Here is a 57,671-nt window from a genome sequence, read left to right on the forward strand (position 1 = left end):
CAGGTGTGTTAGAAGAAGGAGTTTTAGCGGATATCACAGTCATTGATTTAGAAGAAGAAAGAGCAATTGATAAAGAAAAGTTTTTATCTAAAGGAAAAAATACACCGTTTAACGGTTGGGTTTGCCAAGGGTGGCCATTATATACTTTTGTAGACGGAAAGCTTGTATGGGAGAAAGGGCAGGTGTCAATATGAAACGTCAATTAATTTTAGAAGACGGTAATATTTTTGTAGGAGAAGGTTTCGGTGCTGAAAAAGAAATGAGCGGTGAAGTGGTATTTATTACTGGGATGACTGGCTACCAAGAAACACTTTCAGATCCTTCTTATTGTGGTCAGATTGTAACGATGACTTATCCACTGATTGGAAACTATGGAATTAATCGCGATGATTTTGAATCAATTACACCAGCCATTAACGGTTTTATCGTGAAAGAATATGAGCCTGAGCCAAGTCACTGGCGTAAGGAAGAGTCACTAGATACGTTGTTAAAAGCAAAAGATATTCCTGGGCTTGCAGGTATTGATACCAGAAAATTAACGCGATTAATTCGTGAGCACGGTACGAGACGTGGAAGAATTTGCTCAATGGATGTGGATTCGAATGCAGTAATAGAGGAGTTAAAACAAACAACATTCGTCCGTGATCAAGTTCATCGTGTATCAACGAAAGATCCTTATCATGCTCCTGGGCGTGGTAATCGTGTGGTATTGATTGACTATGGCATGAAACATAACATTTTACAGGAATTAATCTCAAGACAATGTGATGTAGTGGTTGTTCCTTACAATACGAGTGCGGAGGAAATTCTTCGTCTAAACCCAGATGGAATTATGTTAAGTAATGGACCTGGGGACCCTGTAGACGTGCAAGGAGCAATAGAGACAATTAAAGCATTAATAGGGAAAGTACCTATTTTTGGTATTTGTTTAGGTCATCAGCTTATTGCCTTAGCATGTGGGGCAACTACTAGCAAACTACAATTTGGTCATCGTGGATCTAATCATCCAGTTCGTGAAATCTCAACTGGTAAAATCGCAATAACAGCTCAAAACCATGGCTATACCGTAGATCGTGAATCACTAGAAGGCACTGGGTTAGAATTAACTCATGTTGCAATCAATGATGGTACAGTTGAAGGGTTAAGACATCTTGAACATCCAGTTTTTTGTGTACAGTATCATCCAGAAGCATCACCAGGTCCTCATGATGCAAATGACTTATTTGACGCATTTGTAACATTAATGGAATCAGAAAAAAAAGCAATTGTAAAAGCATAAGCTGAGGGGAGAGAATTTCATGGGTAGACGTAATGATATAAATAAAATATTAGTAATTGGGTCAGGTCCTATCATAATTGGACAAGCTGCTGAGTTTGATTACGCAGGAACACAAGCATGTCAAGCTCTTAAAGAAGAAGGATACGAGGTTATTTTAATTAACTCAAATCCTGCAACAATTATGACAGATACAACGATGGCTGATCGTGTTTACATTGAACCAATCACGCTTGATTTCGTAAGCCGTATTATCCGCAAAGAACGTCCAGATGGAATTGTCGCAACATTAGGTGGACAAACTGGACTAAATATGGCTATGGAACTTGAAGAAGCTGGGATTTTAGAAAGATATAATATTGAATTATTAGGTACAAATCTAGAAGCTATTAAGAAAGCGGAAGATCGTGATTTATTCCGTTCATTAATGAGAGATTTAGATCAGCCAGTCCCTGAAAGTGAAATTGTTCATACACTTCAAGAAGCGTATGATTTTGTACAAGTTATTGGTTATCCCATCATTGTTCGTCCTGCATATACGCTTGGAGGAACGGGTGGAGGAATTGTTCATAATGATGAACAGTTACGAGAAATCGTTACAAGCGGACTTAAGTATAGTCCGGTTACACAATGTTTAATTGAGAAAAGCATCGCCGGCTTTAAGGAAGTAGAATATGAAGTAATGCGTGATGCAAAAGATCAGGCAATTGTAGTATGTAACATGGAGAACTTTGATCCAGTAGGTGTTCATACGGGGGATTCAATTGTTGTTGCACCGAGTCAAACACTCACAGATCGTGACTATCAACGTTTAAGAAACGCATCATTAACGATCATTCGTGCATTAGGAATTGAAGGTGGTTGTAATGTTCAATTTGCTCACGATGCAAATAGTGATCAGTATTACATTATTGAAGTTAATCCACGTGTAAGTCGCTCTTCAGCGCTTGCTTCTAAAGCTACGGGCTATCCAATTGCGAAGATGGCTGCGAAGATTGCTGTAGGATACAGTCTAGATGAACTGATGAATCCAATCACAGGTAAAACATACGCAAGCTTTGAACCAGCGTTAGATTATGTTGTTTCAAAAATTCCACGTTGGCCGTTTGATAAGTTTGATGCAGCAAATCGTTCTCTTGGAACACAAATGAAAGCAACCGGTGAAGTTATGGCGATTGGTCGTAACTTAGAAGAATCATTACTAAAGGCAGTTCGTTCTTTAGAGGCTGGTTATGATCATATTTATGATGCGAAAATAGCTAAGCAAGAAACAGAGGTCCTTTTAGAAAGAATTCAAAAGGCTGATGACGAACGATTGTTTGAATTAGCGGAATTAATTCGACGTGGTGAATCCATTCAAACACTTTGTGATTTAACAAAAATTGATCGCTTTTTCATGCAGAAATTAGCTCGTATTGTTGCAATCGAAAATGAATTAATTAATGCACCAAATGATCTTGAGCTTCTTCAAAAAGCAAAAGAACGTGGATTTTCAGATATTGCGATTGCAAGATTTTGGAATCAAGAAGAACGTCAAGTTTGGGATCTTCGTAAAGAAAATGAAATTCGACCTGTTTATAAAATGGTTGATACATGTGCAGCAGAGTTTGAATCAGAAACACCTTACTTCTATGGAACTTATGAAGATGAGAATGAAGCCATTCAAACAGAAAAGAAAAGTATATTAGTTCTAGGGTCTGGTCCAATTCGTATCGGGCAAGGGATTGAATTTGATTATGCAACGGTGCATACCGTTTGGGCGATTAAAGAAGCCGGATATGAAGCCATTATCATTAATAACAATCCAGAAACTGTGTCTACAGACTTTAGTACTTCAGACAAACTATACTTCGAACCTTTAACGGTTGAGGATGTTATGCATGTCTATGAACAAGAGAAGCCAGAAGGTGTAATCGTACAATTTGGTGGACAAACAGCGATCAACCTTGCTGCTGACCTTGAATCGCGAGGTGTTCCTATAATTGGTACTTCATTAGAAAGTATGGACCTTGCAGAGGATCGTGATAAGTTTGAACAAAAACTTATTTCACTTGACATTCCTCAACCACTAGGTCGTACAGCTACTTCAGTAGAGGGAGCCATCGCGATCGCTAATGATATTGGTTATCCAGTACTTGTTCGTCCGTCTTATGTGCTAGGTGGCCGAGCAATGGAAATTGTATATAAAGAAGAAGAACTTTTAAATTATATGACAAATGCCGTTAATGTAAATCCAAAGCATCCAGTTTTAGTAGATCGTTACTTAACAGGTAAAGAGCTAGAAGTTGATGCAATATCAGATGGAGAGAATGTCTTTATCCCAGGTATTATGGAGCATATTGAACGTGCAGGAGTTCACTCAGGTGATTCAATTGCTGTTTATCCTCCGCAAACTGTTCCAGAAGATTTAAAACAAAAGTTAATTGATCGCACCATCTCAATTGCAAGAGGGTTAAAAATTATTGGATTACTTAACATTCAATTTGTTTGGCACAAAGATGAGGTGTATGTCCTAGAAGTAAATCCTCGTTCAAGCCGAACCGTACCTTTCTTAAGTAAAATTACAGGTGTTCCTATGGCAAATTTGGCTACAAAAGTCATGCTCGGTCAAACATTACCGCAGCTAGGATATGAAACAGGATATCAACCAGAAGCGAAAGAAGTATCTGTTAAAGTACCAGTATTCTCATTTGCTAAACTTCGCCGTGTCGATATCACGCTTGGGCCAGAGATGAAATCAACAGGAGAAGTGATGGGACGAGACACAACACTTGAGAAAGCACTTTATAAAGGCTTAATTGCATCTGGTATGAGTATTCCAACTCATGGTTCTGTGTTGTTTACTGTGGCTGATAAAGATAAGGAAGAGGCGTTAAGCTTAGTAGAACGTTTCCACGCACTTGGCTTTGATATTTTAGCAACGGCAGGTACAGCCAGCTTTATAAAAGATAAGAATATTCCAGTAACAGTTGTAAATAAAATTGGTGAGGAAAAACCACATTTACTTGATGTCATTCAACAAGGACAAGCTCAATTTGTTATAAACACATTAACACGTGGAAAGCAACCAGCTCGTGATGGATTCCGTATTCGTCGTGAAGCAGTAGAAAATGGCGTTGTATGCTTAACATCTATTGATACAGCAGAGGCTTTGTTAAGAGTACTTGAATCAATTACATTTTCTTCTGAGAGCATGCCACAAATGCAAATGTAGAGAGGCGGAGGGACTATGATTAAAAAAGATTGGCTAAAGATAAACCACCATGAAACCATTGCGGCGAATATTATGGAATTGAAATGTTCGGGACCCCTTGTAAAGCAAATGACACAACCTGGGCAGTTCTTACATTTACGAGTAGATACGTCAGATGATCTTTTGCTTAGAAGACCAATTAGTATTTGTGACGTTGATTTAGAGGAAGAAACTGTTACAATGCTCTACCGTGTCGAAGGAAAAGGAACTAAACGTCTTTCTTCAAAGCAAATCGGAGAGAAAATTGACGTTCTTGGCCCGTTAGGCAATGGGTTTCCATTAGAAGCTACTGAGCGAGGAGAAACAGCTCTCCTCGTTGGTGGTGGAATCGGTGTCCCTCCTCTCTACAATTTATCAAAGCAATTAAAAAAGCGCGGAGTTCATGTCATTCACGTGTTAGGGTTCCAAAGTAAAGAGAATGTTTTTTATGAAAAAGAATTCTTGGAACTCGGTGAGACATATGTAGTTACAGTAGATGGGACATACGGAGAAAAAGGATTTGTGACGGATGTCATAAAGGAAAAGCATCTTTCTTTTGACACGATGTATACATGTGGTCCTACTCCGATGCTCTCAGCGCTACAAAATGCTTATAGTGATAGACGTTTGTTTTTATCTCTTGAAGAACGAATGGGATGTGGAGTTGGAGCGTGCTTTGCCTGTGTCTGCCACGTAGTGGGAGATGAAACAGGAACGAAATACCGTAAAGTCTGTACGGATGGTCCAGTCTTTCCGGTTGGGGAGGTTGTACTATGAGTAGGTTAAATGTTGAATTACCAGGACTTTCAATGAGAAACCCGATTATGCCTGCATCCGGATGTTTTGGGTTTGGTAAAGAGTACGCAAATTATTATGATCTTGAATTACTTGGAGCAATTGCGATTAAAGCAACGACGGCAGAAGCGCGTTTTGGCAATCCTACGCCTCGAGTAGCAGAAACTACAGCTGGAATGTTAAATGCAATTGGTTTGCAAAACCCAGGGCTTGAAGGGGTTATGACAAATGAATTACCTTGGTTAGAAAAATTTGATGTACCTATCGTTGCGAATGTAGCTGGAACAGAAATTGCAGATTATGTTGAGACAACTGCTAAACTCTCTAAAATAAAAAATGTTCATGCGATTGAGTTAAACATTTCATGTCCTAACGTGAAGAAAGGTGGAATTACGTTTGGGACGGTACCTGAGATAGCTGCGGAGTTAACAAAAGAAGTAAAAAATGTTTCTGCTGTACCAGTCTATGTAAAGCTTTCACCAAACGTAGCAGATATCGTAGAGATCGCAAAAGCAGTTGAGAGAGCTGGAGCGGACGGACTATCTATGATCAATACCTTACTGGGGATGAAGATAGATTTACGCAGAAGGAAGCCGATTCTATCTAACGGTTATGGTGGTTTATCGGGTCCTGCTATCAAACCTGTAGCGATACGTATGATTCATCAAGTTAGCCAGGTAGTAGATATCCCAATCATTGGAATGGGTGGGATTCAAACGGCTGAAGATGTAGTCGAATTTATGCTTGCAGGGGCAAGTGCTGTTGCAGTAGGTACGGCCAACTTTACTGATCCTTATGTGTGCCCAACCATTATTGAAGAATTACCGAGCCTCCTAGATGAACTTGGGGTTGAGCATATAACTGATCTTATTGGAGGGAGCTATAAAACATGCAACGTCCATTCATAATTGCTCTTGATTTAGATAATAAAGAAAAGCGCTTGGAGTTATTAACTCAATTCAAGAATGAATCGTTATTTGTTAAAGTAGGGATGGAATTATTCTATCGTGAAGGAAGACAAGTTATTGAAGAGCTTAAAGCAGAAGGTCATCAAATTTTTCTAGACTTAAAGTTACATGATATTCCCAATACAGTTGGGCGATCCATGAAAGAGTTAGCTAGCTTAAATATAGATATTGTAAATGTTCATGCTGCTGGCGGAAAACGAATGATGACAGCAGCCAGAGAAGGACTTGAGCAAGGAACAGCCGCTGGGCAAAAGCGCCCATTATTAATTGCAGTAACGCAATTAACGAGTACAGATGAGGAAACGATGCGTAGTGAATTACTGATTGAACGACCGCTAAATGAAGTGGTCCAATCTTATGCTTCATTTGCACTGGACAGTGGAGTAGACGGGGTTGTTTGCTCTGCCAAAGAAGTTCCGCTTATCCACGAGGCGTGCGGTACTCACTTTTACACAGTATGTCCTGGAATTCGCAGACCTGAAGATGAGGTAGGAGATCAGAAACGAATTGTAACACCAGGGCAAGCAAGAGAACTAGGATGTTATGGAATCGTTGTTGGAAGAAGCATTACAAATGCTGACCAACCTGTTGAAGTTTATCAAGCAATGAAACAAGAGTGGGAGGGTTTAAAATGAAACAAGAAATTGCAAATCATTTATTAGATATTGGTGCTGTGCATTTAAGACCAACCGAGCCGTTTACATGGACTTCTGGTATTAAATCACCCATTTATTGTGATAATCGCTTAACTCTATCATATCCTCATGTGAGAAAAGATATAATTGCTGGATTTGTTGAGCTAGTTAAAGATATGGAAGTAGATGTGATTGCAGGAACAGCTACAGCTGGAATTCCTCATGCCGCGCTACTAGCAGATGCCCTAGATTTACCAATGAGCTATGTAAGAGGTAGTGCAAAAGGTCATGGGAAACAAAATCAAATTGAAGGTAAAATTGAAAAAGGTCAAAAAGTTGTCTTAGTTGAAGACCTAATATCGACAGGTGGAAGTGTTATTCAAGCTGCAGAGGCTCTTAGAGCTGTTGGCGCTGAAGTGGTTGCTGTCGTTGCTATCTTTACATACGAATTTCCAAAAGCGTATGATGCATTTAATGAGGCTAACTTAAAAGCTCATGTTTTAACATCTTATTCTACACTTCTTGAAGTTGCCAATAATAAAGGGACAATTACAGAAGAACAAGCAGAACGTTTAAACCAATGGCGTAAAAACCCATCAAATGAAGCATGGATGACGGAACAAGTGTAATTCCGATGAGGAGGGTTGTCGGATGAGGAAAATGAGTGGGACCGATTTTGATGATCTTGTTGATTTCTTTGATAGAATGGCACAGACCAAGTGGCTAGGTGCTATCCATGATCAGTTAAAAGCTTTATCAGGACAATGGCAAGATAAAATCATACTTGATATTGGTTGTGGAACGGGGCGTTTATTAGAGAGAGGATTGGATGAAGCTCAAGAACTCATCGGTATTGATCTTTCTGCTGAAATGGTGGAAAAAAGTCGTACTGTAGTCTCAAATGGAAAATCGACTACGAAAAGCCAATTTCAAACAGGCGATGCTTACTCATTACCTATTGGAAATCAAACGGTTGATGTTGCTCTATCGACCTGCGTGATGTTCTTACTACCGGAGCCAGCAAAGGGTCTCGCTGAAATGACGAGAGTTCTGAAGAATGGTGGGACTGTTGCCATGCTAAACCCATCAACTAAAATGAATCCTAAGGCAGCGGAACAGTATGCTGAACAGAATAACATGACAGGGTTTGAACGTGAATCATTATTGATGTGGTCAAATGTCTCTACTAAGAGACACCGTTACTCTAACAAAGAGCTGACGGAGTTGCTAACTGGACTAAAAATGATTCGAGTAATCCATACACCTGTATTAAATCAAATGGCAACAATTACAGTTGCAAAGAAGATTTAATTTAAAATATTAAAAATAGGGATAGGCAAAGGGAATTCCCCTTCCTATCCCTAAATACGTTCTATTGACGTAATGTACGGACAAGCTCTTCATCGGGAGTGACAAAAACGGTTGTTTGTTGTTCGTAAATCACGAAGCCTGGTTTAGCACCATTAGGTTTTTTTACGTGTCTAATTTTCGTATAATCAACAGGAACTGAACTAGATTGTTTGGCCTTACTGAAAAATGCAGCTACAGTTGCAGCTTCAATGATCGTTTGGTCATCTGGATCTGTACTGCGAATGACAACATGAGAACCAGGAATGTCCTTTGTATGTAGCCAAATTTCATCTTGCCTTGCGAATTTGTTTGTTACATATTCATTTTGCTTATTATTTTTGCCGACAAAAAAGTCTGTTCCGGTTGTTGAACGGTATTGTTCGATTTGCGGTTTTACCTCTTTCTTTTTCTTTTGTTGTTTTTGCCTTCTTCTTATATAACCTTCTTCAATTAATTCTTCTCTAATTTCTTCGATATCTTTCGGGGCTGCACTTTCCATTTGTTGAATAAGCTGATCAAAGTATAGGACTTCTTGCTCTGTTTTGGCAATTTGATCCTCAACAACTGCAACTGAGTTTTTAGCTTTCGTATACCTTTTAAAGTAAGCTTGAGCATTATCGGAAGGTGTTTTTTGTGGATCAAGTTCAATCGTAATCATGGCTCCATTTTCATCGTAATAGTCAATGACTTCTACATGTTTATCTCCACGTTTAACGGTATGTAGATTGGCTGTTAACAGCTCACCGAGTTTTTGATATTCCTTAGCTTGTTCAGCTTGGACTAATGTTCGTTCTAGTTTTTTAATCTTTTTTTTATTTTTCTGCCACTCGTTACGCAGAAAACGTTCTAGGTCATGTGCTTGTTGTTTTACCCGGTCACGTTCAGCTTTACCATAATAGAACCGGTCGAGAAGAGAACTAACAGAATCAAATAATTTCCGTTCGCCATTGAGATGCTGTAAATGAAAAATAGAGAAAGATTCTTTTCCGTTTATCACAAGTTCAGGTTCGTACTGATGATTTTTCAATTGAGTGATTACGGCTAAGAAACTTTCGGGTAAGGTTGAACGGTTAACAATCGTTCCAGCTCTATACATGATTTCTTTGGCAACTAAAGGAGAAAGACCTGCAACTTGCTCAACCAATTGTTTATCTATTTTGCCTGCATTAAAGTCAATTCTCTTTAACAATCCTTCTGCATCTAAATCAAATGGATTAGCTTTATGTTGCTCTGGTGGTAGTTTATAAGGGTGTCCTGGTAAAACGGTTCTGTAGCTGCTTTGTGCGACACTCACATGTTTAATACTGTCTAAAATCACGCCTGTTTCTCTATCAACTAACGTGATATTACTATGTCTACCCATTATCTCTACATAAAGTAATTTAAATGTCTCGTCACCGAGTTCGTCTTTATTTTTTACGTGAAAGATGATTACGCGCTCCATATTTAATTGCTCAATTTTTTCGATAATACTTCCTTCTAAATGTTTGCGAAGTAGCATACAAAACATTGGTGGTACGGAAGGATTGTCATATTTCTCGTTTGTTAAATGAATTCGTGCAAAGTTAGCATTTGCCGAGAGAAGTAATTGATGATTCTTTCCTTGGGATCGAACCGTAAAAATAAGTTCAGTTTTATATGGTTGATATATTTTAGAAATTCGTCCTGACGTTAACAACGTTGCAAGTTCGTGTGTCATCGCCCTTGTCATAAATCCATCAAATGACATGGCATATTCATCCCTTTCATTTTGAGGTGGATTTAAATTTAAACGTTAACACCACCTCTAAATAATTGCTCTCTAGAGTATAGCATGTTTTTCTACTTCACTGAATATGATGGCTTGTATAAAGGAGAGGATAAGCCTTCTCATTAAAACATTGAAGATCATGTGGGGTGTGTCGAGATGAATTGGTATAAATTAAAGGAAGAAGAAGTAACTTCATCCGTCGGTACAAGTATAGAAAGGGGTCTTTCGGAAAAAGAAGTAGAGAAGCGCTTAAAACGTTATGGGTATAACAAGCTCGATGAAGGAAAAAAACCATCTGCTTTATTTGTCTTTCTTGGACAATTTAAAGATTTTATGGTGCTTGTACTATTAGCGGCTACCTTTATCTCGGGGGTACTCGGCGATACATAGATGCCATTACGATTATGATTATTGTTCTTTTAAACGGAATACTCGGTTTTGTTCAAGAAAGAAAAGCAGAGAAATCACTAGATGCATTAAAAGAACTATCTGCCCCACAAATGCAAGTACTTCGAAATGGCACGTGGAAAAAAGTCTTATCTGCTCAAATTGTTCCAGGTGACATTGTGAAAGTTCAAAGTGGGGATCGAATTGGGGCTGATATTAGACTATTAAACACGAGTGGACTTCAGATTGATGAATCTTCTTTAACGGGAGAATCTGTTCCTGTTCAAAAAAAGCATCAATCTATTATAGGTGTTGAAGTAGAGTTAGGAGATCAATCCAATATGGCTTTTATGGGGACTCTCGTTACTCAAGGAAACGCTATAGGGGTTGTCATTGGTACAGGGATGAAAACAGAGATGGGGAAAATTGCACACCTTCTTCAATCTACAACTTCTTTAGTTACCCCACTTCAACGTCGACTTGAGCAGTTAGGAAAAATTTTGATTACGGTTGCTTTATTGCTTACTGCCCTTGTTGTTGTTATCGGTGTGTTACAAGGTCATGATGTGTATACAATGATTTTATCTGGGGTTTCACTTGCTGTAGCTGCGATACCAGAAGGGCTACCTGCCATTGTAACAGTTGCCCTAGCTCTCGGTGTTCAACGGATGATCAAGCGAAAGGCCATTGTGAGAAAGCTCCCGGCCGTTGAAACGCTAGGGTGTGCTTCTGTTATTTGTTCAGATAAAACAGGAACACTTACTCAAAATAAAATGACAGTTACACATGCGTGGAGTGGTGGTGAACAGTGGAATATTACTGGTGATGGATATACACCTACAGGCACATTTCTAAAGAATGGCAAGGAAATAGATCCTACGAACGAACGGAAGCTTCAGCAACTATTAAGTTTTGGATGGCTTTGTAACAATGCATCCTTACTAGAGAAAACAGTGAAGCAAGGAATGCTGCGTAAACAGGTTAAAGACTATGTAATGGACGGAGACCCGACTGAAGGTGCTCTTGTTGTAGCAGCAATGAAGGCTGGTTACTCTAAAAAAGGCTTAGATCAACATTATAAAAGAGTGGTTGAATTCCCTTTTGATTCGGCGAGAAAGATGATGTCAGTTATCGTCAAAGATCAAAAAGGACGCTCTTTTGTTATTACAAAAGGAGCACCCGATGTTGTGTTAGGCCAATGTACAAAAATTGTATATGGTGACAACGAAGAAGTGTTAACTTCAAAAAGAAAATCAGAAGTAGAAACAGTAATCGAAAATTTAGCTAGTGGTGCGTTGCGAACAATAGCTATTGCATACCGCCAGATTGGTACCAATGAAACTTGCAAACAGTCTTTTGAAGCAGAACGTGGTCTTACTCTAATAGGATTAGAAGGTATGATTGACCCACCAAGACCTGAAGTGAAAGATTCCATTAATGAATGCCGTCAAGCTGGTATTAAAACAGTTATGATTACCGGGGATCACAAAATTACCGCAGCTGCCATTGCCAGCCAATTAGGAATCTTGTCGGCAAAAGGCAAAGTACTAGATGGTCAGGCTTTGTCCAAAATGAGTGTAGCTGATTTAGAAGAAGTAGTTGATGATGTTGATGTTTATGCTCGTGTTTCTCCTGAACACAAATTAAAAATTGTAAAAGCGCTTCAGGCAAAAGGACATATTGTTGCAATGACAGGTGATGGTGTGAATGATGCACCAGCCATTAAAGCGGCGAATATTGGTATCGCAATGGGGATAACTGGAACAGATGTGGCCAAAGAAGCTTCATCCCTTATTTTAAGTGACGATAACTTTTCAACGATTAAAGCAGCTATTAAAGAAGGTAGAAACATTTATGAAAATATTCGTAAGTTCATCCGCTACATGATGGCTTCAAATGTGGGAGAGATTTTAGTCATGTTATTTGCGATGATGCTTGGCATGCCGCTTCCGTTAGTTGCTATTCAGATTTTATGGATCAACTTGGTGACAGATGGTTTACCAGCAATGGCACTTGGAATGGATCAGGCAGAAGGCGATGTGATGAAAAGGGCTCCGCGAAATCCGAATGAAGGGGTTTTTGCTAGGGGATTAACATGGAAAATCTTAAGCCGTGGCTTTATGATTGGGGTCGTTACATTAGTTGCATTTTGGATGACATTACAAGTGAATCCAGACGATTTAACAAGAGCACAGACAGTAGCTTTTGTCACTCTTGTCATGGCACAATTAATTCATGTGTTTGATTGTCGAAGTGAGTATTCTGTATATCACAGAAATCCATTTGAAAATAAATATTTAGTCGGAGCAGTAGCACTTTCAACGTTGTTAATGATTGCAGTCATCTATTACCCTCCTCTACAAACTGTATTTCATACAGTCGCTCTAACAGGCCGTGAGTGGTTACTTGTTCTTGCCATGGCTTCGATTCCAACTGTGGTTTTAGGAGGTTTTCAATTAATAAAAAGAAAATAAAAAAAGTGAAGGTCAATTAAAAGCTTATCCATCAAATCTGGTTTCGTGGGAAAACAAATTTGGGCGATTTCTTTATAATTGATCTTTTTTTAAGACTTTTCTGTGAGTTTGAGTATTACTTGTTGTAGCTGTCGCTTTTCGGTAAAATAATGGTTGGATGTGATAAAAATGAAAAGTATGACAGGCTATGGAGTTACGATTGTTAAGGGAATCTTTGGAGAATTGACGATAGAAATGAAAGCTGTTAATCATCGTTTTTTTGACAGCTATTTTAAATTACCTCATTCTCTTTTAACAATTGAGGACCGACTAAGGCAAGAAATGAAAAAGCATATTTCACGTGGGAAAATTGATGTTAGCTTTCATTTTAATGACGAAGCCGATAAGAAGAAAGTTTTGCAGTTAGATGAAAATTTACTTGATCAATACATATCTGCAGCAAAAGTGATTGAATCAAAATTAAAACAGGAAACAAAGGTAGATCTCACTCGTTTACTTACAGATCAAAAAATTGTCTCTGTTGAAGAAGTAAATGAGGAATTTCAAATTGACGAGGAAGAAATTTTAGCAGGTTTCAATCAAGCTCTTCAATCATTTAATCAAATGAGAGAAAACGAAGGCCGTTTTTTGTTATTAGATATGAGAAAACGGTTAGACCAACTTTTGCAGTGTTGCAAGGAGGTTGAAAAATTAGCTCCAGGCCTAGTTGAGCGTTATCGAGAAAGAATGGAGACACGTATTCAAGCTTTTTTGACAGGTGAGTTAGAGATTGATGAGGCTAGACTTCTAACTGAAATTGCTATTTTTGCTGAGAAAGTTGATATAAGTGAGGAGCTTGTTCGGTTACAAGCACACATAAGTCAATATGAACTTTATTTAAAGATGGCTGAGCCAATAGGAAGACGTTTAGACTTTTTAATTCAAGAAATGAATCGTGAAGTTAACACAATAGGTTCGAAAGCAGCTGATACATCTGTCCGGCAACATGTTGTTGAAATGAAAGGAATGTTAGAAAAATTAAAAGAACAAGTACAAAATGTTGAATAGTAACTAGAAATCGAACGGAGTTTCGTATATAGTTAGATTAGTTTGGATAACAATGTTGAGAGTGTTGCTGCTCTCCTAATGTGGGGGTAAAGGATATGAACATTAAATTGATTAACATCGGATTTGGAAATATTGTATCAGCTAACCGAATTATTTCCATTGTAAGTCCAGAGTCAGCACCTATTAAACGAATTATTCAAGATGCTCGTGATCGTAACATGTTAATTGATGCTACGTACGGTAGAAGAACGCGCGCGGTTATTATTGCAGATAGCGATCATGTTATACTAAGTGCAGTTCAACCAGAAACGGTAGCGCAACGTTTAACTAGTAAAGATGAAAATGGAGAAGACTAGTATAAAACGTGTACATAGTAAGAATGGATGAGTGTGTAGGAGGTTTCCATGAAGAAAGAAAAAGGTCTACTTATTGTTTTATCGGGGCCAGCAGGGGTTGGAAAAGGAACAGTTTGTGCAGCATTACGAGAAGAGAATACTTCCGTACAATACTCGGTTTCTGCCACGACTCGTTCTCCTAGAGCAGGAGAACAAAACGGTGTGAATTATTTCTTTAAAACGAGAGAACAATTTGAAAAAATGATCGAACAAGATCAATTATTAGAATGGGCAGAGTATGTAGGGAATTATTACGGAACTCCCATTGAATATGTAAGAGAGACGCTAGAAAGCGGGCAAGATATTATACTAGAAATTGAAGTGCAAGGGGCCTTGAAGGTAAGAGAGAGATTCCCTGAAGGGGTATTTATTTTCTTAATGCCTCCAAGTTTGGCTGAACTTAGAAGCCGTATTGTTGGACGAGGAACGGAAACGGAAGATATCATTAATAAAAGAATGACTGTTGCTCGTGAAGAAATTGAAATGATGAAAAAGTATGACTATGTTGTTGAGAATGATGAAGTTCATTTGGCGGTAAATCGTATCAAGGCGATTGTAACAGCTGAACATTGTAAACGTGAACGCTTAATTGAAAAATACAAACAACTTGTGGAGGTTGAATAATGTTATATCCTTCTATTGACTCGCTTTTAACCAAATTAGATTCTAAATACACACTAGTAACCGTTTCTGCAAAAAGGGCTCGTGAAATTAAAGAAGACCTTTCACGCGGACCAATGATATCTCGTCCGGTATCATATAAGCCTGTTGGGGTTGCTTTAGAAGAAATTATTGATGATCACTTGCATTTTAAGCGTATTAACCCACTAGACGACGAAGAATAAAAATAGGATCTGGTCTATAAGTAACTCTAGCGTTAAAAGGCAATAAGCAACGAGGGTCTGATGTTCGAGTCAGCCCTTTTTCTTTTATCATTTTTTGCGTTACATAAAGTATGTTGGAGGTGGAGTATGTTAAAAGGAAGAAATGTTGTACTAGCTGTTTGTGGGGGAATTGCAGCTTTTAAAGCGGCAGCGTTGGCTAGTAAGCTCATTCAAGCGGAAGCAAATGTAAAAGTAGTGATGACGAATTCAGCAAAGGAATTTGTTACCCCCTTAACGTTTCAAGCGCTTACCCGTCAACCTGTATACGATAACACCTTTGTTGAGCCAGATCCAGAAAAGATTGCTCATATTGATGTAGCTGATTGGGCAGATGTCATTCTTGTAGCGCCTGCTACCGCGAATGTAATTGCTAAATTGGCCAATGGAGTAGCAGACGATATGCTTACAACGACATTGTTGGCAACGAAAGCTCCTATATACTTGGCTCCAGCTATGAATGTCAACATGTACAACCATCCTGCTGTTATGCGTAATGTCGAAACGCTGAAAAAGGATGGTTTCCTTGTCGTGGATGGAGAAGAAGGTTTTCTTGCTTGTGGATGGACTGGAAAAGGAAGAATGGCAGAGCCAGAATTATTACTTTCTATTTTAAAAGAACATTTCGCACGCAAAACCGGTTGCCTTGCAGGAAAAAAAGTTCTCATAACAGCAGGACCTACTCAGGAAAAAATAGATCCAGTTCGTTATTTCACAAACCATTCTTCAGGTAAAATGGGATATGCTATAGCCGAAGCAGCAAAAGCGGAGGGAGCAGAAGTCGTGCTGGTCTCAGGACCAACATCGCTTCAAGTCCCAAATGGGGTTCACGTTGAAAAAGTAATTTCGGCCCAAGATATGTATGAAAAAGCGATTGAACACTTTCAAAAGGCAGATATTGTCATTAAAGCAGCAGCTGTTGCAGACTATCGACCGAGTGAGGTTTATACACAAAAAAGGAAAAAACAACCTGGTGATTGGTCTATAAAAATGGAAAGAACGATTGATATTTTAAAAACAATGGGTGAAAACAAAGGAAAACAATTGTTAGTAGGGTTTGCAGCTGAATCAGAATCAGTTGAGGAATACGCTAAGAAAAAACTTCAGTCAAAAAACTTGGATCTCATTGTCGCTAATAATATTACAGCAGAAGGCGCAGGCTTCAAAGGTGATACCAATATTATTATGACCATCACAAAAGATGGAGAGCAAAAAGAATACCCAATTCTGAGTAAAAGAGAAGCTGCGAACTGTATCCTTCAAGACATCGTTTCTTATATGAAAAGGCACGGAAAATTATGATTGCAAAAGTAATAGTAGATGTACCTAGTTCACAAACGGATCGTTCGTTTGACTACGCTATACCTGAACAATGGGTGGACATCATTCAAGAGGGGACCCGAGTTATTGTTCCATTCGGACCAAGAAAAATTCAAGGTTTTATAGTGGAGATCACTGAAGAGTCTGAATTTAAACAAGTTAAACCAATCTTAGAAGTATTAGACGTAATTCCAGTATTAACCGCAGAGTTAATAAGGCTCGGAGATTGGTTATCTAAGCAAACTCTCTCTTTTAAGTTATCTGCTTATCAGTTAATGATTCCAGCAGCTTTAAGGGCAAAAGTAACGAAGGAAATTCACTTGTTAACAGATTCAGTTCATTTACCCAAGATCATTCAACCATTATTCAAAATGGAAAACAGGATCACTTGGGGTGCATTAAACGAAAATAAATTAGTCTTAAAGGCTATACAAGAAGCAGCAAGAGAAGGTTTTCTCGAGATCGCTTATCTTGTTGAAGAAAAAGGCAAGAAAAAAACCGAGCGCTTTGTCCGAGTTTCAGGTAATAGACATCAGCTAGATGACATACCTGCTAGAGCTGGAAAACAAAAAGAACTATTAACTTACATAGAAGAAACTAAGCAACCATTAAAAGTAACTTCTTTGTTAGAAGAGACTCAGATGACTAGAGCTACTTTAACCACATTAATTAAAAAAGGCTATGTTGAAGAGTTTGAAAAAGAAGTATATCGTGATCCTCTTGGTGGAGTGGAATATGAGAAAACTGAACCGCTACAATTAACAGAGAAGCAATCAGAAGCAATTGCCCCGATTCTCGATTCTCTTAATCAAAACATGCACGATACTTTTTTATTACATGGTGTCACGGGTAGTGGAAAAACTGAAGTTTATTTACAAGCGATAGCAAAAGCTCTTTCTCAAGGGCGAGAAGCCATCGTATTAGTTCCTGAAATTTCTTTAACACCACAGATGGTACAGCGCTTTAAAGGGCGGTTCGGATCACAAGTTGCTGTTTTTCATTCAGGTTTATCTATGGGCGAAAAATATGACGAATGGCGAAAGATTAGAAGAAACGAAGTAAGGGTTGTTGTAGGGGCAAGATCAGCCATCTTTGCTCCATTTACAAATGTAGGAATTATAATTATTGATGAAGAACATGAGACAAGCTACAAGCAAGAAGAAAATCCACGGTATCATGCTAGGGACGTTGCGATTTGGCGTGGCAAGGAGCACCAATGTCCAGTTATTTTAGGTAGTGCAACACCTTCATTAGAATCATATGCGAGGGCTATTAAGGGAGTTTATCATCTATTACCATTAACGGAGCGAGTAAATAATAGAGCTATGCCAACGGTTAATGTTGTTGATATGCGTGAGGAATTGCGTCAAGGTAACAGATCAATGTTCTCAAATGTGTTACTCGAACAATTAAAAGACCGATTAACAAAAGGAGAACAAGCAGTCCTTTTTTTGAACAGAAGAGGGTATTCAACGTTTGTAATGTGTCGAGACTGCGGATATGTAGCAACCTGTGATCATTGTGATATCTCTCTCACTTACCACAGGACACAACATGCTTTAAAATGTCATTACTGCGGGCATGAAGAAAAAATGCCAGAAACATGTTCATCTTGTGGCAGCGACCACATTCGTTTCTTTGGTTCAGGGACACAAAAGGTTGAAGAAGAATTAACTAAAGTGTTACCTGAAGCTAGAGTAATTAGAATGGATATTGATACAACAAGACGAAAAGGATCGCATGAAAAACTTTTATCTGCTTTTGGTCGAGGGGAAGCTGACATATTACTTGGAACGCAAATGATTGCTAAAGGACTTGACTTTCCTAAAATTACATTAGTCGGTGTATTAGCAGCAGATTCTATGTTACACATCCCAGATTTTAGATCAGCTGAGCGTACGTTTCAATTGATGGAGCAAGTAAGTGGTCGAGCAGGGAGACATGATTTGGCAGGAGAGGTTATTATTCAATCTTACACCCCAGATCACTATAGCATCGAGCTTGTAAAAGCACATGATTATGAACGATTTTTTCAGATGGAAATGTCCCAACGAAAAGTAGGAGTCTACCCACCTTATGTATATATGGTACTATTAAACATTTCACATCCAGAATTAACACAAGTTATTCATGTATCAGAAAAAATAGTAACTTTTCTAAAACGAGAACTTTCTGAACAAACCGTAGTATTAGGCCCGGTTGCCTCACCACTCGCAAGGATAAAAGATAGATATCGCTATCAATGCATGATAAAATACAGAAACGAGTCGGGCCTAAGAAAAACCTTGTTAGAAATACAGCAACACTACATAAGAGAAATTAACCAAGGCCAACTCCAAATATCAATAGACATGCAACCTTATATGTTTACATAGCTTTTAAGTGAAAAAGGTTGAACTTTACCTTTTTCACTTAAAAGCGAGCGATGAGCGGAGCCGCTGCAAGCTCTTAAGTCTTCTCTGAGCGAACTTCTCAGAGAAGACGAGCAGCGAGAGAAGCCATCGCCTCCGCGTAAGCTCAAAACAAAATAAAAGGTTGAACTTTACCTTTTTCACTTAAAAGCGAGCGATGAGCGGAGCCGCTGCAAGCTCTTAAGTATTCTCTGAGCGAACTTCTTGAGAGAATACGAGCAGCGAGAGAAGCCATCGCCTCCGCGTAAGCTCAAAACAAAATAAAAGGTATAACTTTACCTTTTTCACTTAAAAGCGAGCGATGAGCGGAGCCGCTGCAAGGATTGTTGCTATTCAATCCCTTTAAAACTTCTGAAGCGCAATGTAACGGAGCTGTTAAGGAAACATAATTGAAAAACAACTAATTGATTATAGCTATGAATTAAAAGCGATAGAACGTGCTCATATAATGAGCAACCAAAGGTGGTTAGAAAATGAGAATTGTTTTTATGGGAACCCCAGATTTTTCTGTTCCTGTGTTAAGTAGTTTAATAACAGAAGGGTATGAAGTAGTTGCGGTCGTCACACAACCGGATCGACCTGTAGGAAGAAAAAAAGTATTAACACCCCCACCTGTAAAAGTAGAAGCAGTTAAGCATCAAATAGATGTCTTGCAACCGGAGAAAATTAGAGAGTCGACTGAGGTAGAAAAAGTACTGGCTTATAAACCAGATTTAATTATTACGGCTGCTTTTGGGCAAATTTTACCCAAAGAATTATTAGAATTCCCTACACATGGTTGTATAAATGTGCATGCTTCCCTTCTTCCCAAATACCGTGGCGGTGCACCTATTCATCAAGCTATTATTGATGGTGAGGAGAACGCAGGAGTGACAATCATGTATATGGTGGAGAAATTAGATGCTGGAGACATGCTTTCTCGGGTAAGCGTGCCAATTGAGGAAGATGATCATGTTGGAACGATGCATGATAAATTAAGCATTGCTGGTGCTCAATTATTAATTGAGACAATTCCTCAGCTTATAAGTGGTCAAATTAAACCTGAAGTGCAAAAAGAAGAAGAGGTTTCGTTTGCGAGAAATATTACCAGAGAAATGGAACGTCTTGATTGGAGTCGTCCAGGAGAAGAATTATATAACCAAATTCGCGGGTTACATCCATGGCCTGTTGCTTATACATCTCTAGAAGGAAAGCCACTAAAAGTTTGGTGGGGAGAAAAAGTACCTTCAACAAGTTCGTTGGAACCTGGAGTTATAGAGAGAGTTGAATCAAACGGAATTATTGTGTCAACTGGTAGTAATAGCGCCATTAAGATAACACAATTACAGCCATCAGGTAAAAAGAAAATGGATGCAGAGTCGTTTATACGAGGAGCTGGATCCCATTTAAAATCCGGAATCAAGCTAGGAGAAGCAGATGAGTAAACCAGTAAGAGAAGTAGCCCTTGAAATCCTGCTACAAATAGAAAAAAATCAAGCATACAGTAACTTACTTTTAAATCAAACCGTTAATAGAACAAAACTTGATCCAAGAGATGTAGGTTTATTAACTGAACTAGTTTATGGAACGATTCAAAGAAGAGACACACTTGATTTCTATTTACAATCCTTTGTAAAGAAGGGAGTGAATTCACTTCAAGATTGGGTTAAAGTTTTGTTGCGATTGTCAGTCTATCAGTTAGCTTACCTTGATCGTATACCAGATCGTGCGGTGGTTCATGAGGCAGTAACGATAGCTAAAAAAAGAGGGCATAAGGGAATCAGTGGAATGGTAAATGGAGTGTTAAGGTCAATTCTTCGTGAAGGGTTACCAACTTTTGATAAGATTGAAGATGATCTTGAAAGATTAGCTCTTGAGACAAGCTTTCCAATTTGGCTAGTAAAACGTTGGTCAGATCAGTTCGGTTATGAACAAACAAAAGCGATGTGTGAATCCAGCCTTGTACCGCCTTCTGTAACTGTTCGTGTGAATAAAATAAAGGCGACGGTAGAAGACGCTATTTCACTCCTCGAAGAAGAGGGTTTAGAAGTCAGAAAAGGTGTATTATCTGAGGATGCCATCATCATTGAAAAGGGAAATGTTTTTAAAACGAATGCATATCGAGACGGTTATATCACGGCTCAAGATGAAAGTTCAATGTTAGTAGCAAGAGCTGTTGGAACTGAACCTAATATGACAGTGATAGATGCATGTGCAGCACCAGGCGGGAAATCAACACATATGGCTGAATTAATGGAAGGTCAAGGGAAGGTACTTTCTTTTGATTTACATGAACATAAAGTGAAGTTGATCCGGGAACAAGCATCTCGGTTAGGATTAGATAATATAACTGCAACTGCACTTGATGCTAGAACATTAACATCTCAATACGATAAAAATCAATTTGATCGGGTACTCGTTGATGCACCATGTAGTGGCTTTGGTGTCATTCGTCGTAAGCCAGATATAAAATGGTCGAAAGAATTAAAAGATATACAGGCAATTCAACGAATTCAACTGGACATTTTAACTGAAGCCGCTCAATTAGTGAAAAATGGGGGAAAACTAATCTATAGTACTTGTACTGTAGATAAAGAAGAAAATGAATTGGTCATTGAAAAATTCTTAAATGAGCATCCTCATTTTACGTTAGATGAAACATTATCTGAAAGACTGCCTTTAAAAGCGAGGCAGTCAACAACATTTGAAAATGGCATGATTACCATTTTACCTCAGGACTTTGAAACAGATGGTTTCTTTATTGCAAGTCTTGTGAAACAATAAGGATGAACGGAAGGTGACAACATGGAACAATTAAAAACAACTAGTGAAAAGCCAAATACAGATCAAAAGCGTTCAATTTATTCCATTCAATTCACAGAAATGCAAGATTGGTTACAGGAACAAAATGAACCTAAATTTCGTGCAACTCAAATCTTTGAATGGCTGTATCAAAAACGCGTATCAAGTTTCGAGGAGATGACAAATCTCTCGAAGGAATTAAGAGAAAAGCTTGAAACATCGTTTGTATTGACAACCTTAAAAATAGTGACGAGACAAGTTTCTTCTGATGGCACTGTGAAATTTTTATTTGAATTACATGATGGGTATTCGATTGAAACAGTTGTGATGCGTCATGAATATGGAAATAGTGTTTGTGTAACTACTCAAGTAGGGTGCCGCCTAGGCTGTACGTTTTGTGCCTCAACACTAGGGGGCTTAAAACGCAACTTAGAATCTGGTGAAATTGTTGCTCAAGTATTAGAGTCTCAACGGGCGATGGATGAAGTAGAAGAACGAGTAAGTTCTGTTGTAGTAATGGGGATTGGCGAGCTTTTGATAACTATGATGAACTAGTACCATTTCTAAAAACAATTAATCATGAAAAGGGCTTAAACATTGGTGCTCGACATATTACCGTTTCTACAAGTGGTGTAGTCCCTAAAATATATAAATTTGCGGACGAAAAAATGCAAATTAATTTTGCTATTTCACTACATGCTCCGACAACGGAAATCAGAAGCAAACTAATGCCTGTTAACCGTGCATGGCCACTTCCTAAACTGATGGAATCAATTAAGTATTATATTGAAACAACTGGTCGCAGAGTAACCTTTGAGTACGGTTTATTTGGCGGAGTGAATGATCAAGAAGAACATGCGGAGCAATTAGCTGATTTAATTAAAGATATTAAATGCCATGTGAATTTAATACCCGTTAACTATGTACTTGAGAGAGATTATGTGAGAACACCTAAAAATCAAATTTTTGCATTTGAAAAGGTTCTAAAAAATCGTAAAATTAATGTGACGATCCGTCGTGAACAAGGTCACGATATTGATGCTGCATGTGGTCAGCTTCGTGCGAAGGAGCGAAAAGAAGAAACGAGGTGATTTTTAAGAGATGGAGTTTACATTTCAAACAGATGTAGGAAAAGTCAGAGCTCATAATGAAGACAGTGGTGGGGTATTTGAGAATAAATTTGGCATTCTAGCTGTTGTGGCTGATGGTATGGGTGGACATCGGGCTGGTGATGTAGCTAGTGCGATGGCAACTGATTATTTGCGGGATTTATGGGCAAAAGAGCAAGAAATCATTTCAGTTAAAGAAGCAGAAAAGTGGTTAGTAGAGCAGTTTGAATTGTTGAACAAAAAACTTTATACTCATGCAAAAAATCATGAGGAATGTTACGGGATGGGGACTACGTTAGTTGTAGCTCTTTGCACGAAGGAGTTTATTAGTATTGCTCATATTGGGGATAGTCGAGCTTATCTTTTTAACGAATTTGGTTTCCAACAAAAAACAAATGATCATTCTCTCGTGCAAGAATTAGTTCGCAATGGTCAAATTACGGAAGAAGAAGCAGAACACCACCCACGAAGAAATGTGTTATTGAGAGCACTAGGAACGGAAACTGAGATTAAAATTGACGTAACGACTTTACAAACAGAAGAAGATCAACTGGTATTATTGTGTTCTGACGGATTAACCAATAAATTATCATCAGATGATCTAAAAGGGCACCTTGAAAAACAAGTACCGATTCATGAAAAAGCAAAAGAGTTGATTCATCTCGCAAATGAGCGCGGCGGAGAAGACAACATAACGGTAGCTATCGTTCAATATAGGGGTTTTGAGTAATGATAGGTGAACGAATTAGTGGTCGTTATCAAGTTCTTGAAACCATCGGTGGCGGTGGAATGGCTAATGTATACAAAGCGCTCGATGTCATTCTCGACCGACATGTAGCTGTAAAAGTACTTCAACCACAGTTTTCAGATGATCCTCAGTTTATTAAGCGATTTAGAAGAGAGGCTCAAGCAGCAACAAGTTTAGCTCATCCAAACATTGTTAATATTTATGATGTTGGAGAAGAAGGAAATACCTACTACATAGTCATGGAATATGTTGAGGGTCAAACGTTAAAAGAGTTAATACAATCTCACGGTCCGTTACCGGTAGAAGATTGTGTGGATTACATGGAACAAATGCTTGCTGCACTTGAACACTCGCATGCAAACCATATCATTCACAGAGATATCAAGCCTCACAATATCCTAATTAGTCGAGAAGGTGTTGTCAAGGTTACAGATTTCGGTATTGCACGTGCAATTTCAGCAGCTACCATTACCCATACAAACTCAGTAATGGGTTCGGTACACTACTTATCACCTGAGCAAGCCCGTGGTGGGCATGTTACGTATAAGTCGGATATATATTCATTGGGAATTGTTTTATATGAAATGGTTACAGGAGTACTTCCTTTTTCTGGTGATACAGCTGTTTCTATTGCGATCAAACATTTACAAAATGATGTTCCGTCGGCTCGAGCCAAAATTCCTACTTTGCCTCAAAGCATTGAAAATATTATTGGAAAAGCAACAGTAAAGGACCCAACAAAAAGATATGCAACTGTTAGGGAAATGGAAGAAGATATTGTAACTGCCTTAAACCCAGATCGAATTAATGAAGCACCTTTACAGCTTGGGATGGATGAAGAAGCAACAAAAGCCATCCCAATTATCCGTGAACATGAACAAGACCATACCGATTTAGACAAAACGGTGGAAATGCCCCCTGTGAAGAATGTCGCTGTGTCCCAAGCTCCAGTTGAAGAAAAGGACTTACAAGAAAAAACGAAGCCGGCTAAAAAACAAAAAAAGAAAAGAAGAGGCCTAACGATAGTCCTTGTTCTGCTTTTTGTATTAATTGGTTCGGTCGTAGCAGCTTTTGTTTTATTGCCTAATTTATTTAGAGTAGGTGAAGTAGTTATTCCTGATGTGACGGGGATGCCTTTTGAGGAGGCAGAACTTACTTTAGTAGAAAATGGCTTAACTGTTGAACGTGAAGATGTGAATGAAGATGATACTGTGCCAAAAGACTATGTCATTAGACAAAATCCTGCTCCTAACTCAACTGTAAAAGAAAATGCTACTGTTCGCTTATTTGTAAGCTTGGGTAAGGAAGAAATAGAACTGGATGATTATGTAGGTATGCCTATTGAAGAAGCTTTAAATATGCTAGAAAGATTAGGTGTTGAAGCTGAAACTACAGAACGACCAACTGATAATCAATCTCCAGGTATCGTGCTTTTTCAAGATCCTAGAGCAGGAACAAGCATTATTGTCGAGGAGACAACGGTTTACTTAACTTATAGTATTGCCGAGCAAATTAGATTAAGAGACCTTGTTAATAATGAAGAAGCGAGTGCCAGAAGTTATTTAAATGAGGTTGGACTAATACCTAAATTTGAAACAGCGTATTCTAACTCAGTAGCAGCAGGACTAGTTATCCGTCAAAATCCAGCTCCATATACAATGTTGGATAAAGGAGACGAGGTCAGGTTAGTACTATCACAAGGGCCAGAACCACAGCCTGAGCCAGAGCCTGATCCGATTCGTGTTATTCAAGTCAATCAACCTATTGGTGTTTCAGATGAAGATAGAGAAGCAGGAAATGAATTCCGCATTCGGATTGTGTACCGGGATGCTTCAACGGGTGGACAGGACCAGGTATTTGTAGAGGAGACGATTACTGAAACAACAGAGTATCCAGTCGAGCTACAAGTTAGTCCTTCTCAAAGTGGTTCTTTTGATGTGTTTGTAAATGGTGAATTAATCAAAAGCTCGGAAACGTATAGATACAATTAAAACGACAACATGGATGCTTTTGTTTAAAGTGTCTGTGTTGTTTCTAAATCAAGTAGGAGGTTTCGAATGGCAACAGGGATGATTGTTAAAGCTCTAAGTGGTTTTTATTATGTTCAAACAGAAGATGGCATCTTTCAATGTCGTGGCAGAGGAAACTTTAGAAAAAGACAAATTAAACCCCTTGTTGGAGATGAAGTGGAATTTGAAGCCGAAAATAGAACGGACGGTTACATTCTAGATGTGTTTGAACGTAAGAACGAACTAATTCGACCACCGATAGCCAACGTTGATCAAGCGCTACTTGTTTTCTCAGCTCTAGAACCGGACTTTAGTCCTTTGCTTCTTGATCGTTTTCTTGTACATATTGAAGCAAACGGCTTAGAGGCAATTATCATCATTAGTAAAGTCGACTTGCTTGGATCATCCATTCCAATCGATATTTTGAAATATAAAGAACAATATGAAAAAATTGGTTATACGGTATTATTAACCTCAACTTTGCAAAAAGATGGAATCGATCAAATTATTCCATATTTAGATGGGAAAGTAAGTGTAGTAGCTGGCCAGTCTGGGGTTGGTAAATCTTCATTACTAAATAGTTTGAAACCAGAGCTTAACATTGAAACTAATGAGATTTCTTCTCATTTAGGAAGAGGGAAACATACGACAAGGCATGTGGAGCTTTTAAGAATAGGAAATGGACTTGTCGCAGACACTCCAGGGTTTAGTTCTTTAGATTTTATAGATCTTGAAACAGAGGATCTTTCAGGATGCTTTCCTGAAATGGAGAGACTGTCTGCTGACTGTAAGTTTAGGGGATGTACTCATACGTCAGAACCAAAATGTGCGGTAAAAGCAGCGCTAGAGAAAGAGGAGATAGGTGAATCAAGAATGAAGCATTATCTCCAATTTTTAGAGGAAATCAAAAATCAAAAAAGGAGGTATGATTGATGATCAAAATTGCCCCTTCTATCCTATCAGCTGATTTTTCCAAGTTAGGTGAAGATATTAAAGAAGTAGAGCTTGGGGGAGCTGATTACATCCATGTTGATGTTATGGATGGTCATTTTGTACCAAACATTACAATTGGTCCCCTAGTTGTCGAAGCGATTCGTCCTATTACAAATCTGCCATTAGATGTTCACCTGATGATTGAAAATCCAGATCAATTTATTCCGCAGTTTGCGAAAGCCGGTGCAGATATTCTTTCTGTGCACGTGGAAGCTTGCACTCATTTACATCGTACGGTTCATTTAATTAAAGATTACGGGGTGAGGGCAGGAATTGTTTTAAATCCAGCGACGCCTGTAGAAGTAATTGAACCAATTATTGAAGATGTCGATCTTGTTTTATTAATGACTGTCAATCCCGGTTTTGGAGGACAGAGATTTATTGAATCAGTTTTAACCAAAATAAAGAAAGTTTCAGAGCTTGCAAAAAGTAGAAACTTAACGATTGATATTGAGGTTGATGGTGGTGTGAATTTCACTACCGCAAAAAAATGCGTAGAAGCAGGAGCGAATGTTCTTGTTGCGGGATCAGCCATCTACAATGAAATAGATCGAGCAAAAGCAATTGCCGAAATTAGAGGGGACTTTAATAAAGAAACAAATCGTTAAGAAACTTTATTTATTTTATTTATGACGTTAAAACCTTAATATAATGGGCTTTGTCACAAAAGAAATTCTTTTGACAAGCTCTTTTTTTTATATTCAAATGAACATTCTTTGTAATCAGACATATATTGAGGTATAGGGCATATGCATAATGATAGAGAGACGAGGATAAGTTGCTCAAAGTGGTAAATTGATATGACAATAAAAAAATAGGTATAGTTTGTCGTATCTGCATATATTAGTTTAAGAGCAATTATTTTATCCTTATCATAATTCTTGTCTGAGCAAATGGCTTGAAGGATAGGGGCGACTTCGCTTCACGTCCTATGGTCGTGAGTTAAGTTTCTTGAATAATATCCCCGTGGGCTATTCACGTTGAGGAGGAGGAGCTATGAAATTCTACACGATCAAGCTACCTAAATTCTTAGGTGGGTTTGTCAAGGCAGTACTGAACTCATTCAAAAAAGGGTAAACAAAAAAGCACCGAATTACGGTGCTTTTTTGCAAGTTATTAGAAACTTAAACGCGTTCTACTTTACCAGACTTAAGTGCGCGAGTTGAAACGTATACACGTTTAGGCTTGCCGTCTACTAAAATACGAACCTTTTGTACGTTAGCACCCCAACGGCGCTTCGTTTTATTTAGTGCGTGAGAGCGCTTGTTTCCAGTACGCGCTGTTTTTCCAGTAATATAACATTTACGTGCCATGATATGCACCTCCTTATTCCCAATACAGACCTTAAATCATACTTGAATATAGTAGCATAGCGCTTTATATAATGCAATAGCTTCCTCGAAAGTTTATCAAGTAAAGTTGCTTGACAGAGCTTAATAAAGGTGGAAAAAACGAATACACTTTTAAATTCATTGATATTATAGTAAAATGACGATATTGAATCAAGTTTTGTCTTCAGAGGAGGAATGGGAATGTCAATTGAAATGAAAACTCAGTTAGGTACAGTAGATGTTTCAAAAGATGTTGTAGCTACGATTGCTGGTGGAGCAGCTATTGATTGTTATGGAATTGTCGGAATGGCATCTCAAAAGCAGTTAAAAGACGGAATTACAGATCTGCTCGGAAAAGAAAATTTCCGACGTGGCGTGGTCATTCGTGAAGACGAAGAGCAAATTCATATTGATATGTACATCATTGTTAGCTATGGCACGAAAATTTCTGAGGTGGCTTACAACGTGCAAACAAAAGTGAAATATCAACTAGAACAAATGTTAGGGCTTGATGTTGATTCTGTGAACATTTTTGTTCAAGGTGTCCGCGTCACGAACCCGTAAGTGCTAGTTTTAGGAGGAAAATGTTTGTGGCAAACCATATTGAAGGTAAGAAGCTCGCTTACATGTTTATTGAGGGAGCAGAGAATTTATCAAAGAATGTAAAAGTAGTTGACGCATTAAATGTTTTTCCGGTTCCAGATGGTGATACGGGAACAAATATGAATCTCTCTATTACTTCAGGCGTAAAGGAAGTTAAACAAAACATCCAAGACGATGCTTCTAAGGTCGCTGGCTCTTTTGCAAAAGGCTTATTGATGGGGGCAAGAGGTAATTCGGGTGTTATTTTATCTCAGCTATTTAGAGGATTTTCAAAGCAGGTCGAAGGTAAAAGTCAGATTACAGCCGCTGATTTAGCTCAGGCTTTTGAGCGTGGCGTTGAAACAGCTTATAAGGCAGTAATGAAACCTGTTGAAGGAACGATTCTAACAGTTGCCAAAGACGCAGCAAAGCATTCATTAAAAGTTTCAAAAAAACATAATGACGTTATTTATGTGATGGAAGAAACTTTAAAAGAGGCGAAAGCTTCATTAAAAAGAACCCCTGATTTATTACCAGTGTTAAAAGAAGTAGGAGTAGTGGACTCTGGGGGCCAAGGACTTGTTTATATTTATGAAGGATTCTTGGCGGCTTTAAAAGGAGAAGCATTACCTGAAGCTATTTCTTCAGAATACGTATCAATGGACAATCTGGTCAAGATTGAACACCATAATGCACAAAGCCATATGGCTACAGAAGATATCGAATTTGGCTTCTGTACGGAAGTGATGGTTCGAATCCAAGAAGAAAAGCTAATTACTAATCCTTATGATGAACAGAAATTCAGACAAGAATTAAGTGAAATAGGTGATTCTCTCTTAGTCGTTTCAGATGAAGATCTTATAAAAGTACATATTCATGCTGAACAACCAGGAGAAGTTCTTACGAAGGCGCAAAGGTATGGAGAATTAATTAATATTAAAATAGAGAACATGCGAGAGCAACATACACACCTTCTTGATGAAACGAAAGAAGCTTACGGACAAAAATCAAAACCTGATTTAACTAGCAAAGAAAAGAGTGAATTCGGAATTGTAACGGTCGCAATGGGAGAGGGAATTGCTAAGTTGTTTAAAGGATTAGGGGCTGGGGTAGTCATTGAGGGTGGACAAACAATGAACCCAAGCACAGAGGATATTGTTAACGCAATTGAAGAAGTTCATGCAGAAAAGGTCATTATCCTACCTAATAATGGCAACATTATCATGGCCGCTGAACAAGCTGCACAAGTGGTCGGTGAAAAAGCGATGGTTGTTCCTTCTAAAACAGTACCTCAAGGACTTGCTGCATTGTTATCTTTTAACCCAACCCAAGGGCTTGAAGTAAATGCAGGTATGATGAAGGATGCATTAACGACAGTGAAATCAGGTCAAGTTACGTTTGCTGTTCGTGACACAAATATTGATGGTATTGACATTAAGAAAAATGACTTCATGGGGATAGCGGAAAAGAAAATTGTTAGCTCAGGTGTGGATGTTTTAGAAGTAACAAAAGATCTTCTTCAACAAATGCTAGATGAAGACAGTGAGATTGTGACGCTAATTCAGGGTGAGGATGCAACAACTGAGCAAACAGAGCAACTTGCTTCCTTTTTAGAAGTAGAATTTCCTGAGGTAGAAGTGGATGTCCAATTAGGAAATCAACCACTTTACTCGTATATTATCTCAGTTGAGTAAAGGCGAACGGGTAAAGGAGCGATAAATTTGTCGAATATAAAAGTTGTAACAGATAGTACAGCCGATATTCCTGTTGAATTAATTGAAGAATTAGGAATAACAGTTGTTCCTTTAAATGTTATATTTTCTGATGATGAAATGTATGAAGATGGTGTGACGTTGACTTCAAATCAGTTTTACCAAAAAGTTAAGGAGAAAAACGTTATACCTTCAACATCACAGCCGACGCCTTATCAATTTGAAGAAGTCTATCGTTCGCTACTTGAAGAAGATGACACCCATATTTTATCGATACACTTATCGTCAAAGTTAAGTGGTACGTATCAAGCAGCTTCAATAGCTAAACAAACGATGGATGATATTGATTCAATACATGTTGTTGACTCTAAGCGTGCTTCCTATGCAATTGGAATTATTGTGGTCGAAATGGCTAGAATGGTTAAGGCGGGAAAATCGCTTGTCGAATGTAAGGCAAGACTTGAACATTTACTTAAAGAAACGACCGTCTTTTTTATGGTTGATACGCTTGAGTATTTACAAAAAAATGGGCGTATTGGAACGGCTTCTGCAGTATTAGGGTCTATGTTGAAAATTAAACCAATCTTGTCTTTATCCGAGCAAGGAGAGGTTATTCCCTTCGAAAAAGCTAGAGGGCAAAAAAAGGCTTTGAACCGAATTGTTGAGTTGCTAAAAGAACAGTATGGTTCACAACCTATACACGTAGGAATCTCACATGCAGTAAATGAATCATTAGCAGTTGAAATGATTGACCGGATAAAAGCGGAATTTAACGTTGAAAGTGATGTCATTACTTCAATTGGTGCTGTTATCGGTGCTCACGTTGGTCCTGGTACCGTAGCGATCTCAATGACAAAAGCTTAGAATGAATATGTGAGGGTGACTTACAGTGAAGAGTCAAACCTTTCTAGTATGCGGTATACAAGTAAAAGCATTGCTTTTCCTTATTTATATTGTATGACTAGTGGAGGTTGGTTCTACTGGGTCACTCTCTTTTTTTAGCGCATACAACGAGGCAATAAAAAAGGGAAAAGCCACCCTTTTCAGGGGCCTCCATACAACCTGAACGGAGGATAAGATTATGAAGTATCGTACGGTTTTCGATATTATTGGTCCTGTTATGATAGGACCATCTAGCTCTCATACAGCTGGGGCTGCGAGAATTGGTCGAGTAGCAAGAACTTTATTTGGGAAAAGTCCTGATTCAGCCCAAATCTATTTTTATGGATCTTTCGCCAAAACATATAAAGGTCATGGGACAGATGTAGCAATTGTAGGCGGTATATTAGATTTTGATACATCTGATAAACGAATTACAGAATCCATTGAGTTGGCAGAGCAAGCTAAAATAAAAATTGCCTTCCATGAAGAAGAAGCTGTTACGGACCATCCTAATACGGCTAAAGTAGTCCTAGAAAAAGGAACTGAGCGACTAGAGCTTGTTGGCATTTCAATTGGCGGTGGGAAGATAGAGATCATTGAATTGAATGGCTTTCAACTTCGTTTGTCCGGTAACCATCCAGCAATTTTAGTTGTTCATAATGATCGTTATGGTGTGATTGCGGGTGTGTCTAATGTCCTTGCAAAATATGAAATTAACATTGGCCACATGGAGGTTTCTAGAAAAGAAAAAGGAAAAGAAGCCTTAATGGTTATTGAAGTAGATCAAAATGTTGAAACTCCATTGCTGATCGAATTAGAAAATCTAGAGAATATTGTTAAAGTAACTAAAATTCATGATTAAGAGGAGGGAAAATCTTGTTTAAAAATGTAGCAGAACTAGTTGAGTTAGCAGAATCAGAAGGAAAAAAGATCTCTGAAGTGATGATTGAGCAAGAAATTGAAGTGACTGGACGTTCTAAAGAAGAGATCACAGGACAAATGCAAAGAAATCTACATGTGATGAAAGAAGCGGTGGAACGCGGGATAAAAGAAAAGGTGCGCTCAGTTTCTGGCTTAACAGGTGGGGACGCTGTTTTATTGCAAGAATATATAAAAAAAGGTCAGTTTCTATCAAGCGAGACCGTATTGGATGCAGTAAGTAAAGCTGTTGCTACTAATGAGGTAAATGCGGCTATGGGTACCATCTGTGCTACTCCAACTGCGGGGTCAGCAGGTGTTGTGCCAGGAGTTTTATTTGGATTGGAACAGAAGTTAAATCCATCTGAAGAACAAATGGTTCAATATTTATTTGCAGCGGGTGCTTTTGGGTTTGTAGTCGCTAATAATGCTTCGATATCTGGTGCAGCAGGTGGTTGTCAGGCTGAAGTTGGTTCTGCAACTGGAATGGCAGCTGCTGCCTTAGTAGAACTAGCGGGTGGAACTCCGAGTCAGTCTGCAGAGGCCATGGCAATCGCACTTAAGAATATGCTAGGTCTTGTTTGTGACCCTGTTGCAGGACTTGTGGAAGTTCCTTGTGTGAAGCGCAACGCCATTGGGGCTTCCATTGCAATTGTTGCTGCTGATATGGCACTAGCTGGTATTACGAGTCGAATTCCGTGTGATGAAGTTATTGATGCCATGTATAAGATAGGTCAAACAATGCCAGAAGCATTGCGCGAAACAGCTCAAGGAGGGTTAGCGGCGACGCCAACAGGCCGAGAACTAGAAGCAAAGATCTTTGGTTTGTCGCTAGATAAGAAATGAGTGTAATGGATCAAGCAGTAACAGAGGTAACAGGTGTTGGGGAAGAAACCGCTAAATTGTTGCAGGGGCTACGAATATATACGGTTGGCGATTTACTTGAACATTTTCCTTATCGTTATGAGGATTATCAGTTAAAAGATTTACATGAAGTGAAGCATGAAGAAAGAGTTACCGTTGTTGGCATTGTTCAAAGTGAGGTTAGCATTCGATATTTTGGTAAAAAGAAAAATAGACTTTCTTTTAGATTGCTTGTAAATCAAATTTTGGTGACAGTAACTTTTTTTAACCGTGCCTTTTTAAAAAGTCAAATTAAGCTTGGAGCCGAATTAACGATTACGGGAAAATGGGATCAACACCGGATGACGATTACTGGGAGTGAATGTAAGCAAGGAAGAGAAGAAAGAGAACAAACAATAGCGCCAATTTACTCTGTTAGTGGCAAACTCACAACTAAAGCAATCCGAAAATTTATTTATCAGGCTATGAATCAATTTAGCACGCAAATTCCTGATTTAATTCCTGAACAGTTGCGGGAATCTTATAAGTTACCTTCAAAAAGAGAGGCACTTTCTAGATTGCATTTCCCGCCGAATCCTGAATCAATGAAGCATGCCAGAAGAAGAATGGTTTACGAAGAATTCTTGCTTTTTCAACTAAAGATGCAGGCATTTTAGAAAAGCAAATAGAGACAAATCTAACGGTAGAGCTCTTGATATCCCAGAAAAAGAGATTCAGGATTTTATTAAACAACTACCTTTTCCTTTAACTAACGCACAGCAACGGGTTGTCAATGAAGTTATACAAGATATTAAATCTCCTTATCGGATGAACCGATTACTTCAGGGTGATGTAGGTTCAGGCAAAACAATTGTTGCGGCTATTTGTATGTATGCGGTTATTAAAGCTGGATACCAAGCGGCATTAATGGTTCCAACAGAAATCTTAGCTGAACAACATGTGCATTCTTTAAAAGGTATCTTGGAACCATTAGGTGTGACTGTAGAATTGTTATCAGGATCTGTGAAAGGCAAAAAACGTGCTGAAAAATTAAAAGCACTAGAAAATGGTGAGTTACAGTTATTAGTAGGTACGCATGCTTTAATTCAAGATGATGTACTGTTTAAAAATCTAGGCTTAGTCATAACGGATGAACAACATCGTTTTGGTGTAGAGCAACGACGCGTCCTCCGTGATAAAGGCGAAAACCCCGATGTCCTTTTTATGACTGCAACTCCTATTCCGAGAACATTAGCTATTTCTGTTTTTGGTGATATGGATGTGTCTATTATTGATGAAATGCCTGCTGGAAGAAAAACTATTGAAACGTATTGGGCAAAGCCAGATATGTTAGAGCGAGTTCTTGATTTTATAGAAAAGGAATTACAACAAGGTCGCCAAGCGTATGTCATTTGCCCATTAATAGAAGAATCAGAAAAACTGGATGTGCAAAATGCTATTGATGTACATATGATTCTAAAGCAACATTATAAAGATCAGTGGGGTGTTGGTTTGATGCATGGGCGTCTGCATCCTTCTGAGAAAGAGCAAGTTATGGATGCTTTTAGTAAAAATGAAACACAAATCCTCGTTTCAACAACTGTTGTTGAGGTAGGTGTGAATGTTCCTAATGCAACCGTTATGGTCATTTATGATGCAGAACGATTTGGATTAGCTCAACTGCATCAGCTCAGGGGCAGGGTAGGAAGAGGACAGGCACAGTCGTATTGTATTCTACTAGCAGATCCTAAATCTGAAGTAGGAAAAGAAAGAATGAGAATCATGACAGAAACAAACGATGGTTTTGTCCTTTCGGAAAGAGATTTAGAATTAAGGGGACCTGGTGACTTTTTTGGTTCAAAACAAAGTGGATTACCTGATTTTAAAATTGCAGATGTGGTTCATGATTACCGGGCCCTTGAAGTGGCTAGACAGGACGCCGTTGCCTTAATTCAATCAAGTGACTTTTGGACAAAGGAAGAGTACGAAGGATTACGGAAATACATTGAATATCAAGGAGTTTTAAATGGGCAAAAGATCGATTAGCTATTGAAATAAGAGTGAAGCAATTATATACTACTCTTAGTACCTAGTCATAATCTGATGAAGAGGAAAAGCGGACGGTGGAATGTAATGAAACGAAAAAAACAAGAACGGCAGGCCCTCCTTAAAGAAACATTAGAGTTAAATCCATTTATGACGGATGAGGCTTTAGCCGAACAGTTTTCTGTCAGCATTCAAACAATTCGTCTCGATCGCTTAGAGTTAGCTATTCCAGAATTAAGAGAACGAATTAAAGGTGTAGCGAAACAACAGCTAGATGATGTAAAGGCACTATCACCAGAAGAAGTAATTGGTGAGATTGTTGATCTACAGCTTGATGAGAGGGCAATTTCAATTTTAGATGTTGGATATGAGCATGTCTTCTCAAGAAGTGGGATTGCAAGGGGACATCATTTATTTGCGCAAGCGAACTCACTAGCGGTTGCGATCATTAATGACGAATTAGCTTTAACGGCGAAGGCGACCATTCGTTTTACAAGACAAGTGCAAGCAGGTGAACGAGTGATAGCTAAGGCAAATGTTCAAGGCATTGAAAAAGAAAGAACAACTGTTCATGTAAATAGTTATGTTGATCAAGAGTTAGTCTTTTCGGGTGAATTTATTATGTTCCGATCAAATGAAAGAGAGAGAAAAAGGAGAGAGTTCGAATGAACATTGCAATAGATGCTATGGGGGGAGATCATGCTCCAAGAGCCCAGGTAGAAGCTGCTCAGCAAGCGATACAAACTTTTCCTGAAATGTACATAACGCTAGTTGGCAATGAAGAAGACATTAAAAAACATTTAACTAACGATAAACAAATTACCATTTTACATACAACTGAAAAGATTGAAGATACAGATCAACCGACAACAGCTGTTCGTAGAAAGAAAAATTCGTCAATGGTTCTTGCTGCTCGTGAAGTAAAAGAAGGAAGAGCGGATGCTTGTATATCAGCAGGGAACACAGGTGCGTTAATGACAGCGGGCTTATTACATATAGGCCGCATTAAAGGGATTGATCGTCCTGCGCTATCTCCAATGCTCCCTACCCTTGATGGAAGAGGCTTTTTATTATTAGATGTAGGAGCTAATATGGACGCAAAGCCTGAGCACATTCAGCAATATGCTATTATTGGAAATACTTATATGGAAATGGTCAAAAAAGTTAGAAAACCTCGTGTGGCCCTTCTTAATGTTGGAACAGAGAATGGAAAAGGAAACGATCTGACTAAGGCAGCTTTTCCATTACTAGAGGCAAGTGATATTCACTTCATCGGAAATGTAGAAGCACGCGATTTATTGTCTGGTGTAGCGGATGTTGTCGTCTGTGATGGTTTTTCTGGGAATCTTGTCTTAAAAACGATTGAAGGAACAGCAGGAACTTTATTTTCTTTGTTGAAGAAAGAACTGACAAGCTCTTTTGTAAACAAACTAGCTGCAGGTGTCCTAAAATCAAGCTTTAAAGGAATCAAGGAACAGATGAGCTACTCTCAATATGGTGGTGCTGGTTTATTTGGGTTAAAAGCACCAGTTATTAAAGCACACGGTTCTTCGGATGCAACAGCTATGTTTCATGCTATTCGTCAAAGCAGAGATATGGTTGAACAACAAGTAGTAACCATTATTAAGAATGAAGTGGCCAAAACAGAAGAAAAAAGCTAGGAGGAATGTTTGTGGGGAAAGTTGCTTTTTTATTCCCAGGACAAGGATCACAAGTTGTTGGAATGGGAAAAGAGTTAGTAGAACAAGAGCAAATAGCTAGGGCTATTTTCGAACGTGCAGATCAGACTTTACAATTTTCTTTGTCAGAAGTCATGCTACAAGGTCCGGAAGATACGTTAAAAAGAACGGAAAATACTCAACCAGCATTAGTGACGATGAGTACAGCTGTATTGCAACTCTTTAACGAAGAAGGTATTCAACCGGATTATGTTGCTGGTCACAGTCTAGGAGAATACACTGCACTAGTTGCTGCTGGAGCAATGTCATTTGAGGACGCGGTTGTCGCTGTTAGAAACCGTGGGTTATTTATGGAAGAGGCGGTTCCGTTTGGAGAAGGGGCAATGTCAGCTGTTTTAGGGTTAGAAAGAGATGTTTTAGAGAAAGCTTGCTCTTTTGCTAGTCAGGAAAATGAAACAGCCGAGTTAGCTAATCTAAATTGCCCAGGGCAAATTGTCATCTCAGGTTCAGCAAAAGGAGTTGAATTAGCAGGGGTAAAAGCAAAAGAGGCTGGTGCCAAAAGAGTTATTCCATTACAAGTGAGTGGACCCTTCCATTCAAGCTTAATGAAACCAGCGGCAGAAAAATTAGAACAAGTTCTTAGTCAACTAACAATTACTAATGCAAAAATACCAGTTGTTGCTAATGTCTCTGCGACTGTTGTTCAAGATGCAGAAGAGATACAAGCGAATCTAATTAAACAAGTGTTTTCCCCAGTCCTATGAGGATACAATTCGAGCACTTTTAGATGCCGGAGTAGATACTTTTATAGAGGTTGGATCTGGAAATGTTTTAACAGGGCTCGTTCGGAAAGTTGATAGACGTGCTACAGCTTTAGCCGTAAGCAACCGAGAAGGTGTTCTAAAAGTAAAAGAGTTGTTAGAAGGAGTGACTGAATAATGTTACAAGGTAAAGTGGCAATTGTTACTGGAGCTTCACGTGGAATTGGTAGAGCAACCGCAATCGAGCTTGCTCGTAACGGTGCCAATGTTGTCGTGAACTACGCAGGTAGTCAAGAACGGGCAGAACAGGTTGTTGCTGAAATAAAAGCGTTAGGTGCAGATGCTATTGCTGTTAGGGCGGATGTTGCCGATAGTGAACAAGTACAAGCTATGGTGAAAGAAACTATTGGAACTTTTGAGCGTGTTGACATCTTGGTCAATAATGCTGGAATTACTAAAGATAATTTAATTATGAGAATGAAAGAAGATGAATGGGATGCCGTTATTAATACGAACTTAAAGGGCGTATTTAATTGCGGGAAAGCTGTTACACGTCAAATGATGAAGCAACGTTATGGCCGAATTATTAATGTTGCTTCTGTAGTTGGTGTCTTAGGCAATGCGGGACAAGCTAATTATGTCGCAGCCAAAGCTGGTGTAATTGGTCTTACGAAAACGATGGCAAGAGAGCTCGCTAACCGTAATATTCATGTGAATGCAGTTGCCCCTGGATTTATTGAAACTGATATGACAGATGAACTTGGCGATGACATGAAGGCGCAATTGTTAGGTCAAATTCCGTTAGCTAGTTTAGGGAAACCAGAAAACATTGCGAATGTCATTCGTTTTTTAGCTAGTTCTGATGCTGATTATATGACAGGACAGACCATTCATGTAGATGGCGGGATGGTCATGCCATAAATTAAGAAATGATGGCTTGACAGAAGGGGTTAATCATCGGTAAACTTTTCCTAGCCTTCCATCCACTCATTTTTTAGATTAACCATTAGAATTTGAAATTAGAGATAGAAGTAACTTCGTTTTTTCTTGAGAGGAGGTGAATGAACATGGCAGATACATTATCACGTGTTACTAAGATCGTTGTAGATCGTCTTGGTGTTGAAGAAGCAGAGGTTAAACCAGAAGCTTCTTTCAAGGATGATTTAGGCGCAGATTCATTAGATGTGGTTGAGCTTGTGATGGAACTTGAAGATGAGTTCGATCTTGAAATTTCTGATGAAGAAGCTGAAAAAATCTCAACTGTAGCTGATGTAGTTGATTACATAAACAGCCGTCAGTAAGTATAAGTTGGTCCCATGTGGTTTTTTCCATGTGGGGCTTGCTATTAAATTGAATATAAGAGTCATAAAAAAAGGTTGTTTAATTTATGACGTTGGAGGTTACTATGCCACAATCTTCGAAGTACCAACGAAAGTCACGGCCCCATTCAAATGATCGAAGACGGGGAAATAGGAAAATGATCCTTACTGAAGAACAGAAAAAGAAGTTTGATGAATTAATGGAACAAACGAAGTTGACTTTTGAAAACAAAAAGCTATTAATCCAAGCTTTCACCCATTCATCATATGTGAATGAGCACCGAATTTATTCATTTCAAGATAATGAGCGTTTAGAATTTCTAGGTGACGCAGTACTCGAATTAGCTGTATCTCAGTTCTTATTCAAGAAGTTTAAAGCAATGAGTGAGGGAGATATGACTAAATTACGTGCGTCCATCGTCTGTGAACCATCTTTAGCTCTTTTTGCCGAGGAATTAGGATTCGGGAGTATTGTCCTTCTTGGAAAAGGAGAAGAGATGACAGGAGGTCGTGCTAGACCAGCGTTACTAGCAGATGTATTTGAAGCATTTATTGGTGCGCTCTATCTTGATCAAGGATTAGATGCTGTGTTTCAATTTTTAAGTGAAACGATCTATCCTAAAATTAACGAAGGTGCTTTTTCTCATATGATGGATTTCAAAAGTCAGCTTCAAGAGTTCATTCAACGAGATAATCTAGGTCAAATTCAATATATTATTGTACAAGAACGCGGACCTGCTCATAACCGCGAGTTTGTTTCTGAAGTCCAATTAAATGATTCAGCTCTTGGGATCGGAACAGGCCGTTCAAAAAAGGAAGCTGAGCAACATGCTGCGCAACAAGCTTTAATGAAGCTTAGTGAACAAGAAAAGCTCAAATGAAAAAATGTCCTCTCATAGGAAACGAGAGGACATTTTTATTTCGTTATTTACGAAGCTTTCCGAGTTCGGTCACAATGGCATCTAATTCACTAACTGAAAAGGAAGATTTACGTTCGATCATTTCGTAAATATCACGTAAATCTTCGTATTGATCTGTGTCGAAGCTCTTTGAGTTTAGAGCAGCGGCATTAACAATTTGCAGTTTAGTTTTAATCGCTTCTAACATATATTCAATGTTGTCGCGTGTATTAGCTTCAAGATTCATCTTTTTCACTCCTAAAGTAAGATGAATTTATCGTATCATACAGTTGTCCATTTGTCCTCTCAATCTGTAATTAGAAAAAGTCTTATGGTAAAATAGGTTAGTTGTTAATAATGTTAGGGGGAAGGAATTATGTTCCTCAAGCGACTTGAAGTCGTGGGGTTCAAATCATTCGCTGAACAAATAAATATTGATTTTGTTCAGGGAGTGACAGCAGTAGTTGGACCAAACGGGAGTGGAAAAAGTAATATATCAGATAGTATACGCTGGGTTCTAGGTGAACAGTCAGCTAAGTCATTACGGGGAACAAAAATGGAAGACATCATATTCGCCGGTAGTGATGGTAGGAAAGCTTTAAATTATGCAGAAGTTAGTTTGATATTGGACAATGAAGATCAGCATCTTTCAATAGATTACAGTGAGGTAAGTGTCACACGGAGAGTATATCGCTCTGGTGAGAGCGAATATATGATAAACAAACAAGCGTGTCGACTGAAGGACATTGTCGATTTGTTTTTAGATTCTGGTTTAGGTAGAGAAGCATACTCGATTATCGGACAAGGTAAAGTAGAGGAAATTTTAAGTAATAAAGCGGAAGATCGTCGTGTGATTTTTGAAGAAGCAGCTGGCGTACTTAAATATAAAAATCGAAAAATGCAAGCGGAAAAGAGGTTGTTAGAAACTCAAGACAACCTTTACCGGGTCGAAGATATTTTGCATGAGTTAGAAGGACAAGTAGAGCCTTTGGGTATTCAAGCTTCAATTGCAAAGGATTACCTTCATAAAAGGGAAGAATTAAAAGAGGTTGATATCGCGTTACTTGTCTATGAAATTGATGAACTTCATGAAACGTGGACATCCCAGAAGGAAAGCTTGCAATTACTTATGAAGTCGTATGAAGAAAAACAGCAAGCGCAAGAAGAAATGGAGCAATTGAGAATTCGATTACGAGACCAAACGAACGTTTTGTCAAGTCAGTTTACGAAATTGCAAGAAGAGTTATTAATGGCAAGTGAGGAACTGGAAAAGAGCGAAGGGAAAAAGCAAGTTCTAAAAGAACGTCGTAAAAACGCAAATCAAAACAAAGATCAACTTGATCGCACTATTAAGGATAAATCCAATCAGCTCATAACGATTAAAGAAGAATGGCAAGAAGAACAATCAAAGTTAAAAGTAGCTAGCGAAAAGTTAAAAGAATTAGAAAGAACTGTGCAACAAAAGCAAGAAATCGTTGAACGTTCAGAAACGGATGTAGAAGAAGAGATTGAGCGTTTAAAGGCCGATTATATTGAAGGCTTAAATGAACAAGCAAGTATTCGAAATGAACGACGTTATCTTGAAGAACAACTGCGACAACAGGAACTAAAACAAGAAAAGCTTCTAAATGAAAATAAAGATATTTTGAAAAATCGACATGGATTATCTGATGATTTAGAGCGCGCAAAAGAAGCAGCAAATAAATTACAGCTAGAACTTGAAAAAAAAGGAGAAGAATTTCGCGAGCAACAAAAAAAACTCGAGCAAACAAAGGATCGTTATCATAAAAAAGAAGCTCAACTATATGAAACATATCAAATTGCTCAACGGATCCAATCTAGAGCGGATTTGTTAGAAGAGATGCAAGCGGATTTCTCCGGTTTTTTTCAAGGAGTAAAAGAAATATTAAAGGAACGAAGTGGGAAGTTAACCGGAATTTTAGGTGCCGTAGCAGAGATAATTCAGGTTCCTAAAGACTATGAAACAGCTTTAGAAATTGCTTTAGGTGGATCATCACAACATGTTGTGACGGAGTCAGAAGCGGATGCAAGAAGAGCTATTCAATTTTTAAAACAAAATAGAATAGGGCGAGCAACCTTTTTGCCTTTGCCTGTTATGAAACCGAAAACGATCCCCGATTTCCAGCTAAATCAATTGAAACAACATGAGGCTTTTGTTGGAGTTGCGTCCTCCCTCCTTACGTACGAGAAGAAATATAAAGATGTCATAGCTAGTCTTCTAGGTAATGTAGTAATCGCTCATACTCTTCAAGGGGCAAATGAGCTTGCGAAGCTTACAGGCCATAGATTTCGAATTGTTACTCTTGAAGGAGATGTTGTGAATCCGGGAGGCTCAATGACAGGTGGTTCTGTTAAACAAAAACAAACTCCTCTTTTGGGACGGAAGCGAGAATTAGAAGATTTAAAAGAGAAATTAACCAAATTGAAATCTGTCACAAAGCAATATGAGGCAGAAGTTAAAACATTAAAACAAGAACGCTCCGATCTTGAAAATCTGGTGGAACAACTTAGGACAGATGGTGAGATCATTCGGCAATCTTTATTGGATGCTAAATCAAAGATTAAAGATTTTGAACGTGAAGTTGAGAAATCTCAAGACGAATTTTCTAGATTTGACCGTGACAAAGAGGGATTTGCAGAAGAAATCAAACGTCTAAAAGATAGGTTACACAAACTTGAAGACAACTATCAAGTGACCTCTAAGGAAGCTGAGCGTTTAGAGCAGCGAGTGAAGTTACTTGAACAACAACGACAGAAACAACGTCAATCACATCATATTCTCCAGCAAGAATTAGTTAATGACAAAATTGAATTGGCGGCTGCAAAGGAAAGGTTTGTTTCACTAGAAGGACAAGCTAAACGTCTAGGATCATCGAAGAAACAGCTTGAGGAAGAGCTGCTTGAACTTAAAGACCATTTTGAGTTACTAGTAGGTGAAATGTCTGATCGTACGAATGGTGAATTCAGTATCGAAGAGCGAATTGAACAGGCTAGACAACAAAAAGCAATATTAACTAGAAAAATTGGCAATATGAAATCAGAACGCGAACAAGTAAATCAATCTTACGTTGAGCTTGAACATAAATTGAAGGAAGAGCAAGGGACTCTTCAATATTTGTCTGAACAATGTAGGAAGATTGAAGTTAATGTAAATCGTATGGATGTAGAACTCGACAATCGACTTACTCATTTACAAGAAGAGTATGAACTTTCTTTCCAAGCTGCAAAAGAAAACCATCATTTAGCAATGGAGCCTGACGAAGCACGTGCAAAAGTGAAATTAATTAAATTAGCAATTGAAGAATTAGGAACAGTTAATATTGGAGCTATTGAAGAGTACGAGCGGGTAAAAGAAAGATTTGACTTTTTAAGTGAGCAACAAAAAGATTTACAAACAGCTAAATCAACTTTGCATGATGTGATTACTGAAATGGATGAGGAAATGACCAAGAGATTTTATGATTCCTATATTCAAATAAGATCCCATTTTCAAACGGTATTTAGAGAGTTGTTTGGAGGAGGTCAGGCAGACCTTGTATTAACCAATCCAGATGATTTACTTATGACCGGAGTTGAAATTGTTGCCAAACCTCCCGGTAAGAAAATGCAAAACCTTGCACTCCTTTCTGGTGGAGAGCGTTCGTTAACAGCTATCGCACTACTATTTGCCATTTTAAAAGTAAGACCTGTTCCGTTTTGTGTGTTAGATGAAGTGGAGGCTGCCCTAGATGAAGCTAATGTAAGTCGTTTTGCTCACTTCCTTAAAGATTTTAGTAAAGCTACACAGTTTATTGTTATTACACACAGAAAGGGTACAATGGAAGAAGCTGATGTTCTCTATGGAATTACCATGCAAGAATCCGGGGTTTCAAGACTTGTATCAGTAAAGTTTGAAGAAACAAAAGAACTTTTAGAAAGTTAGGTGCCAAATCATGAGTTTTTTTAAGAAATTAAAAGAAAAAATTACGAATCAAACAACAGAAGTAACGGATAAGTTTAAGGAAGGCTTAGAAAAAACACGTGATTCCTTTGTTGGAAAAATGAATGAGTTAGTTTATAAGTATCGTAAGGTTGACGAGGACTTTTTTGAGGAATTAGAAGAGTTATTGATAAGTTCAGACGTTGGGGTCACAACGGTTATGGAATTAATTGATCAATTGAAAGATGAAGTCCGCTTGCGCAATATTAAAGATACGAAGGAAATCCAACCTGTAATCTCGGAAAAACTAGCTGAATTACTTGAAAAAGAAGGAGATGACATCGGACTTAATCTACAAGAAGACGGCATGACTGTTATCTTAGTAGTCGGTGTTAATGGTGTAGGAAAAACAACTTCAATTGGAAAACTCGCTTATCATCTCAAACAACAAGGTAAATCAGTCATGTTAGCAGCTGGCGATACATTTAGAGCAGGGGCGATTGAACAGCTCGAAGTTTGGGGAGATCGTGTAGGTGTAGATGTAATTAAACAACAAGAAGGTTCAGATCCTGCAGCTGTTATGTATGATGCGTTAAAAGCTGCTAAATCACGTTCCATTGATGTGTTGTTATGTGATACAGCAGGAAGATTGCAAAATAAAGTAAATTTAATGAATGAGCTAGAAAAAGTAAAGCGAGTGATTGAGCGAGAGGTACCAGGTGCTCCTCATGAAGTTTTGCTTGTGCTTGACGCTACAACAGGGCAAAATGCTATGTCTCAAGCGAAAACTTTTGGGCAATCAACAGATGTCTCTGGAATTGTTTTGACGAAACTTGATGGTACAGCAAAAGGAGGAATCGTCTTGGCGATTCGTCATGAATTAGATATACCAGTTAAGTTTGTTGGCCTTGGCGAAAAGATGGACGATCTTCAAGAATTTGATGCAGAACAATTCGTTTACGGTCTGTTCCGAGAACTTGTTGAAGCTGAAGTTGAAGAGGCGTAATTAGATGTTAAGAAAAAAACTTGACACATAGTGTTTGATGTTGTAACATGATATCTCGTAAAGGAAAATCACTTAACAAGGAGTTGGTTGTGTGTTAGATAAGACACTTAGGATGAATTATTTATTTGATTTCTATCAGTCCTTGCTAACACAGAAGCAGCGCAAATATATGTCATTATATTATCTTGATGATTTTTCGTTAGGTGAAATTGCTGAAGAATTTGAAGTGAGTCGCCAAGCCGTCTATGATAACATTAAACGTACAGAAACGATGCTTGAAGACTATGAAGACAAGTTGATGCTTCTTATGAAATTTGAAAGACGCACTGAACTTGTTGCTGAGATGAAATTAGCAATGGAAAATAATGCGACTCCTGAAGAGATCATGTCACTGATTGACACTCTTGAGAAATTGGATTAGGAGGCGACAACATGGCATTTGAAGGTTTGGCGGAACGACTGCAAGACACATTAACAAAAATTCGTGGTAAAGGTAAAGTTAGTGAACAAGACATCAAGGATATGATGCGCGAGGTTCGCCTAGCATTACTTGAAGCGGATGTTAACTTTAAAGTTGTCAAACAATTTATTGCAAGTGTGAAAGAAAAAGCACTTGGGCAAGAAGTAATGAAAAGCTTAACGCCAGGGCAACAAGTCATTAAAGTGGTTAATGAAGAATTAACAGCTTTAATGGGTGGAGAGCAAAGCAAAATTGCGGTCGCTCCTAAAGCTCCAACTGTTGTAATGATGGTCGGGCTCCAAGGGGCAGGTAAAACAACGACCACAGCAAAACTTGCAAACCACTTAAGAAAGAAACACAATCGAAGTCCTCTTCTAGTAGCGGCTGATATCTACCGCCCAGCTGCGATTAAGCAGTTAGAAACGCTAGGGAAACAGTTGAATATGCCTGTGTTTTCGCTTGGGGATCAAGTTAGTCCAGTGGAAATTGCTAGGCAAGCTATTGCCAAGGCTAAAGAGGAACATCATGATTATGTATTAATTGATACAGCTGGTCGATTGCATATCGACGAAACGTTAATGGGTGAACTACAAGAAGTAAAAGAAGTAGCTAAACCGCACGAAATTTTACTTGTTGTTGATGCCATGACTGGTCAAGATGCTGTAAATGTTGCTGAAAGTTTTAATGAACAACTAGATGTTACAGGGGTTGTTTTGACAAAACTTGATGGTGATACGCGTGGTGGTGCGGCTTTGTCTGTTAAAGCTGTTACAAACACACCAATTAAATTTGCTGGTATGGGTGAGAAAGTTGATCAACTTGAACCATTTCATCCAGATCGAATGGCATCTAGAATTTTAGGTATGGGTGATGTACTCTCCCTTATTGAGAAAGCTCAAGTTAATGTGGATGAAGAAAAAGCTCGTGAACTTGAAAAGAAAATGAGAACGATGGATTTTACGTTTGATGATTTCTTAGAACAACTTGACCAAGTTCGTAACATGGGCCCATTAGATGAGTTACTCGGAATGATGCCAGGCTTTAATAAAGCAAAAGGTATGAAGGATTTGCAAGTCGATGACAAGCAAATTAGTAAAGTGGAAGCGATCGTTCGCTCCATGACTAAAAAAGAAAAACAAGACCCCAGCCTTATGAATGCGAGCAGACGTCGCCGGATTGCTAAAGGAAGCGGAACAACGATTCAAGATGTAAACCGTCTTTTGAAACAATTTGAAGATATGAAGAAAATGATGAAACAAATGACTAGTATGACGTCTGGTAAAGGCAAGAAAAAAGGAAAAGGTCTCGGAGGCTTTAAGCTTCCATTTTAAGCAGAAGTCGTTTTTTCTAGTTGTAAACTAGGGAAATTGATGATAATATATTCTATTGTGTAAATATTTTTGGAGGTGTCCCACGAATGGCAGTAAAAATTCGTTTAAAGCGTATGGGTTCTAAGAAAGCCCCATTTTATCGTGTAGTAGTAGCAGATTCACGCGCACCGCGTGATGGTCGTTTCATCGAAGAGATTGGAACGTACAATCCATTAACTCAACCAGCTAAGGTTGAGATTGCTGAAGAGAAAGCTCTTGACTGGATGCTAAAAGGTGCTAAGCCTTCTGATACAGTTCGTAACCTTTTCTCTAAAGAAGGTTTAATGGAAAAGCTTCACAACGCAAAGAACCAAAAGTAAGAGATTTATTCCAAAAAGCCAATTGGGCTTTTTGAAATAAATCAAAGCGATGAGCATAGCCACTGTAAGTTTTCAAGTCTTTTCTGAGTAGTTTTTCAGAAAAGACGAGCAGTGAGCGAAGCCATCGCACTCTCTTTTTATTAAGACGTGTTTAAAAGGAGAATGTAAATGAAAGCGTTAGTAGAGCACATTGTTAAAGCACTTGTTGACCAAAAAGACTATGTTCGAGTAGAAGAGATACAAGAGGGCCAAACTCTTAGTATTAAACTAACTGTTCATCCAGATGATATGGGGAAGGTCATAGGTAAGCAAGGGCGAACAGCAAAAGCAATTCGTTCTGTTTTATATGCCGCAACGCCCGAACAGCGTGTTCGGTTAGACATCGTCGATTAATAACGTCAAAAAGGGTGAGGGATAACCTCTCCCTTTTTGTAATTTCAGGAATGTTAAGAATAAATGTTGTATTTAACAAGTGTGGTTTTTCAGGCTCTGAAGCTAATATATGTCTAAGACCTTTAATCTTTGAACAACCTAGTAATAGTAAAAGAGGTGGATGATGAAGGTAATACGATCAATCACGGTTAAGTATATTGTGACTGAGCAAAAGAAAGCCGAGATCATTGCTCAATTTGAACAAAACCTCTTGCAGACGAAACGAGAAATTGAACAATTAACGTTTCAATTACATAAAGCTTTACATGATGCGGCTGAACACCAGCATTATAGAATTAAGGAAAGATTCCAAAAAGATCTTACTATTCGTGAGGATAAGCTTAAAAACATTGCTTTTCAAATTAATCAAGCAGAAAGTTTAACAATAGGTATGGAAATTGAGGGAGAAAAGGTTGACAGCATTTTGGAAGTCGAAATAGGACAACCTTGGTCTAATTTGAATCAACCAGCAGAGATTATTGTAAAAGACGGCATTATTCAAGAAATTCGAGAAGGTAGGTAGAAGCATGAGCGAATGGTATAAAGTTGGTAAAATTGTAAATACACATGGTGTAAGAGGAGAAATACGCGTTATCTCATCAACCGATTTTGCTGAAGAAAGATACGCTGTAGGGACAGAGCTAATGATTAGACATGAGGGTAAAAAGGAAGAAGTAAAAGTTGTAGTTCGACACCATCGAAAACATAAAAATTTTGATTTACTTCAATTTGAAAACTATCATTCCATTAATGAAGTTGAACTATTTAAAGGTGCCACTCTTTATGTGTCTGAGGAAGAATTATCTGAATTAGGCGAAGGTGAATTTTACTATCATGAGATAATTGGATGTTCAGTTGTTACGGAACAAGATGAAGAACTTGGGAAAGTAAAAGAAATTATAGAAACAGGGGCAAATGATGTTTGGGTAATTCAACGTTCAGGTCCTGGAAAGGATATCTTAATTCCTTATATTGAAGAGTGTGTCAAGGAAATTGATGTCGAACAGAAGTTAGTCCGTATCCATTTGATGGAAGGATTGATTGAATGAGAATAGATGTGTTGTCGCTTTTTCCAGAAATGTTTTCGGGCGTTTTTGGTTCTTCTATTTTAAAGCATGCAAGTGAGTCAGGGCACGTTGCTTTTCACGTTACAGACTTTCGAGAATATACGGATAACAAACATAAAAAAGTAGATGATTATCCATATGGCGGGGGAGCAGGGATGGTTTTAAAGGCTCAACCTATTTTTGATGCAGTTGAGGCCTTGTCTAAAAAGTCTAATCAACAGCCGCGAATAGTCATGCTTTGTCCACAGGGAGAGCGCTATAATCAAAAGAAAGCTGAAGAGTTTGCTAAAGAGAAACATATTATTCTATTGTGTGGTCATTATGAAGGCTATGATGAGCGTGTAAGACAGTTTCTAGTTACAGATGAAGTATCAATTGGGGACTATGTCCTAACAGGAGGTGAGCTTGGCGCAATGGTCATTGCTGACAGTGTGACTCGTTTGCTTCCAGGCGTGTTAGGAAACGACGAATCAGCCGTTACTGATTCGTATTCTACTGGTTTACTAGAGCATCCTCATTATACTAGACCTGCTGATTTTCGAGGAATGGTTGTACCAGACACCCTGCTTTCGGGACATCATGCCAATATTGAGGAATGGAGACATTTTGAGTCTCTTAAGCGAACGTGGGAAAGACGACCTGATTTGTTAGAAGGAAGAACTTTAACAGCTAAAGAAAAACAATGGATTGAGAGTTTCGGTAAAGAATGAAATAGCCTTGCTAATAGAAACAAGAGAAGTGGACAATGACTCTGCTCATTGCACGGAGTTTTAAAAAGAGATGATAGGTGACTTTTTTTAAAACTCTCTTGTTCTTATTGGTTGAATGTGCTATTATAGTTTTTGTGGCTTATGGCCTGTTATTACGATGTTCCGCTGTAGTTTATGCTATCATGAGCATCTGTATGGAAGGAGTGGAATTATATGAACAACATTATCCGTGAAATTACTAGTGAGCAACTACGTAGTGATCTTCCAGCGTTTCGTCCTGGTGACACTTTAGTTATCCATGTTAAAGTTGTTGAGGGAACTCGTGAGCGTATTCAGTTATTCGAAGGCGTTGTTATTAAGCAACGTGGTACTGGTATCAGCGAAACTTTCACAGCGCGTAAGATTTCGTACGGTGTAGGAGTTGAACGTACATTCCCATTACATTCACCAAAGATCGCTAAGATCGAAGTGAAGCGTCGCGGTAAAGTACGTCGTGCTAAACTTTACTACCTACGTAGCCTACGTGGTAAAAAAGCTCGTATTAAAGAAATTCGATAAAGAGCAAGGAAAAGAGCTTAGGAAACTAGGCTCTTTTTTTCTTCCAATCACATTACATCAATTAATAGAAATTAGTGAGCTTTTGAAAAGAATATGGTAAACTAATCCTTGTGATTGTTACATAGATAGATGGAGGGCGCTAACATGAGTAAGGGGAAGAAAGAATCGTGGGAGTGGCTGAAAGCGGTCGTTATAGCACTTGTCCTTGCATTTGTTATCCGCCATTTTTTGTTTGCTCCAGTAATTGTTGATGGTGAATCAATGATGCCTACACTTGAACATACCGATAGGATGATTGTAAATAAGATTAGTTATACTTTTGGAACGCCTGAGCGCTTTGATATTATTGTTTTTCATGCTCCTGCGGGTAAAGACTATATAAAGCGCGTAATAGGCTTGCCAGGAGATGTTATTGAGTTTCAAGATGATGTACTATATGTAAATGGTCAAGCTGTAGAAGAGCCATATTTAGACGAATTAAAGCAGGTTTACAATGGAGATGTATTAACAAGAGATTTCCATGCAGTAACAGTGCCAGAAAATGAATTATTTGTTTTAGGCGATAATCGTGGTAGAAGCAAGGACAGTAGAGATATCGGAACGATTCATATTGATGAAGTAATCGGGAAAGCTAATGTTGTATTCTGGCCTGTTTCAAATATCCGTATTGCCAAATAGGAAGGTGGAAGGTTTTGACAATTCAATGGTTTCCTGGTCATATGGCAAAAGCGCGTCGAGAGGTTACTGAAAAGCTTAAATTTATAGATGTAGTGATAGAGCTTTTAGACGCAAGAGTGCCACTGGCTTCCCGTAATCCAATGATAGATGATTTAGTCTCACATAAACCTAGATTGATTTTACTTAATAAAGCCGATCTAGCAGATCCGGCTGTGACCTCAAGTTGGAAGTCGTATTTCGAAAAATTAGGAGCTACGGTACTCTCAATTAATGCACAAAATGGTAAAGGAACTGAAAAAATTCCTAATGCTTGTAAGGAGCTAGCCAAGCCAATTACTGAAAAAATGATCGCAAAAGGTATGAAGCCGAGAGCGATCAGAGCAATGATACTTGGAATTCCAAACGTTGGTAAATCAACTTTAATTAACCGTTTAGCTTCAAAGCGAACAGCTCAAGTTGGTGACCGTCCAGGAGTCACGAAAAAGCAGCAATGGATAAAAGTAGGGACTGAATTAGAATTATTAGACACACCTGGGATTTTGTGGCCAAAGTTTGAAGATCAAATTATTGGTTATCGCCTTGCAGCAACAGGAGCAATTAAAGATGAACTACTTGATTTCCAAGACATTGCACTATTTTTATTGAATTATCTAAAAGATCAATATCCAACTCTTATTCAAGAGAGATATAAGTTAGACAGTGTCCCTGAAGATGGTTTGGCGCTATTTGATGAAATCGGAAAAAAACGTGGTTGTCTTCTCGGTGGTGGTTATGTGGACTACGATAAGGCAGCTGAAATTATTTTGAGAGAGATGAGATCAGGAACACTTGGTCGAATATCATTAGAACGTCCTAATTAATTAGCCGGTGAAGAAGCCTAAGTGCTTTTTTAGCGGTTTTTCCTTTTTTAAAGCAGTATACGGAAGAACTTCGCTAAAAAAATCTAACATTTCCATACCACTGACCGATAAATAAAGTAAGGAGTTGAGTTTTAAGGTGAACCTTTCAATTAAAGAGCTAGAAGATAAATTATTACATACAAACGAAATGGATGAGACATTTTATGTCTCATTAAAGAGTGATCGTAGAAAAGGGGTCCAAAAGTTATTACAACGTTATGAAGCTCATAGAGAAAAAATGAAGATGCTTGAAGAGATGCATGTGGAAATGACGAAATATGAACTCAAACTAAGGAGTCAAGGTTTTCATCTTATTGCAGGTATTGATGAAGTAGGTCGCGGACCTCTTGCTGGTCCTGTTGTTGCAGCAGCGGTAATCTTACCAAATGATTTTAAATTGCTAGGGTTAACTGATTCAAAGAAATTATCAAAGGAAAAGCGAGAAGCGTTTGCCAAAATCATTAAAGAACAAGCAACTGCTTACTCGATTCAAATGATACATGCCGATAAAATCGATGAAATAAATATCTATGAATCTACTAAATTAGCAATGACTAAAGCTGTTCATGAACTAAACAAGGTTGATCATTTATTACTGGATGCTATAAATCTTGATTTAGATATTCCTCAAACGTCATTAATTAAAGGTGATCAAAAAAGCATAACGATTGCAGCCGCTTCAGTCTTAGCAAAAGTAACACGAGATCAATATATGACAGAAATAGAATTGGAATTCCCTGGATATGGCTTTCATCAACATGTAGGGTATGGCACAAAGGAGCATTTACAAGCTGTTTCTAGACTTGGCATCACAAGAGAACACCGTAAAAGCTTTCGACCAATAAAAGAAATGCAGTAAAAAAGGAGGGATACTATGTACGTCGGTCATAACGAACTAAGGACGATTCCGCTGAAACAAACGAGAGTAATTTCTTTATCTACAGGCCAGCTATTTCAAGGTAAAATCACAAAAATTTTATCCTAATAATGTTGCTGGACTTTCATTAAATGGAATGCAAATAACAGCTCGACTTGAGGCTGCTCTAACTACAGGGAAAAGCTATTGGTTTGAAGTGAAAGATGGAACTGGTCTCCCGCAATTAAAAGTATTGGATGATAACCGGTTAAGAAGAGAGGTAGCAACAAATAGTGCAACCGAAAGATTGTTGCAGCAACTTGGACTGTCTTCTTCAAAGTCTTTGGAACAACTTGTGCAATTACTTTCATCGTTAAGAATTCCTTTTAGTCGTGAAACTCTCATAGGAGGGTATCAAATTTTACAAGAGCTACATTCACTTAATGATAGAGGCTATCAAACGATTGCGCATATGATTCAGAAACAATTGCCACTTACTAAAGAAACGTTTGCGGCTGTTAAGACAGGAAACGAACAGCCTTCTCTTATCGGACAGTTACGTCAGTTATCAGATTCACTTCGCCCTTTTGACGATGGAATTAGTGCAAAGGTGAAAGACCATATTTCGCTTCTGACACAATCAAGTGTTTTTCAGACGAAAAACCCAATTGTTCAATTATTATCTCTTCAATCTACCGACTCCCCGCATGTTGATCAACTTTTAAATCACCTAGGATTACGTTCTGGCGATTCGAGGTTAGTAGTAGATGAACAGCTAATAAAAGCCGTTTTAGAACCTATTAATAAACAAATTGTCCAAAAGCTTTGGCCAGAGTTGAGAATCGAAGCCAATCAAGTGTTAAAAGTAGATCAGTTGCTTTCAGAGTTGCAAATACCTTCAGGAAAAGCGGGATTAACTCAATTAGGGCATTTATTTCAACTGTTAAATATTTCAGATAGACCTGAAGATGTTTATACTAAATGGCTTCAATTGCCAACAAATTCCCTTGCCACTGGTGAAAGACAAATTTTGCAGAGTGTCCTTGAATCTACAGTGAAATTACAAAATGAACAACAAACATCAGGCACTCACTTAAAACAGATCTTAACGATGTTAGGAATGCAATACGAGCATGATGTTGCTCGGTTCTTACATGGTGAAGGGATGCGCGACTCTCTTCATACAGACCGACTAAAAGCAATGCTCTTAATGTTACAACAACAAGAATTACCGAATTCAATTAGAGAACAGGTCACTCAGATTTTATCTAAACTTACTGGACAGCAATTATTAATGAATGAACAGAATGCTACTCATCATCAAATCTTATTTACTCTTCCTTTATCTCTTGGATCTTATCAAACAGAACTTACGATGCAGTGGGAAGGAAAAAAAGATGAAGAAGGACAGCTCGATCCAACCTATTGTCGAGTGCTGTTTTACTTGACGTTAGAGCATTTACAAGAAACGGTCATCGACTTACAAATTCAAAATCGTATCATAAGTGTTACCGTGTTTAATGAACAAGATAAACCAAGTGGGTGGATTGAATTATCGTTACCTTCTTTGAAAAAAGCATTAGGAAAACAAGACTATCAACTTACTTCATTTATTTGGAAAAAAATTAGTGGACGAACCGAAACGAAAACACAACCAAACTTTAGACAAAATAACCAATATCAAGGATTGGATATAAGAATATGAACGAGGAAAAAAAACAAGGAATAAAACAAGCTATAGCACTTAGGTATCAAGTGGACAAAGATGCTGCTCCAAAAGTAGTAGGAACAGGAAAAGGTCTTTTAGCAGAGGATATAATCTCTTTAGCTAAGCAACACAATATTCCTATTCAAGAAGACCCCTCACTTGTTGCCATGCTTAGTCAATTACAAGTAAATCAATCCATCCCACCTGAGCTCTATGAGGTAGTTGCAGAAGTGTTCGCTTTTATATATCGAATCGACCAAAATGGGGAAAAAGCTAACTAGTAGCCTGGTGCAATGGACATGCTAACTATGTTAGTTTTTTTAATAGGACGGAGGAATGAATGATGAGTGAAAAAAATAATAACCAAAATGAGGAGTATGCTCACGAGTTTGGTGTGTATCATTCTGTACAAGAGTCTGATGCAAAGATTGATTTAACAAAATTTCTTCTAAGTAAGAAAAAAGAAAGCAAACCAGCTGAAAAATCGAAATCAAAAAAAGAAGAAAACGACCATTTAGACATTTAATATTGACAGGTTCCTTCATACGGAAAGATATTCCAACCTACAACAGCTGATTTAAAAAGTTTTTTAGCTAAATTAGCCTGGGAGGGAATTTTCCCTCCCCATTTTATAAAAATAATGGTAGAATAAAGAAGGATTCAGTCATTCGATACCAAAATGGACTGGGTGGTCTGAAATTACATGCAATTGATAGGAGGCTGGACAGAGAATGAATATCCACGAGTATCAAGGGAAAGAGCTACTTCGTAAATATGGTGTTGCTGTTCCTAACGGGAAAGTAGCGTTCTCGGTTGACGAAGCAGTTGAAGCAGCAAAGGAATTAGGTTCTAGTGTAAGTGTTGTGAAAGCACAAATCCATGCAGGTGGCCGCGGGAAAGCTGGCGGTGTTAAAGTTGCTAAGAATTTGGATGAAGTTCGTACATATGCAAATGAGATACTTGGTAAAACATTAGTAACTCATCAAACAGGTCCAGAAGGTAAAGAAGTAAAGCGCTTACTTGTTGAAGAAGGATGCGACATTAAAAATGAGTATTACATTGGTTTAGTATTAGACCGTGCTACTTCAAGTGTTGTATTAATGGCTTCTGAAGAAGGCGGTACTGAAATCGAAGAGGTTGCTGAAGCAACTCCTGAAAAGATTTTTAAAGAAGTAATCGACCCAGCGGTTGGCCTACAAGGCTTCCAATCTCGTCGTCTAGCTTTTAATATTAATATTCCAAAAGAATTAGTTGGTCAAGCGGTTAAGTTCATGATGGGTCTTTATAAAGTTTTTGTTGATAAGGATTGCTCAATTGCAGAAATTAACCCACTTGTAACAACAGGTGATGGTAAGGTAATGGCACTTGATGCAAAACTAAACTTTGATTCAAATGCATTATACCGTCAAAAGGATATTCTTGCTTACCGTGATCTTGAAGAAGAAGATGTGAAGGAAATTGAAGCATCTAAATATGACTTAAGCTATATTTCTTTAGATGGAAATATTGGTTGTATGGTAAACGGAGCAGGACTTGCGATGGCTACTATGGATATCATTAAGCATTATAATGGTGACCCAGCTAACTTCCTTGACGTTGGAGGCGGTGCAACTGCTGAAAAAGTTACGGAAGCTTTCAAAATTATTTTATCTGATGAAAATGTTAAAGGAATCTTCGTTAACATTTTTGGTGGAATTATGAAATGTGACATCATTGCTGAAGGTGTAGTTGAAGCTACAAAGCAAGTTGGTCTTGAAATTCCATTAGTTGTTCGTTTAGAAGGTACAAATGTGGATCTTGGAAAACAAATCCTTAAAGACTCAGGATTAAATATTACAGCTGCTGATTCAATGGCTGACGGCGCACAAAAAATCGTTTCATTAGTGAAATAGAAAGGCGGGACGTGGAGTATGAGTATCCTAATTAATAAAGATACAAAAGTTATTGTACAAGGTATTACAGGAGCTACAGGTTTGTTCCATACAAAGCAAGCGGTTGAATATGGTACAAATATCGTTGGTGGTGTAACACCTGGTAAAGGTGGTACAGAGGTTGAAGGAATCCCGGTATTTGATACAGTAGAGCAAGCGGTAAAAGCAACTGGTGCAAACGCATCTGTTATTTACGTACCACCTGCATTTGCTGCAGATGCTATTATGGAAGCAACTGATGCTGGTCTTGACTTAGCTATTTGTATAACAGAGGGAATTCCTGTAATGGATATGGTTAATGTTAAACGCTATATGCAAGGTAAGAAAACTCGTTTAATTGGACCAAACTGCCCTGGTGTTATTACACCTGAAGAATGTAAAATTGGGATCATGCCTGGTTACATTCACAAAAAAGGTCATGTAGGTGTTGTATCACGTTCTGGTACACTTACGTATGAGGCTGTTCATCAATTATCAACAAATGGTATTGGTCAATCTTCTGCTGTTGGTATCGGTGGAGACCCAGTTAATGGAACAGACTTCATTGATGTTCTAAATCTTTTCAATGAAGATCCGGATACGTATGCTGTTATTATGATTGGTGAAATTGGTGGTACGGCTGAGGAAGAGGCTGCTGAGTGGGTTAAAGCTAATATGACTAAACCTGTAGTAGGATTCATCGGTGGTCAAACTGCACCTCCAGGAAAGCGTATGGGCCATGCTGGTGCGATTATTTCTGGTGGTAAAGGTACAGCTGCTGAGAAGATTAAAACAATGGAAAGTTGCGGAATTAAAGTGGCTGAAACTCCATCTGTTATGGGAGAAACGCTTATTTCTGTCTTGAAAGAAAAAGGTTTACTTGAAAAGTGTACTACACATAAAGTAACTAATTAATAAAAAAATAGGGAAAGTCCTCAGTTTATGTGGGCTTTCTTTCTCCTATTTAGAAAAGGAGTTTATATGTCAAATCAAAGGCAAAGATTAATCCATCTTCATTTGTGCAAGGAACTCTCTTGGAAAGAATTAAATCGTATTTTAACCTATGATCAACAGTTAAGTTCAATCTACGATTATAGTACTAGCGACTGGCAACAAATCTTTCATCTTACCCCCCGCAAAGCACAACTTCTTTTTCATCACTTACATTCCTCACGTTTCATAGACTTTTCTAGTTATTTCCAGAGTCAACAGATACACGTTATGACTGTTTTTGATTCAGATTATCCCATGCTTCTTAAGCAAATTTTTGATCCGCCATTTGTACTATATGGGTTGGGAAATCTAAAAGTTTTAAAAACAGAACAAAGATTAGCTGTAATTGGGACAAGATACCCAAGTCAAGCTGGAATGGAAGCTGTTAAAATGTTAATCCCACCAGTAGCTCAAAATGGGTGGACCATCGTTAGTGGAATGGCAAAAGGAATTGACTCTATGGCACATTGGCAAACGCTTCATGCTAACGGTCAGACAATAGCTGTACTTGGTTCAGGGTTTAATTACATTTATCCAAAAGAAAATAAAAAATTATTTTCTAAATTGTCACAAGAAAATTTATTGCTATCAGAATATCCTCCTACTACCCCTCCTCAAAAATGGCATTTTCCAGCTAGAAATAGAATCATTAGTGGACTTACTCAAGCTGTTCTAGTTATAGAGGCAAAAGAAAAAAGTGGCTCTCTTATTACTGCAGACCAAGCTCTTGAGCATGGTAGAGACGTTTTTGCTGTCCCTGGGTCGATTTATACAGAACAATCGAGAGGAACAAATTACTTAATCCAGCAAGGAGCAAAATTGATTACACATGCAGACGATATATTAATAGAATTAAAAGGATAATCTACAAAAAACGACATAAACCCTCACGATCTTTTTTCCTGAATTACCAAGTCCTGTTTGACAAATACCAAAAGTGTGTTTAATAATAGGGAAGATTTTAATTATATCTTCGAGAGAGGGAGTTGCTATATGGCCGATTATTTAGTAATCGTTGAATCTCCCGCCAAAGCAAAGACCATTGGAAAATATTTAGGGAAAAAATATATTGTAAAAGCTTCAATGGGACATGTTAGAGACTTACCAAAAAGTCAAATGGGAGTAGACGTCGAAAAAAGTTTTGAACCCAAGTATATTACGATTCGTGGGAAAGGTCCCGTATTGAAAGATTTGAAAACAGCTGCTAAAAAGGTAAAGAAAATCTATCTCG

54 protein-coding genes and 4 pseudogenes (2 of these 58 running past the window's edge) are annotated in these 57,671 nt (G+C 38.3%); 55 read left to right on the forward strand and 3 right to left on the reverse strand.

Features of this window, described 5'->3' with window-relative positions:
• The 8 genes in view from pyrC to JCM9157_RS04240 are tightly spaced (at most 22 nt apart) and all read left to right on the forward strand, a layout consistent with a single transcriptional unit that may run on beyond the window.
• Window positions 1-194 carry the final stretch of a dihydroorotase gene (pyrC, locus tag JCM9157_RS04205; protein ID WP_035662504.1) on the forward strand. 1,090 nt of this gene lie to the left of the window's left edge, so 194 of the gene's 1,284 nt are visible here — the last part of the coding sequence; its start codon lies beyond the left edge, outside the window; it ends in the stop codon at window positions 192-194.
• Complete coding sequence (locus tag JCM9157_RS04210) at window positions 191-1,279, forward strand: carbamoyl phosphate synthase small subunit (protein WP_035662507.1); 1,089 nt, start codon at window positions 191-193, stop codon at window positions 1,277-1,279. Before pyrC ends, JCM9157_RS04210 begins: the two co-directional genes overlap by 4 nt.
• A 19-nt stretch (window positions 1,280-1,298) precedes the next feature.
• Window positions 1,299-4,490 (forward strand): carbamoyl-phosphate synthase large subunit, encoded by a 3,192-nt coding sequence (carB, locus tag JCM9157_RS04215; RefSeq protein WP_035662508.1) that lies wholly within the window; start codon window positions 1,299-1,301, stop codon window positions 4,488-4,490.
• Between the two features lie 15 nt (window positions 4,491-4,505).
• Entirely contained in the window at window positions 4,506-5,285 is a 780-nt protein-coding gene (locus tag JCM9157_RS04220; RefSeq protein ID WP_035662511.1) for a dihydroorotate dehydrogenase electron transfer subunit, read from the forward strand.
• Window positions 5,282-6,211, forward strand: coding sequence for a dihydroorotate dehydrogenase (locus JCM9157_RS04225; RefSeq protein ID WP_035662514.1), 930 nt, complete (start codon window positions 5,282-5,284; stop codon window positions 6,209-6,211). The genes JCM9157_RS04220 and JCM9157_RS04225 overlap by 4 nt, the downstream gene beginning before the upstream one ends.
• Window positions 6,193-6,906 (forward strand): orotidine-5'-phosphate decarboxylase, encoded by a 714-nt coding sequence (gene pyrF, locus JCM9157_RS04230; protein ID WP_035662517.1) that lies wholly within the window; start codon window positions 6,193-6,195, stop codon window positions 6,904-6,906. Before JCM9157_RS04225 ends, pyrF begins: the two co-directional genes overlap by 19 nt.
• Window positions 6,903-7,535, forward strand: a complete 633-nt coding sequence (gene pyrE / locus JCM9157_RS04235; protein ID WP_035662519.1) for an orotate phosphoribosyltransferase — start codon at window positions 6,903-6,905, stop codon at window positions 7,533-7,535. The genes pyrF and pyrE overlap by 4 nt, the downstream gene beginning before the upstream one ends.
• Before the next feature lie 22 nt (window positions 7,536-7,557).
• Window positions 7,558-8,217, forward strand: coding sequence for a class I SAM-dependent methyltransferase (locus JCM9157_RS04240; protein ID WP_035662521.1), 660 nt, complete (start codon window positions 7,558-7,560; stop codon window positions 8,215-8,217).
• A gap of 61 nt (window positions 8,218-8,278) precedes the next feature.
• Here JCM9157_RS04240 and JCM9157_RS04245 read toward each other — a convergent pair whose 3' ends face one another.
• Window positions 8,279-9,985, reverse strand: a complete 1,707-nt coding sequence (locus JCM9157_RS04245; RefSeq protein WP_035662524.1) for an Rqc2 family fibronectin-binding protein — start codon at window positions 9,983-9,985, stop codon at window positions 8,279-8,281.
• Between the two features lie 177 nt (window positions 9,986-10,162).
• Between JCM9157_RS04245 and JCM9157_RS04250 the strand changes: the two are divergent.
• The 15 genes and pseudogenes from JCM9157_RS04250 (at window position 10,163) to spoVM (ending at window position 27,638) form a co-directional block, all read left to right on the forward strand.
• Window positions 10,163-12,867, forward strand: a pseudogene (locus tag JCM9157_RS04250) (calcium-translocating P-type ATPase, SERCA-type).
• Window positions 12,868-13,035: 168 nt separating this feature from the next.
• Window positions 13,036-13,914 (forward strand): YicC/YloC family endoribonuclease, encoded by an 879-nt coding sequence (locus JCM9157_RS04255; protein ID WP_035662527.1) that lies wholly within the window; start codon window positions 13,036-13,038, stop codon window positions 13,912-13,914.
• Between the two features lie 95 nt (window positions 13,915-14,009).
• Entirely contained in the window at window positions 14,010-14,270 is a 261-nt protein-coding gene (gene remA / locus JCM9157_RS04260; protein WP_035662529.1) for an extracellular matrix/biofilm regulator RemA, read from the forward strand.
• A gap of 48 nt (window positions 14,271-14,318) precedes the next feature.
• Window positions 14,319-14,933: a guanylate kinase gene (gmk, locus tag JCM9157_RS04265; RefSeq protein WP_035662532.1), complete on the forward strand. Its 615-nt coding sequence runs from the start codon at window positions 14,319-14,321 to the stop codon at window positions 14,931-14,933.
• On the forward strand, window positions 14,933-15,154 hold the full coding sequence (gene rpoZ / locus JCM9157_RS04270; RefSeq protein WP_035662535.1) for a DNA-directed RNA polymerase subunit omega: 222 nt from the start codon (window positions 14,933-14,935) through the stop codon (window positions 15,152-15,154). The genes gmk and rpoZ overlap by 1 nt, the downstream gene beginning before the upstream one ends.
• 126 nt (window positions 15,155-15,280) lie before the next feature.
• Window positions 15,281-16,492, forward strand: coding sequence for a bifunctional phosphopantothenoylcysteine decarboxylase/phosphopantothenate--cysteine ligase CoaBC (coaBC, locus tag JCM9157_RS04275; protein ID WP_035662538.1), 1,212 nt, complete (start codon window positions 15,281-15,283; stop codon window positions 16,490-16,492).
• Window positions 16,489-18,885 (forward strand): primosomal protein N', encoded by a 2,397-nt coding sequence (priA, locus tag JCM9157_RS04280; RefSeq protein WP_235714787.1) that lies wholly within the window; start codon window positions 16,489-16,491, stop codon window positions 18,883-18,885. Before coaBC ends, priA begins: the two co-directional genes overlap by 4 nt.
• A 509-nt stretch (window positions 18,886-19,394) precedes the next feature.
• A complete protein-coding gene (fmt, locus tag JCM9157_RS04285) occupies window positions 19,395-20,345 on the forward strand; it encodes a methionyl-tRNA formyltransferase (protein WP_035662542.1) in 951 nt (316 codons plus the stop codon).
• Entirely contained in the window at window positions 20,338-21,684 is a 1,347-nt protein-coding gene (gene rsmB / locus JCM9157_RS04290) for a 16S rRNA (cytosine(967)-C(5))-methyltransferase RsmB (RefSeq protein ID WP_035662544.1), read from the forward strand. The genes fmt and rsmB overlap by 8 nt, the downstream gene beginning before the upstream one ends.
• A gap of 21 nt (window positions 21,685-21,705) precedes the next feature.
• Window positions 21,706-22,793 (forward strand): annotated as a pseudogene (gene rlmN, locus JCM9157_RS04295) (dual-specificity RNA methyltransferase RlmN).
• Between the two features lie 10 nt (window positions 22,794-22,803).
• Complete coding sequence (locus JCM9157_RS04300) at window positions 22,804-23,541, forward strand: Stp1/IreP family PP2C-type Ser/Thr phosphatase (RefSeq protein WP_035662546.1); 738 nt, start codon at window positions 22,804-22,806, stop codon at window positions 23,539-23,541.
• Window positions 23,541-25,550: a Stk1 family PASTA domain-containing Ser/Thr kinase gene (gene pknB / locus JCM9157_RS04305; RefSeq protein WP_035662549.1), complete on the forward strand. Its 2,010-nt coding sequence runs from the start codon at window positions 23,541-23,543 to the stop codon at window positions 25,548-25,550. The genes JCM9157_RS04300 and pknB overlap by 1 nt, the downstream gene beginning before the upstream one ends.
• Before the next feature lie 66 nt (window positions 25,551-25,616).
• Complete coding sequence (rsgA, locus tag JCM9157_RS04310) at window positions 25,617-26,501, forward strand: ribosome small subunit-dependent GTPase A (RefSeq protein WP_035662551.1); 885 nt, start codon at window positions 25,617-25,619, stop codon at window positions 26,499-26,501.
• The gene (gene rpe, locus JCM9157_RS04315; protein ID WP_035662554.1) at window positions 26,501-27,169 is read left to right on the forward strand and encodes a ribulose-phosphate 3-epimerase; all 669 of its coding nucleotides are present in this window, start codon (window positions 26,501-26,503) and stop codon (window positions 27,167-27,169) included. The genes rsgA and rpe overlap by 1 nt, the downstream gene beginning before the upstream one ends.
• Before the next feature lie 388 nt (window positions 27,170-27,557).
• The gene (gene spoVM / locus JCM9157_RS04320; protein WP_035662556.1) at window positions 27,558-27,638 is read left to right on the forward strand and encodes a stage V sporulation protein SpoVM; all 81 of its coding nucleotides are present in this window, start codon (window positions 27,558-27,560) and stop codon (window positions 27,636-27,638) included.
• Window positions 27,639-27,685: 47 nt separating this feature from the next.
• On the opposite strand, the gene rpmB is transcribed toward spoVM, so the two are convergent.
• Complete coding sequence (rpmB, locus tag JCM9157_RS04325; RefSeq protein WP_035662559.1) at window positions 27,686-27,874, reverse strand: 50S ribosomal protein L28; 189 nt, start codon at window positions 27,872-27,874, stop codon at window positions 27,686-27,688.
• Window positions 27,875-28,093: 219 nt separating this feature from the next.
• Between rpmB and JCM9157_RS04330 the strand changes: the two genes are divergently transcribed.
• The 12 genes and pseudogenes from JCM9157_RS04330 (at window position 28,094) to rnc (ending at window position 39,515) form a co-directional block, all read left to right on the forward strand.
• Window positions 28,094-28,456, forward strand: coding sequence for an Asp23/Gls24 family envelope stress response protein (locus JCM9157_RS04330; protein ID WP_035662561.1), 363 nt, complete (start codon window positions 28,094-28,096; stop codon window positions 28,454-28,456).
• Between the two features lie 20 nt (window positions 28,457-28,476).
• Window positions 28,477-30,168, forward strand: a complete 1,692-nt coding sequence (locus JCM9157_RS04335) for a DAK2 domain-containing protein (RefSeq protein ID WP_035662563.1) — start codon at window positions 28,477-28,479, stop codon at window positions 30,166-30,168.
• A gap of 27 nt (window positions 30,169-30,195) precedes the next feature.
• Complete coding sequence (locus JCM9157_RS04340; RefSeq protein WP_035662565.1) at window positions 30,196-31,050, forward strand: DegV family protein; 855 nt, start codon at window positions 30,196-30,198, stop codon at window positions 31,048-31,050.
• 217 nt (window positions 31,051-31,267) lie between these two features.
• Window positions 31,268-31,930, forward strand: coding sequence for an L-serine ammonia-lyase, iron-sulfur-dependent subunit beta (sdaAB, locus tag JCM9157_RS04345; protein ID WP_035662568.1), 663 nt, complete (start codon window positions 31,268-31,270; stop codon window positions 31,928-31,930).
• Window positions 31,931-31,944: 14 nt separating this feature from the next.
• Window positions 31,945-32,832: an L-serine ammonia-lyase, iron-sulfur-dependent, subunit alpha gene (gene sdaAA / locus JCM9157_RS04350; RefSeq protein WP_035662570.1), complete on the forward strand. Its 888-nt coding sequence runs from the start codon at window positions 31,945-31,947 to the stop codon at window positions 32,830-32,832.
• A pseudogene (gene recG, locus JCM9157_RS04355) lies at window positions 32,829-34,875 on the forward strand (ATP-dependent DNA helicase RecG). The gene sdaAA and the pseudogene recG overlap by 4 nt, the downstream one beginning before the upstream one ends.
• Before the next feature lie 87 nt (window positions 34,876-34,962).
• Window positions 34,963-35,544 carry a transcription factor FapR gene (gene fapR, locus JCM9157_RS04360; protein WP_035662573.1) on the forward strand — a complete coding sequence of 194 codons (582 nt, stop codon included), beginning with the start codon at window positions 34,963-34,965 and terminating at the stop codon, window positions 35,542-35,544.
• On the forward strand, window positions 35,541-36,536 hold the full coding sequence (plsX, locus tag JCM9157_RS04365) for a phosphate acyltransferase PlsX (protein ID WP_035662576.1): 996 nt from the start codon (window positions 35,541-35,543) through the stop codon (window positions 36,534-36,536). Before fapR ends, plsX begins: the two co-directional genes overlap by 4 nt.
• Window positions 36,537-36,547: 11 nt before the next feature.
• Window positions 36,548-37,493, forward strand: a pseudogene (gene fabD, locus JCM9157_RS04370) (ACP S-malonyltransferase).
• Complete coding sequence (gene fabG, locus JCM9157_RS04375; protein ID WP_035662577.1) at window positions 37,493-38,236, forward strand: 3-oxoacyl-[acyl-carrier-protein] reductase; 744 nt, start codon at window positions 37,493-37,495, stop codon at window positions 38,234-38,236. The pseudogene fabD and the gene fabG overlap by 1 nt, the downstream one beginning before the upstream one ends.
• A gap of 146 nt (window positions 38,237-38,382) precedes the next feature.
• Window positions 38,383-38,616, forward strand: coding sequence for an acyl carrier protein (acpP, locus tag JCM9157_RS04380; protein ID WP_034740877.1), 234 nt, complete (start codon window positions 38,383-38,385; stop codon window positions 38,614-38,616).
• Between the two features lie 176 nt (window positions 38,617-38,792).
• Window positions 38,793-39,515, forward strand: coding sequence for a ribonuclease III (gene rnc, locus JCM9157_RS04385; protein WP_035662578.1), 723 nt, complete (start codon window positions 38,793-38,795; stop codon window positions 39,513-39,515).
• Window positions 39,516-39,558: 43 nt separating this feature from the next.
• On the opposite strand, the gene JCM9157_RS04390 is transcribed toward rnc, so the two are convergent.
• The gene (locus JCM9157_RS04390; protein WP_035662580.1) at window positions 39,559-39,780 is read right to left on the reverse strand and encodes a DUF1128 domain-containing protein; all 222 of its coding nucleotides are present in this window, start codon (window positions 39,778-39,780) and stop codon (window positions 39,559-39,561) included.
• Between the two features lie 129 nt (window positions 39,781-39,909).
• Here JCM9157_RS04390 and smc point away from each other — a divergent pair, with 129 nt between their 5' ends.
• The 20 genes from smc to topA form a co-directional block, all read left to right on the forward strand.
• Entirely contained in the window at window positions 39,910-43,476 is a 3,567-nt protein-coding gene (gene smc, locus JCM9157_RS04395; protein ID WP_035662581.1) for a chromosome segregation protein SMC, read from the forward strand.
• A 10-nt stretch (window positions 43,477-43,486) separates the two neighbouring features.
• Complete coding sequence (gene ftsY / locus JCM9157_RS04400; RefSeq protein ID WP_035662582.1) at window positions 43,487-44,479, forward strand: signal recognition particle-docking protein FtsY; 993 nt, start codon at window positions 43,487-43,489, stop codon at window positions 44,477-44,479.
• 91 nt (window positions 44,480-44,570) lie between these two features.
• Entirely contained in the window at window positions 44,571-44,900 is a 330-nt protein-coding gene (locus JCM9157_RS04405; RefSeq protein WP_035662584.1) for a putative DNA-binding protein, read from the forward strand.
• Window positions 44,901-44,911: 11 nt separating this feature from the next.
• Window positions 44,912-46,270 carry a signal recognition particle protein gene (ffh, locus tag JCM9157_RS04410; RefSeq protein ID WP_035662586.1) on the forward strand — a complete coding sequence of 453 codons (1,359 nt, stop codon included), beginning with the start codon at window positions 44,912-44,914 and terminating at the stop codon, window positions 46,268-46,270.
• Between the two features lie 86 nt (window positions 46,271-46,356).
• Window positions 46,357-46,629, forward strand: coding sequence for a 30S ribosomal protein S16 (gene rpsP, locus JCM9157_RS04415; RefSeq protein WP_035662587.1), 273 nt, complete (start codon window positions 46,357-46,359; stop codon window positions 46,627-46,629).
• 168 nt (window positions 46,630-46,797) lie between these two features.
• Window positions 46,798-47,022 (forward strand): KH domain-containing protein, encoded by a 225-nt coding sequence (locus JCM9157_RS04420; RefSeq protein ID WP_035662589.1) that lies wholly within the window; start codon window positions 46,798-46,800, stop codon window positions 47,020-47,022.
• 163 nt (window positions 47,023-47,185) lie between these two features.
• Entirely contained in the window at window positions 47,186-47,584 is a 399-nt protein-coding gene (locus tag JCM9157_RS04425; protein WP_035662591.1) for a YlqD family protein, read from the forward strand.
• A gap of 4 nt (window positions 47,585-47,588) precedes the next feature.
• Entirely contained in the window at window positions 47,589-48,110 is a 522-nt protein-coding gene (gene rimM / locus JCM9157_RS04430; RefSeq protein ID WP_035662593.1) for a ribosome maturation factor RimM, read from the forward strand.
• Window positions 48,107-48,838, forward strand: a complete 732-nt coding sequence (gene trmD / locus JCM9157_RS04435) for a tRNA (guanosine(37)-N1)-methyltransferase TrmD (protein WP_035662595.1) — start codon at window positions 48,107-48,109, stop codon at window positions 48,836-48,838. The genes rimM and trmD overlap by 4 nt, the downstream gene beginning before the upstream one ends.
• Before the next feature lie 213 nt (window positions 48,839-49,051).
• Window positions 49,052-49,396 carry a 50S ribosomal protein L19 gene (gene rplS / locus JCM9157_RS04440; RefSeq protein WP_035662597.1) on the forward strand — a complete coding sequence of 115 codons (345 nt, stop codon included), beginning with the start codon at window positions 49,052-49,054 and terminating at the stop codon, window positions 49,394-49,396.
• Between the two features lie 144 nt (window positions 49,397-49,540).
• A complete protein-coding gene (lepB, locus tag JCM9157_RS04445; RefSeq protein ID WP_052012939.1) occupies window positions 49,541-50,074 on the forward strand; it encodes a signal peptidase I in 534 nt (177 codons plus the stop codon).
• 14 nt (window positions 50,075-50,088) lie between these two features.
• A complete protein-coding gene (gene ylqF, locus JCM9157_RS04450; protein WP_035662601.1) occupies window positions 50,089-50,934 on the forward strand; it encodes a ribosome biogenesis GTPase YlqF in 846 nt (281 codons plus the stop codon).
• A 136-nt stretch (window positions 50,935-51,070) separates the two neighbouring features.
• Complete coding sequence (rnhB, locus tag JCM9157_RS04455) at window positions 51,071-51,832, forward strand: ribonuclease HII (RefSeq protein WP_035662603.1); 762 nt, start codon at window positions 51,071-51,073, stop codon at window positions 51,830-51,832.
• 154 nt (window positions 51,833-51,986) lie between these two features.
• Entirely contained in the window at window positions 51,987-53,534 is a 1,548-nt protein-coding gene (locus tag JCM9157_RS04460; RefSeq protein WP_035662604.1) for a hypothetical protein, read from the forward strand.
• Window positions 53,531-53,818 carry an EscU/YscU/HrcU family type III secretion system export apparatus switch protein gene (locus tag JCM9157_RS04465; RefSeq protein ID WP_035662606.1) on the forward strand — a complete coding sequence of 96 codons (288 nt, stop codon included), beginning with the start codon at window positions 53,531-53,533 and terminating at the stop codon, window positions 53,816-53,818. The genes JCM9157_RS04460 and JCM9157_RS04465 overlap by 4 nt, the downstream gene beginning before the upstream one ends.
• A 62-nt stretch (window positions 53,819-53,880) precedes the next feature.
• Entirely contained in the window at window positions 53,881-54,063 is a 183-nt protein-coding gene (locus JCM9157_RS04470) for a hypothetical protein (RefSeq protein ID WP_035662607.1), read from the forward strand.
• A 205-nt stretch (window positions 54,064-54,268) separates the two neighbouring features.
• A complete protein-coding gene (sucC, locus tag JCM9157_RS04475; RefSeq protein ID WP_035662610.1) occupies window positions 54,269-55,429 on the forward strand; it encodes an ADP-forming succinate--CoA ligase subunit beta in 1,161 nt (386 codons plus the stop codon).
• A gap of 18 nt (window positions 55,430-55,447) precedes the next feature.
• A complete protein-coding gene (gene sucD, locus JCM9157_RS04480; RefSeq protein WP_035662613.1) occupies window positions 55,448-56,362 on the forward strand; it encodes a succinate--CoA ligase subunit alpha in 915 nt (304 codons plus the stop codon).
• A gap of 66 nt (window positions 56,363-56,428) precedes the next feature.
• The gene (gene dprA, locus JCM9157_RS04485) at window positions 56,429-57,304 is read left to right on the forward strand and encodes a DNA-processing protein DprA (RefSeq protein ID WP_035662615.1); all 876 of its coding nucleotides are present in this window, start codon (window positions 56,429-56,431) and stop codon (window positions 57,302-57,304) included.
• Between the two features lie 129 nt (window positions 57,305-57,433).
• Window positions 57,434-57,671: the 5' portion of a type I DNA topoisomerase gene (topA, locus tag JCM9157_RS04490; protein ID WP_035662616.1), read on the forward strand. Its footprint extends 1,838 nt past the window's final position; 238 of the gene's 2,076 nt are visible here — the first part of the coding sequence; its start codon is at window positions 57,434-57,436; its stop codon lies off the right edge, out of view.

Source organism: Halalkalibacter akibai JCM 9157 (genome assembly GCF_000513135.1).
GTDB classification, from domain to species: Bacteria; Bacillota; Bacilli; order Bacillales; family Bacillaceae_D; genus Halalkalibacter; species Halalkalibacter akibai.

Coding starts and splice junctions, on each gene's coding strand:
- JCM9157_RS04210 (WP_035662507.1), top strand. CDS start 191: ATGAAACGTCAATTAATTTTAGAAGACGGTAATATTTTTGTAGGAGAA.
- carB (WP_035662508.1), top strand. CDS start 1,299: ATGGGTAGACGTAATGATATAAATAAAATATTAGTAATTGGGTCAGGT.
- JCM9157_RS04220 (WP_035662511.1), top strand. CDS start 4,506: ATGATTAAAAAAGATTGGCTAAAGATAAACCACCATGAAACCATTGCG.
- JCM9157_RS04225 (WP_035662514.1), top strand. CDS start 5,282: ATGAGTAGGTTAAATGTTGAATTACCAGGACTTTCAATGAGAAACCCG.
- pyrF (WP_035662517.1), top strand. CDS start 6,193: ATGCAACGTCCATTCATAATTGCTCTTGATTTAGATAATAAAGAAAAG.
- pyrE (WP_035662519.1), top strand. CDS start 6,903: ATGAAACAAGAAATTGCAAATCATTTATTAGATATTGGTGCTGTGCAT.
- JCM9157_RS04240 (WP_035662521.1), top strand. CDS start 7,558: ATGAGGAAAATGAGTGGGACCGATTTTGATGATCTTGTTGATTTCTTT.
- JCM9157_RS04245 (WP_035662524.1), bottom strand. CDS start 9,985: ATGTCATTTGATGGATTTATGACAAGGGCGATGACACACGAACTTGCA.
- JCM9157_RS04255 (WP_035662527.1), top strand. CDS start 13,036: ATGAAAAGTATGACAGGCTATGGAGTTACGATTGTTAAGGGAATCTTT.
- remA (WP_035662529.1), top strand. CDS start 14,010: ATGAACATTAAATTGATTAACATCGGATTTGGAAATATTGTATCAGCT.
- gmk (WP_035662532.1), top strand. CDS start 14,319: ATGAAGAAAGAAAAAGGTCTACTTATTGTTTTATCGGGGCCAGCAGGG.
- rpoZ (WP_035662535.1), top strand. CDS start 14,933: ATGTTATATCCTTCTATTGACTCGCTTTTAACCAAATTAGATTCTAAA.
- coaBC (WP_035662538.1), top strand. CDS start 15,281: ATGTTAAAAGGAAGAAATGTTGTACTAGCTGTTTGTGGGGGAATTGCA.
- priA (WP_235714787.1), top strand. CDS start 16,489: ATGATTGCAAAAGTAATAGTAGATGTACCTAGTTCACAAACGGATCGT.
- fmt (WP_035662542.1), top strand. CDS start 19,395: ATGAGAATTGTTTTTATGGGAACCCCAGATTTTTCTGTTCCTGTGTTA.
- rsmB (WP_035662544.1), top strand. CDS start 20,338: ATGAGTAAACCAGTAAGAGAAGTAGCCCTTGAAATCCTGCTACAAATA.
- JCM9157_RS04300 (WP_035662546.1), top strand. CDS start 22,804: ATGGAGTTTACATTTCAAACAGATGTAGGAAAAGTCAGAGCTCATAAT.
- pknB (WP_035662549.1), top strand. CDS start 23,541: ATGATAGGTGAACGAATTAGTGGTCGTTATCAAGTTCTTGAAACCATC.
- rsgA (WP_035662551.1), top strand. CDS start 25,617: ATGGCAACAGGGATGATTGTTAAAGCTCTAAGTGGTTTTTATTATGTT.
- rpe (WP_035662554.1), top strand. CDS start 26,501: ATGATCAAAATTGCCCCTTCTATCCTATCAGCTGATTTTTCCAAGTTA.
- spoVM (WP_035662556.1), top strand. CDS start 27,558: ATGAAATTCTACACGATCAAGCTACCTAAATTCTTAGGTGGGTTTGTC.
- rpmB (WP_035662559.1), bottom strand. CDS start 27,874: ATGGCACGTAAATGTTATATTACTGGAAAAACAGCGCGTACTGGAAAC.
- JCM9157_RS04330 (WP_035662561.1), top strand. CDS start 28,094: ATGTCAATTGAAATGAAAACTCAGTTAGGTACAGTAGATGTTTCAAAA.
- JCM9157_RS04335 (WP_035662563.1), top strand. CDS start 28,477: ATGTTTGTGGCAAACCATATTGAAGGTAAGAAGCTCGCTTACATGTTT.
- sdaAB (WP_035662568.1), top strand. CDS start 31,268: ATGAAGTATCGTACGGTTTTCGATATTATTGGTCCTGTTATGATAGGA.
- fapR (WP_035662573.1), top strand. CDS start 34,963: ATGAAACGAAAAAAACAAGAACGGCAGGCCCTCCTTAAAGAAACATTA.
- plsX (WP_035662576.1), top strand. CDS start 35,541: ATGAACATTGCAATAGATGCTATGGGGGGAGATCATGCTCCAAGAGCC.
- fabG (WP_035662577.1), top strand. CDS start 37,493: ATGTTACAAGGTAAAGTGGCAATTGTTACTGGAGCTTCACGTGGAATT.
- acpP (WP_034740877.1), top strand. CDS start 38,383: ATGGCAGATACATTATCACGTGTTACTAAGATCGTTGTAGATCGTCTT.
- rnc (WP_035662578.1), top strand. CDS start 38,793: ATGATCCTTACTGAAGAACAGAAAAAGAAGTTTGATGAATTAATGGAA.
- JCM9157_RS04390 (WP_035662580.1), bottom strand. CDS start 39,780: ATGAATCTTGAAGCTAATACACGCGACAACATTGAATATATGTTAGAA.
- smc (WP_035662581.1), top strand. CDS start 39,910: ATGTTCCTCAAGCGACTTGAAGTCGTGGGGTTCAAATCATTCGCTGAA.
- ftsY (WP_035662582.1), top strand. CDS start 43,487: ATGAGTTTTTTTAAGAAATTAAAAGAAAAAATTACGAATCAAACAACA.
- ffh (WP_035662586.1), top strand. CDS start 44,912: ATGGCATTTGAAGGTTTGGCGGAACGACTGCAAGACACATTAACAAAA.
- rpsP (WP_035662587.1), top strand. CDS start 46,357: ATGGCAGTAAAAATTCGTTTAAAGCGTATGGGTTCTAAGAAAGCCCCA.
- JCM9157_RS04420 (WP_035662589.1), top strand. CDS start 46,798: ATGAAAGCGTTAGTAGAGCACATTGTTAAAGCACTTGTTGACCAAAAA.
- JCM9157_RS04425 (WP_035662591.1), top strand. CDS start 47,186: ATGAAGGTAATACGATCAATCACGGTTAAGTATATTGTGACTGAGCAA.
- rimM (WP_035662593.1), top strand. CDS start 47,589: ATGAGCGAATGGTATAAAGTTGGTAAAATTGTAAATACACATGGTGTA.
- trmD (WP_035662595.1), top strand. CDS start 48,107: ATGAGAATAGATGTGTTGTCGCTTTTTCCAGAAATGTTTTCGGGCGTT.
- rplS (WP_035662597.1), top strand. CDS start 49,052: ATGAACAACATTATCCGTGAAATTACTAGTGAGCAACTACGTAGTGAT.
- lepB (WP_052012939.1), top strand. CDS start 49,541: ATGAGTAAGGGGAAGAAAGAATCGTGGGAGTGGCTGAAAGCGGTCGTT.
- JCM9157_RS04460 (WP_035662604.1), top strand. CDS start 51,987: ATGCAAATAACAGCTCGACTTGAGGCTGCTCTAACTACAGGGAAAAGC.
- JCM9157_RS04465 (WP_035662606.1), top strand. CDS start 53,531: ATGAACGAGGAAAAAAAACAAGGAATAAAACAAGCTATAGCACTTAGG.
- JCM9157_RS04470 (WP_035662607.1), top strand. CDS start 53,881: ATGAGTGAAAAAAATAATAACCAAAATGAGGAGTATGCTCACGAGTTT.
- sucC (WP_035662610.1), top strand. CDS start 54,269: ATGAATATCCACGAGTATCAAGGGAAAGAGCTACTTCGTAAATATGGT.
- sucD (WP_035662613.1), top strand. CDS start 55,448: ATGAGTATCCTAATTAATAAAGATACAAAAGTTATTGTACAAGGTATT.
- dprA (WP_035662615.1), top strand. CDS start 56,429: ATGTCAAATCAAAGGCAAAGATTAATCCATCTTCATTTGTGCAAGGAA.